Raw genomic sequence first — 54788 nt, 5'->3', positions numbered from 1 at the left:
GCCACGCCTGCTGCTGCGCCGGGGTCGGCGCGGGGAAGCGGCGCGCGAACCAGCCGGCCACCGCCGGGTGGAACGCCGCGAGCACGGGGTGGTCGGCCATGCGCGGATTATCCGCCGCGCCGGCGGCAGGCGGCTGAACCGGATGCACGTAGGCGATGCGCAACTGGGCCGGCATCGGCGCAGCCTGCCCGCCGGCCGTCGCAGGGGCTGCGACGCTCAGCGCACCTCGGGCAGGCCGCCGGGCACCCCGCGCGGCGAGAGCAGCACCTGCCAGAGCTGGCTGCGGCGGCTGCGGAAGGTCGCCATCGACCCGGCCAGGTAGAACCGCCACATGCGCCGGAAGCGCGTGTCGTAGCGCGCGGGCAGGCGCTCCCAGGCGGCCTCGACGTTGGCCCGCCACGCCTGCAGGGTGCGGTCGTAGTCCGGCCCGAAGGCGTGCCAGTCCTCGACCACGAAGCGGCCCTCGAGCGCACGCGCGATCTGCGCCATCGACGGCAGCATGGAGTTGGGGAAGATGTAGCGGGCGATCCACGGATCGGTGCGGTCGGTCGAGACGTTGCTGCCGATCGTGTGCAGCAGGGCCAGCCCGCCGTGCTCGGCCGCCGGGTCCAGGCAGCGCCGCACCACCGCGAAGAAGGTCGGGTAGTTGCGCACCCCGACGTGCTCGAACATGCCGATCGAGAACACCCGGTCGAAGGCGGCGGGTTCCAGCTCGCGGTAGTCCTGCAGGCGGATCTCGACCGGCAGCCCGGCACACAGCCGCTGCGCGTACTCGGCCTGCTCGCGCGAGATGGTGACCCCGACCCCGCGCACGCCGTAGCGGCTGGCGGCGTACTGCAGGGCCTCGCCCCAGCCGCAGCCGATGTCGAGCACGCGCATGCCCGGCTGCAGGCGCAGCTTGCGGCAGACCAGCTCCAGCTTGGCCTCCTGCGCGGCGTCGAGGTCGTGCGCGTCGTGCCAGTAGCCGCAGCTGTAGACCAGCCGGCGCCCGAGCATGGCGGCGTAGAGGTCGTTGCCGAGGTCGTAGTGGCGCTCGCCCACCACCCGGCTGCGCCGGCGCGTCTGCAGGTTCAGCAGGCGCGCGCGCAGCCCGTCCAGGCGCTCGGCCCAGCCGTGCACGCGGGTGTCGAGGTCGGCCGCCAGCAGACGGGTGAGCATGCCGTCGAGGTCGGCCACGTCCCACCAGCCGTCCATGTAGGCCTCGCCCAGGCCGAGCGAACCCTGCGCCAGCACGCGCGGGAAGAAGCGCGCCTCGTGCACCTGCGGATCGCAGGGGCCCGGGCCGTCCAGCTGCAGGCCGGCTTCGGCCAGCAGGGCGGCGACCCGGGCGCGCAGCGGATGCGATGCAGCCATCGGCGTCTCCTCCGTGGCCGCAGGATAGCCCCTCAGCCGCCGCGGAACAGCGGCCGGTAGGCCGGCGCCAGCAGCGGCAGCAGGGTCGCGGCCGGGATCTCCACGGTCTGGGTGCCGTCCACGTACGGGGCGACCTGGTAGGGCGGGAACACGAAGCGCAGGGCGCGGATGCGGCCGTCGGCGTCGACCACCGGCTCGAAGCGGGAGAAATCCTCGGCCAGCGGGCGGGTGCCCTCGGCGATCATGCGGCTGCGCAGCTGCTGCTGCTCGGCGCGCACCGCCCCTTCCAGGCCGTCGTCGTCGAGCTGGCGCGACAGTGCCGCCAAGAGCTGCTCGCGGCTGGCGTCGGACAGCACCTTCCACGCCCCGGGCGCGGCGAACAGCTGCACGGAGGTCAATCGCTCGTGGCGCTGCGGCAGCCACACGAAGCGCTCCACCAGCGGAGTGCCGTGCGCGCCGCCGGTGTACATGCTGCCGTCGGCCGCGACCGCCACCACCTGCGGGGTGTCGGCGAGCATCCTGAACTGCAGGCTGAGGTCGTAGGGCGCGCGCGGCTTCTGCCCGCCCAGCGCCTGCACCGCCTGCATCAACTGCGCGCGCTGGCGCTCGGCGTAGCCGAGCAGCAACGCGGCCAGCCCCGGATCGCGCGCGGCCGCCTGCGGATAGCTGATGCCGACGATGTAGTCCGGGCGGGTCTCGACCACGTCGCTCAGCGCCACCGGGGCCGGTGGCGGCGCCGCGGCAGGCGCTTCCGATGCGGCGGACTCGGCAGCGGGGGCGGTGGGCGCGGCCGGCTCGCGGCCGCAGGCGGCAAGGACGAACAGGGACGACAGCAGCAACGCGCGGCGGGACGGCATGGCAGGAGGGGCGGAACGCGACGGCGCGCAGGATACCCCGTGCGTACCTGATGCCGGGGTGAAAGCACCGGCGGCCGGGCACGAAAAAGCCCGGCCGGAGCCGGGCTTTGGGTTCGCGACGGGCGCGGTGGCTTACAGCGCCTGCACTTCGTCGGCCTGCAGGCCCTTCTGGCCCTGCACCACCTTGAAGCTGACCTTCTGGCCTTCCTGCAGCGACTTGAAGCCGGTGCCCACGATCGAGCGGAAGTGGACGAAGACGTCCGGGCCGGACTCCGGGGTGATGAACCCGAAGCCCTTGGCATCGTTGAACCACTTGACGGTACCGGTCTGACGATCCGACATGTTGGCGACTCCTTACAGTTTGGAATGGAAACACGGCAGGCGAACCGGCCGCGACTGTCGAGCAAGGGGTAACGCACACGATGTAGCGGATCGCGATGGATCTACCGCATCGGGTCACGATGTCCCGTGATCCCGCTTGAAACAGTGCGCGCACCATACCCTGTTTTCGGGCGCAAGTGTGAACCGCGGGCGGTTTTTTCGCCCGAAGAGCCGGCGCGGCTCACCAGTCGGCCAGCTCCGGCAGCAGCGCGCGCAGCTCGGCGTCGCTGAGGTTGCGCCATTGCCCGGGCTTGAGGTGACCGAGCCTGACGTTGCCGATCCGCACCCGCAGCAGGCGCTTGACCCGGTAGCCGAAATGCGCCGCCATCAGCCGGATCTGGCGGTTCAGGCCCTGCACCAGCACGATCCGGAACCCGAACCGCCCGAGCTTGCCGACCCGGCATGGCAGCGTGGCCTGGCCGTGCAGCGGGATGCCGCCGCGCGCCATCCCGCGCAGGAATTCGGCGGTGACCGGGTGGTTCACCGCCACCAGGTATTCCTTCTCCAGCTTGTTCTCGGCGCGCAGGATGCGGTTGACGATGTCGCCGTTGCTGGTGAGCAGGATCAGCCCCTCGGAGTCCTTGTCCAGCCGCCCGACCGGGAAGATGCGCTGCTCGTGGCCGACGAAGTCCACGATGTTGCCCTTGACCTCGGCCTCGGTGGTGCAGGTGATGCCGACCGGCTTGTACAGCGCGATGTAGACGTGCCGGCGCTTGCCGCGGGCGGCGCTGCGCGCGGCCAGCGGCTCGCCGTCGAGGCGGACCTCGTCGCCCTCGGCCAGTTCCGCGCCGATGCGGGCGCGCAGGCCGTTCACGGTGACCCGGCCCTCCGCGATCAGGCGGTCGGCCTCGCGGCGCGAGCAGGCGCCGGTGTCGGCGATGTAGCGGTTCAGGCGCATGCAGGCTCCGGGGCGGGCGCTGCATTATCGGGCCGATCGGGCCTGACCGCGCGTGGGGCGGCGCGGCTAGCCGTGCAGGTCGGCATGCTCGGGATGCCGCTGCAACCAGCGCGCGGCGTAGCTGCACTGCGGATCGACCCGCCAGCCCCGGGCGCGCGCATGCGCGCACGCGGCCGCGGTCAGGGCGGCGGCGATCCCGCGCCCGCCGATCGGCGCCGGCACCCCGGTGTGCACGATCACCATCACCGTGCCGTCGCGCAGGCGGTAGTCCAGCACCGCGGCCAGTCCCTCCGCCTCGGCGGAGAAACGCTGCCGCTGCGGGTCGTGGCGGATCGGCCCCATGCCCGCCTCAGCCGAACACGCTGCGCGCGAAGTGCGCCAACACCCGCGGTTCCAGCAGCACGGTGAACAGTACGCCGTAGGCGGCACCCCACAGGTGCGCACTGTGGTTGACGTTGCCGCTGCCGCGGCGGTCCATCCAGATGCTGTAGCCGACGTAGGCCAGCGCGAACAGCACCGCCGGGATCGGCACCGGGATCGGGAAGATGATCAGGCGCGACCACGGGTCGAACAGGATGAAGGCGAACAGCACCGCCGACACCCCGCCGGAGGCGCCGAGGCTGCGGTAGCCCGGGTCGCGCCGGTGCGCGAGGTAGGTCGGCAGGATCGCCACCACGATCGCCGACAGGTAGAACAGCAGGAACCCGAGCGGTCCCAGCGCAGGGGCGAACACGCGTTCGACCGCGGTGCCGAACGACCACAGGGTGACCATGTTGAACAGCAGGTGCATCCAGTCGGCATGCACGAAGCCATAGGTCAGCAGGCGCTCGTACTGGCGCCGGCGCTCGATCGCGGGCGGCCACAGCAACAGGCGCTCCAGCAGCGCGCGGTCGCCGAACGCGCGCCAGGACACCAGCACCGTCACCAGCACGATCAGCAGGGTCATCGACAGCCGCATCGGCACGCCCTCCCGGCCGCGGTCAGGCCCATTCGGCCAGGCCTTCGCGCGCGTACAGCGCGGCGAAGCTCGGGCGCGCCTTCATGCGCGCGGCCAGGGCGGCCAGCGCCGGCCACGCGGTCGCCGGGCGCGGCATGTGGCGCGCCCAGCGCATCAGCATGGTGAGGTAGAAGTCCGGCACGCTCGGTGCCTCCCCGAGCAGGTACGGGCCGGCCGCGGCCAGGCGCGCGTCGATCCGCTCCCAGCACGCCTCGATGCGCGGCGCGCAGTGCGCGCGCACCGCCTCCGTGCAGGCCTCGCCGGCCGGTTCGGCGGGGTACCACCACTGCCGGAACAGCGGCTGCAGCACGTTCGCCAGCTCGAACATCCACTGCAGGTAGTCCGCGCGGCGCGGATCGCCCGGCACCGGCGCCAACCCGGCCTGCGGATGCTGCTCGGCCAGCCACAACGCGATCGCCGCGGCTTCGTGGCGGGCCACCCCGTCCACCACCAGCACCGGAACCGTGCCGTGCGGGTTGAGCGCGAGGAACGCCGGCGCCTTCTGCTCGCCGCGGCTGAAATCCACCCGCTGCAGCGCATGCGGCACGTCCAGTTCCAGCAGCAGCCAGTGCACCAGCAGGCTGGCGGCGCCCGGGGAGTAGTAAAGCGTGGTATCCATCGTGGCGTAAAGCGGGGACACGCCGCGATGATCGCACGCCGTGCGCGGCATGGCGCACGGCAGTCGGCAGCGGCGCGGGCCGCGGTTACCATCGCGCCGCCCCCCACCGCTGGCACCGTGCATGCGCTCGCTCGTCCCCGCCCTGCTGCTCGCCGCCGTCCTGCCCGCCCTCGCCGCCGGCCCGGCGCTGCCGCCGCCCACCGTCGCCGAGCGCAGCGGCTACGCCCGCACCGGCCGCTACGACGAGGTCGAGGCGCTCTGCCACGCGTATGCCGCGCGCTGGCCGCAGGCGGTGCGCTGCTTCGCCTTCGGCACCACCCCGGAGGGCCGGCCGATGCTCGCCCTGGCGGCCTCCACCAGCGGCGTGCTCGACCCGCAGGAGGCGCAGGCGCGCGGGCTGCCGGTGGTGCTGGCGCAGGGGGGCATCCACGCTGGCGAGATCGACGGCAAGGACGCCGGCTTCGCCCTGCTGCGCGACCTGCTGCAGGGCAAGGCCGGCAAGGGCCTGCTCGACCGCCAGGTGCTGCTGTTCGTGCCGGTGTTCAACGTCGACGGCCACGAGAACTTCCGCGCCTGGAACCGCCCCAACCAACGCGGTCCGGAGGAGACCGGCTTCCGCGTCACCGCGCAGCGCTACAACCTCAACCGCGACTACGTGAAGGCCGACAGCCCGGAGATGCAGGCCATGCTCGGGCTGCTGGCGCAGTGGGACCCGCTGGTGGTGCTGGACCTGCACGTGACCGACGGCGCTCAGTTCCAGCACGACATCTCGATCACCGGCGAGCCGGTCAACGCGGGCGACCCGCAGCTGCGCGCGGTCGGGCGCGCGCTCAAGCAGGGCCTGATCGACCGCCTGGCCGCGCAGGGCTCGCGGCCGGTCGGCTTCTATCCCAGCTTCGCGGTGGAGGACGATCCCACCTCCGGATTCGTCGACGGGGTCAGCCCGCCGCGCTTCTCGCACGGCTACTTCCCGCTGCGCAACCGGATCGGGATCCTGGTCGAGACCCATTCCTGGGCGCCCTACCCGCTGCGCGTGCGCGCCACCTACAACAGCGTGCTGGACGCGCTGGAGCTGGTGGCGGCGAACGGCCCGCAGTGGATGCAGGCCGCGCGCGAGGCCGACGTGCGCGCCGCGGCGCTGGGCGGGCAACCGGTCGCGCTCGACTACCGCGCCACCCCGGCCAAGCGGATCATCGCATTCGCGGGCTATGCCTACACCCGCACGCCCTCGGAGATCTCCGGCGCGCCGATGACCCGCTACGACGAGCGCACCCCGCAGACCTGGATGGTGCCGCTGCGCGACCAGATCGAACCGGCCCTGGAAGTCACCGCGCCGCGCGCCGGCTACCTCGTCCCGGCGGCGTGGGCGCCCGCGGTGGAGCGCCTGCTGCGCCTGCACGGGATCGACTTCCAGCGCCTGGAGGGCGCCCGCCGCGCCCTGCCGGTGCAGCGCTTCGCCGCCACCCGCGTGCAGTTCGCGCCCACCTCGCAGGAGGGCCACCAGCGCCTGACGCTGGAAGGCCAGTGGCAGGACGCGCATGCCGATCTGCCCGCCGGCAGCCTGTACGTGCCCATCGCCCAGCCCAAGGCGCGGCTGCTGATGGCGATCCTGGAGCCGCAGGCGCCCGATTCGCTGGCCGCGTGGGGCGCGTTCAACAACGCATTCGAACGCAAGGAATACATGGAGCCGTACGTGGCCGAGGACGAGGCGCGGCGGATGCTGGCGCGCGACCCCGCGCTGAAGGCCGCGTTCGAGCGCCGCCTGCGCGAGGATCCGGCGTTCGCCGCGGATCCGCGCGCACGGCTGGACTTCTTCTACCGCCGCCACCCGGCCTGGGACGCCGGGGTGGACCAGTACCCGGTGCTGCGGGTCGAACGCTGGGACTGAGCGCGCGCCGACCCGCTTGCGGGGCGCCCCCGCGCGCCCGCATCCTGCGCGGCACGTCCCTGCCCGCCTCCGCCCATGCGCCGTCCCGCATTCGCCGCGTTCTGGCCCCTGCTCCTGCTGCTGGCGCTGGGCCTGGGCTGGCAGGCCTGGCGCGCGCCGGCCCCGCCCGCCGCACCCACCCCGGCGGCGCACGCCGACAGCGCGACCGCCGCGCGGCCGGCCCCGCGCGGCGACGCACAACGCGATCCCGCGCTGCCGCCCGAGGCCGAGGCCACCCTGGCGCTGATCCGCCGCGGCGGTCCCTTCCCCTACCGCCAGGACGGCAGCGTGTTCGGCAACCGCGAGGGCCGGTTGCCGCCGCAGCCGCGCGGCTGGTACCGCGAATACACCGTCCCCACCCCCGGCCTCGGGCACCGCGGCGCGCGCCGGATCGTCACCGGCGGCGATCCGCCGCGCGAGTGGTATTACACCGACGACCACTACGCCAGCTTCCGTCGCATCACGCCGCCATGAAGACCGCCGCCCTCGACCGCCTGGACCTGGCCGATCCCGAACAGGCCGGCGTCTATTTCGTGACCGACGCCGACCTGCGGGGGCTGGCCCGGGCCGGGCATGCCGGCGGGCTGCAGGTGGTGCTGCTCGACCTGCACGGCGTGCGCGGCAAGCCGCAGCTGCTCGAGCGGCTGGCCGGCGCGCTGCAGTTCCCCGATCCAGAGCGCGGGCGCAACTGGGACGCGCTGTCCGACCGCCTGCGCGACCTGTCCTGGCTGCCGGCCAGCGGCTACCTGCTGCTGATCGCGGACGCGCGCGCACTGCGCGAGGCCGACGCGCCGGCGTTCGACACCTTCCTCGACATCCTCGACGAAGCCGCCGCGGACTGGGCTGCCGCCGGCACCCCGTTCTGGGCGTTCCTGGCGCTGCCGGAGGAGGAGTTCGGCGCGGACGCCTGATCGCCGCTCGCCACCCGCGGCCGTGCGGCGATCCGCGCGCCGGCCTCGGCTCGCCAGCGCCGTGTGCAGCGCATCGCCAGCAGGACGCCGATGCCCGCCGGTCGCGGCATCAGGACGCCGAGCAGCCAAGCCCGCGCAGCCGCTCCGCGGACACGAAAAACCCGCCATGCGGCGGGTTTCTTGCCGGTACCGGCGGGTACGCCGGACCGAGGATTGGTGCCCAAGGGGGGACTCGAACCCCCACGACTTGCGTCGCTACCACCTCAAGGTAGTGCGTCTACCAATTCCGCCACCTGGGCTGATGTCATCGCGGGCGGGCCGGTGCGCCGCGCCGCATGTGTAGTTTACGCCGGATCACTTCCCCGGATCACTTCCCTTGGGTCGGAACCGCCGGGGCCGGCTGCGCGGGCGCGGTCGGCACCGCCGGCAGGGGCTGCGCGGGCGCGGCCGGCACCGCCGGGGCCGGTGCCGCCGGCGCGGGCTGCTGCGCCATCACGCCGAGATCCGGCTTGCTGGCCACGCCGTCGCGGCGCGCGGTCTTGCTGGCATACACCGCCATGCCGAGGCTGATCGCGAAGAACGCGACCGCCAGCCACTTGGTGGTCTTGCTCAGGAAGTTGGACGCGCCGCGCGCGCCGAACACGGTGGCCGAGGCGCCGCCGCCGAAGCCGGAGCCGGCCTGCGCGCCGGCGCCGCGCTGCATCAGGATCAGCGCGACCATCGCCACCGCGATCAGCACGTACAGCACCGTGACCAGTTGCAACCACATGATGTGAATCGTCCCGTCGTTGGGCCGGCTGGCCCGCTCAGGCCGGCGCGGCGGCTGCCACGATGGCCAGGAAATCCTCCGCCACCAGCGAGGCCCCGCCGATCAGGCCGCCATCCACGTCGGGCTGGCGGAACAGCTGGGCCGCGTTGTCCGGCTTCACGCTGCCCCCGTACAGCAGGGGAAGCGAGCTAGCAATTATAGCATCGCGGCGGGCGACTTCGCCACGCAGGAAGGCATGTACCGCCTGCGCCTGTTCGGGGCTGGCGGTGCGCCCGGTGCCGATCGCCCACACCGGTTCGTAGGCGACCACCGCGCCGTCCAGCGCCTGCACGCCGCCGAGCGCGAACAACGGCTCCAGCTGCTCGCGCAGGCGCGCCTCGGTGGCGCCGGCCTCGCGCTCGGCGAGGGTCTCGCCGACGCACAGGATCGGCACCAGCCCGGCCGCGCGCGCGGCGAGGAACTTGCGCGCCACCTGCGCGCTGTCCTCGCCGTGGTACTGGCGGCGCTCGGAATGGCCGACCAGCACGCAGCGCGCGCCGACCTCGGCCAGCATGGCCGCCGCCACCTCGCCGGTGTAGGCGCCGCGCGCGTGCTCGCCCACGTCCTGCGCCCCGAACGCCAGCCCCGGCCCGGCATAGGCCTGCGCCAGCTCCGCCAGGTACGGCAGCGGCGGCAGCACGATGCGGTCGACCCCGGGCGGCGGCGGCGCGGCCACCAGCGCGTCCAGCAAGGCGCGCGCGAACGCGCGGTCCCCGTGCAGCTTCCAGTTCCCGGCGACGATCCGGCGGCGCATCGCAGTCCTCCTCGGCAGGCGCCGCAGTTTAGCAACCGCGGCGGCGCGCGCCGCTATGATCGCCGCATGCGCCCGTCCGCCCCGACTGCCGCGCCGATGCGCGTGCTGCCCTACCGCAAGCCCACCGAGGGGCGTGACTACTGGGTGTTCGACGACGTGCTGCCCGACCCCCTGGCGGTGCGCGCGCGCTGCCTGGCCAAGCCCGACTGGACCCTCGGTTTCCCCCACAGCGGCGAGAGCTGGCCGGGCCGGCGCGCGCTGCCGGCGCTGGAGCCCGACGAACTGGCGCAGGTGGAGGCGCGCGTGCGCGCCGCGACCGGCGCCAAGCGGCTGTGGATGCAGCCGGCGCCGGACGGCAAGACCCTCAACCACAACTGCGTGCAGGTGGTGGGCGCGCGCGAGGCGCAGGCGCGTCCGCACACCGATGCGCGATCGCTGTGCCGCTATGCCGGCGTGCTGTACCTGCTGCCCGACGCGCCGGCCGACTGCGGTACCAGCTTCTACCGCCAGCGCCTGGCCAGCGGCCAGCTCGGCGGCAACACCGTGACCAAGCCGCACGACACCCTGGTCGATGCGCTCGGCACCCGCTTCGTCCCGCCCGGCAGCTTCGTCGAGGACGTGCGCGTGCCCAACCGCTTCAACCGCTTGCTGGTCTATCAGGCCACGCTGATCCACAGCGCCACCGCCTACTGCGGCGAGGCGCTGGAGGACGCGCGGATGGCCGCGGTGTTCTTCTGGATGGCGTGAAGGCGCAGGGTCGCGGGAGCGCCGCGGCGGCGCACCCGCCCCCGCATTCCCGCCAGTGCGTCACTTCAGCTTGATCTCGCGCAGGCGCTCTTCCAGGTAGCCCTGGGCGGTGATCGGCTCGGGATAGCGGCTGGGGTTGTCGGCGCTGACGCAGCCGGGCAGCACGTCGATCACGAAATCCGGGTTCGGGTGCAGGAAGAACGGGGTGGAATAGCGCGGCTGGCGCGCCTTCTCGCCCGGCGGGTTGACCACCCGGTGGGTGGTGGACGGCAGCACGTGGTTGGTCAGGCGCTGCAGCATGTCGCCGATGTTGACCACGATGGTGTCGGCATCCGCGGTGAACGGCACCCACTCGCCCTTGCGCGAGAGCACCTCCAGGCCTTCCGCGCTGGCGCCGACCAGCAGGGTGATCAGGTTGATGTCCTCGTGCGCGCCGGCGCGCACGTTGGGGATCTCGTCGGCGGTGATCGGCGGATAGTGGATCGGGCGCAGGATCGAATTGCCGTTGTCGGTCTTGTCGGCGAAGTAGTCCTCGGGCAGCCCGAGGTTGAGCGCCAGCGCCGCCAGCACCCGCGCCCCCAGCGCGTCCAGCGCGGCGTACAGCGCCAGCGCGCGCTCGCGGAACTCCGGCACCTCCGCCGGCCACAGGTTGGGCGGCATCACCTCGGCGTACTTCTCGTCGCGCACCTCGCGGCCGACGTGCCAGAACTCCTTGAGGTCGAAGTGCTTGGAGCCCTTCGCGGTCTCCACTCCGAACGGGGTGTAGCCGCGCGCGCCGCCGCCGCCGGGCACGTGGTACTGCTTCTTGGTCTCTTCCGGCAGCGCGAAGAACGCGACGAAGGCGTCGTAGGCGCCGTCGATCACCTCCTGCGGGATGCCGTGGCCGCGGATGCCGGCGAAGCCCCATTCGCGGTAGGCGTTGCCCAGCTCGGCCACGAAGGCCTCGCGGTCGGTGTCGAAGCGGCGGATGTCGAGGGTCGGGATCTGCGGCTGGCTCATGGCGGTCGGTGTCGGGAACGAAGCGGGAGTGTCGCCCGCGGCAGGCGCGGGCGGGTTGATCGGGATCAGGCCGCGGCCGCGCGCACGGCGTCGGCCAGGGCCTGCACGGTGGATTCGACCAGCGCCGGGTCGTCGGCCTCGACCGTGACCCGCACCACCGGCTCGGTGCCGGACGGGCGCAGGAACGCGCGCCCGCGGCCGTCCACGGCGCGCCGCGCCGCGGCGAGCGCGGCCTGCACGGCCTCCGCCTCGTGCGGGCGATGGCCGGCGGCGAAGCGCACGTTCACCGTCTGCTGCGGCAGCTTGCGCAGGCCCTGCACCGCCTCGGCCAGGCCCAGGCCGCGCCGGCGCAGCACCTCCAGCACCTGCAGCGCGCTGATGATGCCATCGCCGGTGCTGGCACGGTCCAGGCACAGGATGTGGCCGCTGGCCTCGCCGCCGAGCACGCCGCCGTGCGCCAGCAGCTGCTGGTGTACGTGACGGTCGCCGACCTGGGCGCGCACGAAGCCGATCCCGCGCGCCGCCAGCGCCTGCTCGAAGCCGTAGTTGGTCATCAGGGTGCCGACCACCGGGCCGCGCAGGCGGCCGCTGGCCTGCCAGTCGCAGGCCAGCACGTACAGCAGGTCGTCGCCGTCGCGCACATGGCCGCCGGCGTCCACGAACACCACCCGGTCGCCGTCGCCGTCGAACGCGATGCCGAGGTCGGCGCCGCGCGCACGCACCTGCGCGGCCAGCGCCTGCGGATGGGTGGAACCGACCCCGGCGTTGATGTTGACCCCGTTCGGCTCGACCCCGATCGCCTCCACCCGCGCCCCCAGTTCGCGCAGCACCAGCGGCGCGATCTGGTAGGTGGCGCCGTTGGCGCAGTCCACCACGATCCGCAGGCCGTCCAGGTTGAAGCCGCGCGGCACCGCGTTCTTGCAGGCCTCGACGTAGCGCCCGACGGTATCGCGGGTGCGCACCGCCTTGCCCAGACGCTCGGACGGCACGGTCCGGAACGGCTGCTCCAGCGCGGCCTCGATCGCCAGTTCGGTGGCGTCGTCCAGCTTCTCGCCCTGGGCCGAGAAGAACTTGATGCCGTTGTCATGGTGCGGGTTGTGCGAGGCGGAGATCACGATCCCGCCGTCGGCGCGCATGGAATGGGTCAGATGCGCCACCGCCGGGGTCGGCATCGGCCCCATCAGCTGCACGTCCACCCCGGCCGCGACCAGCCCGGCCTCCAGCGCGGCCTCGAACATGTAGTTGGAGATGCGGGTGTCCTTGCCGATCAGGACCACCGGCTTGCGCCAGTCGGCGCCGCCGGCGCGCGCCGCCAGCGCGTGCCCGTAGGCATTGCCCAGGCGCAGCACGAAGTCGGCCGAGATCGGCCCCTCGCCGACCCGACCGCGGATGCCGTCGGTGCCGAAGTAGCGGCGCGCGCTCACGCCGCCTCCGGCTCCAGCGCCGGCACCGGGCGCTGCATCAGCAGGGCTAAGAGGTGCGCCAGCCGCTCGCGCAGCTCGCGGCGGTCCACGATCTGGTCCACGGCGCCGTGCTCGCGCAGGAACTCGCTGCGCTGGAAGCCCTCCGGCAGCTTCTCGCGCACGGTCTGCTCGATCACCCGCGGGCCGGCGAAGCCGATCAGCGCGCCCGGCTCGGCGATGTTGAGATCGCCCAGCATGGCGAAGCTGGCGGACACCCCGCCGGTGGTGGGATGGGTGAGCACCGAGATGTACGGCACCCCCGCCGCACGCAAGTGCGCCAGCGCGGCCGAGGTCTTGGCCATCTGCATCAGCGAGAACAGGCTCTCCTGCATGCGCGCGCCGCCGCTGGCGGAGAAACTCACGAACGGGCAGCGCAGCGCGAGCGCGCGCTCGGCGGCGAGGGTGAAGCGCTCGCCCACCACCGAGCCCATCGAGCCGCCCATGAAGGCGAAGTCGAACGCGGCGGCGACCAGGTCGTGGCCGGCCAGCCGGCCCTGCATCGCGACCAGCGCGTCGCGCTCGCCGGTGGCCTTCTGCGCGGCCTTGATGCGGTCGGAATACTTCTTCTGGTCCTTGAACCTGAGCACGTCGGTCGGGCCCAGCTCGGCGCCGATCTCCTCGCCCGTGCCGCCGTCGAACAGGCTGGCCAGCCGGGCGCGCGCACGGATCGGCATGTGGAAGCCGCACTGCGGGCAGACCTCGAGGTTTTCCTCCAGCTCCGGGCGGTAGAGCGCGGCACCACAGCCCTCGCACTTCTCCCACAGGCCCTCGGGCACGCTGCGCTTGCGCTCGGCACCGGCCTCGGTGCGGATGCGGGCGGGCATCAGTTTCTTCAGCCAGGACATCGGTTCGGTCGGCTCCAGCCTCAGGCCCCGGGACGGGGGGCGGCAAGTCTAGCCCAGGGCGCGCGCGGCCACCCGTTGCGGGGCACAACCGCCGGCCTCAGCCGGCGGCGTCCAGCGCTGCGCGCAGCGGGCGCAGGAACTGGCCGGCGCGCTCGGCCGCGGCCTGCGGGTCCGGGCTGTCGGCCAGCGCCGCCACCAGCGCGCTGCCGACCACCACCCCGTCGGCATGCGCCGCCATCGCCGCGGCGCCGGCGGCATCGCGGATGCCGAATCCGGCGAACACCGGGATCCCGGCCATCGCCCGCACCTGCCGCAGGTGGGCGGCGGCCTCGGCCACGTCCAGGCGGTCGGCGCCGGTGACCCCGGCGAAGCTGACGTAGTACAGGTAGCCCTCGGCCTGGGCGCACAGCCGCTCCAGGCGCGCCTGCGGGGTCGTCGGCGCGGCCAGCGACACCAGCACCAGGCCGTGGTGGGCGAACGCTGCGCGGTATTCGTCGGCTTCCTCCGGCGGCAGGTCCACCAGCAGTACGCCGTCCACCCCGGCCTGCGCGGCCTCGGCGGCGAACGCCGCGGCGCCGCGGATCTCGACCGGATTCAGATAGCCCATGAGCACCACCGGGGTGGCCGCATCGTCCACCCGGAACGCGCGCACCATCTCCAGCACTGCGCCGAGACCGACCCCGCGCGCCAGCGCGCGCTCGGAGCTGCGCTGGATCACCGGGCCGTCCGCCATCGGGTCGGAGAACGGCACGCCCAGCTCGAGCACGTCGGCGCCGGCGGCGACCAGCGCGTGCAGCACCGGCACCGTCGCCTGCGGCGAGGGGTCGCCCGCGGTCACGAACGGCACCAGCGCCTTGCGCCCGGCGGCGCGCAGCGCCTGCAGGCGGTCGTCCAGCCGGGTCATTCGTTCGAAGCGGACGGCGGCACCGCACCGGCGGCGGCGATGGAATCGTTGGCCGGGGTCTGGCCCTCGCGCGCCAGGCGCCCGACCCGGATGCCGGCGGCCTTGTATTCCTCGGCCAGCTCGGAATCGCCGACATCGATGCCGCGCTCGTGGCCCAGCCCGTCCAGGTGCTCGTTGAGCATGCGCCGGTACAGGGTGGTCATATAGTCGAGGAAGTCCTTGCGCTGCTCTGCGGCCTCGATCGGCTTGACGCTCACCAGGTACACGTGCGCGTTGAAGCGCGCCGCGGCGTACAGGCTGGCCAGGCTGATGCGCTTGACGCCCTGCTGCTCGGACTGCTTGCGGGTCAGCTCCAGGTACTCGTTGACGCAGTCGAAGAACGCCGGATCCATCTGGTTCGCGTTCGTCTGCTCGGCCGCGGGCGGGGCCTGCTGTTCGTCGGCCATGGCCGCACTCCTCGTCGTATCGGGTCGAAAGAACTGGGTATTGTCGCGCAAACCGGCCTGATCGGCCAGCGCGGGGCTTTTCAGAGCACCAAACCCTCGCGCGCGGCGATGGTGTGCACGTCCTTGTCGCCGCGGCCGGACAGGTTGCACAGCACCAGCGCGTCCTTGGGCAACTCGCGCGCCAGCTTGATCGCCTGCGCCACCGCGTGGCTGGACTCCAGCGCCGGCAGGATGCCCTCGCAGCGGGTGAGGCGGTGGAAGGCCTCCAGTGCCTCGGCGTCGGTCACGCCCACGTACTCGGCGCGGCCGCTGTCCTTCAGGAAGGCATGCTCGGGGCCGACGCCGGGGTAGTCCAGGCCGGCCGAGATCGAATGGGTCTCGACGATCTGGCCGTCGTCGTCGCAGACCACGTAGGTGCGGTTGCCGTGCAGCACGCCCACCCGGCCCGCCGCCAGCGAGGCGGCGTGGCGGCCGGTGGCGATGCCGTCGCCCGCCGCCTCGGCGCCGACGATGCGCACCGACGGATCGTTGAGGAAGGCGTGGAACAGGCCGATGGCATTGCTGCCGCCGCCCACGCAGGCGGTGATCGCATCCGGCAGGCGCCCGTACTCGGCCAGCATCTGCGCGCGCGCCTCGCGCCCGACCACCGCGTTGAAGTCGCGCACCATGCGCGGGTACGGGTCCGGGCCGGCCACGGTGCCGATGATGTAGAACGTGTCGCGGACGTGGGTCACCCAGTCGCGCATCGCCTCGTTCAGCGCGTCCTTCAGCGTCGCCGAGCCAGAAGTGACCGGCACCACCGTCGCGCCCAAGAGCTTCATCCGGTACACGTTGATCTTCTGGCGCTCGATGTCGGTGGCGCCCATGTACACCACGCATTCCAGGCCCAGCCGGGTGGCGACGGTGGCGGACGCGACGCCGTGCTGGCCGGCGCCGGTCTCCGCGATGATCCGCTGCTTGCCCATGCGCGCGGCCAGCAGCGCCTGGCCGATGGTGTTGTTGATCTTGTGCGCGCCGGTGTGGTTGAGGTCCTCGCGCTTGAGCAGGATCTGCGCGCCGCCGACCTCGCGGCTCAGGCGCTCGGCGTGGTAGATCGGGCTGGGGCGGCCGACGTAGTGCTTGAGGTCGTTCTCGAACGCGGCGAGGAAGGCCGGATCGGCGCGCGCGGCGTCGTAGGCGGCGGCCAGTTCCTGCAGCGGGCCGATCAGGGTCTCGGCGACGAAACGGCCGCCGTGGCGGCCGAAGTGGCCATGGGCGTCGGGATAGGCGGAAAAATCGATCGCGGCCGGCGCGGCGGCCAGGGACGGGGAAGCGGGCATGGCAGGGTCTCCGAGGACACGGGGCGCGGCCGCGGGCCGCGCAGCGGGACGGGGTCACGGGGCCGCACGCGCTGGCGCGTGCGGCGCGGCATCATCGGATCGCGGCGGCGGGCACGCGCCGCCAACGCCGCAGCGAGCGGCCGAACGGAGCGGCGGGGCGATGGCCTCGGGGCATGTGCCTAGCCTACCTGATCGTGGCCGCGTCCGCAGGCCCGGCAGCCGTCGACGCGGCCGTCCGCGCCCAGTTCCACGCAGTCGGCGCGGCGCACCGCCTCGACGAAACGGCGCATGCGCGCGCCGTCCTTGATCCCGGGCGCCGATTCGATCCCGCTGGACACGTCCACCCCCCACGGCGCGACCGCGCGGACCACGTCGAACACGCGCTCCGGGGTCAGCCCGCCGGCCAGCAGCCAGGGCCGGTCCAGGTCCTGCGGCAGCCGCGCCGGATCCAGCGCCTGTCCGCTGCCGCCGCTGGCGCCGGGCGCGTGCCCGTCGAGCACGAACCCCGCCGCATGCGGCCAGCGCCGCAGCAGCGCGGGGCCGTCCACCGGGTCGGCCCCGGCCAGGCCCAGGCCCTTGAGGTAGGGCAGCCCGAAGCGCCGGCAGAAGGCATCGTCCTCCTGGCCGTGGAATTGCAGCAGGGTCGGCCGCACCTGGGCGATGACCGCGCGCACCTCGTCGGCCGGGTTGTCCATGAACAGCGCGACCACGTCCACCAGCGGCGCGGCCGCCTCGCGCAACGCACGCGCCGCCGCAGGGGTGAGCGCGCGGCGGCTGTCGCGGGCGAACACCAGCCCGATCGCATCCACGCCTAGTTCGCCGGCCAGACGCACGTCGCCCGGACGGGTCAGGCCGCAGAACTTGATGCGGGTGCGGAACGGCGGCTGCGGCATGGGATCACGCGGGGCCGGTGACCTCGGCCGGCAGCCCGCATTCTGGCCGATAGCGCGGGCCGAGGAACAGCAGCCCGGCGGCCGGCGCGGTGGGGCCGGCCGCGGTGCGGTCGCGGCCGTCCAGCAGTTCGGCGATCCACTCCGGCGGGCGTTCGCCGCGCCCCACCACCAGCAGCGAGCCGACGATGTTGCGCACCATGTGGTGCAGGAAGGCGTTGGCCTGCACCTCCACCACCACCTCGTCGCCGACGCGGGTGACGGAAATCTCCTGCAAGTGGCGGCGCGCATGGGTGGCCTGGCATTGCACGCTGCGGAACGCGGAGAAATCCCGTTCCCCGCGCAGCGCCTGCGCCGCCTGGTGCATGGCCTGCGCATCCAGCGGCACCCGCTCCCAGCCCAGGTACTGGCGTTCCAGCCCCGGGCGCGCGCTGCGGTTGAGGATACGGTAGCGGTAGCGGCGCGCATGCGCCGAGAAGCGCGCGCTGAAGCCGTCGGCGACCGGCACGCACCAGCGCACCGCCATCGTCGGCGGCAGGTGGGCGGTGGCGCCCAGCACCCAGCCGCGCGCATCGCGCGTGGCCTCGGTATCGAAATGCACCACCTGGCAGCGCGCATGCACGCCGGCATCAGTGCGGCCGGCGCAGACGGTATCGATCGGCGCCGCGGCGACCTTCGACAGCGCGATCTCCAGCGCGGTCTGCAGGCTGCCGTCCGGCGCCAGCGCGCCGGCCGGGCTGAGGCGCTGCCAGCCGCGGAACCCGCTGCCGTCGTATTCGAGGCCCAGCGCCAGCCGCATCCGCCGCCGGCGCCCTCAGCCCAGCTCGCGCAGCAGGCGCGCGGCGTCCTCGCGCGCCGCCGGATCGGCGTCGTGCAGCAGTTCCGTCAGCAGCTGGCGCGCGGAATGCTCGTCGCCGATGTCGAGGAAGGCGCGCGCCAGCTTGAAACGATGCTCGGCGCTGGCCGCCGCGGGGGCGGCCGGATCCTCGGCCGCCGCAGGGGATTCCGGTACTGATGGCGGAACCGCGTCGGCCGGCGACGCGGCCGGCGCGTGCCACGGCGGCGCTGCATCGGCGGGGGCCGGCGCAGGCGCCGCGGGCGCGGCGGTGCGCAGGCTGGCCGCCAGCGCGTCGCTGTCGAACAGGCGCCGGCGCGGCGGCGGGCTGGCCGGCGCGCGCCGACGCAGCAGCAGCCAGGCGAGCACGATCGCCGCCAGCAGGCCGGCACCGCCCCACCACCAGGCGGCATGCGAGGCCGGCTGTGCCGGTGCCGGCGGCGCCGCCGGCTGCGCCGGCGTGGGCGCACTGGCGGCCTGGGCCAGCTTCTGCTGGGCGGCGGCCAGTTCGCTGTCCTTGAGCGCCAGCAGGCGGGCCTGCTCTTGCTTGAGCTTCTCCAGCGCGGCCACCCGGTCCTTCAGTTCATCGATCTCGGCGCGCTTGGCCGCGATCTCCTCGTCGCGTCGCTGCAATTCCTGCTGGAGCATGCTGCCCTCGCCCTTGGCGCTATTGCCGGTCTTGGTCGCGGTGGCCGGGCGCCCATCGGCCGGCGGCACGATCTGCAGGCGCGCCTCCGCACGCCGCGGAGCCGCGGCCGCCGGCGTCGCGGCGGGCGCAGGCACCGGCCCGGTGGGCTTGGCCGCGGTGGCCGGCGTGGGCACGGCGCGCGCGCTGCCGGCGGCGGCGCTGTGGGTACCTGTCGCTGCGGTCGGCTGCGCCACCGCGCGCCGCGCCTGCCGCCACTGCCGCAGCTGTTCGCGCACCACCTGCGCGGCCTCCTCGGGCGGGATCGCGGCGATGTCAGCCGCGCTCGGGATGCGCAGCACCGCCCCCTGCCGCAGGCGGTTGATGTCGTCGCCCAGGAATGCGTCCGGATTGGCGCGCAAGAGCGCCAGCATCGCCTGGTCGAGTCGGTTGCCCGCGGCCAGGCGCAGACGCTGGGCGATGACCGCGAGGGTCTCGCCGTGCTTGACCGGGCCGTATTGCGCCGGCAGCGGACTCGCGGCCGGCGGCGGCGCTGCGGAAGCGGCTGGCGCGGGTGCGCCCGCCGCCGGCGCGGCGGCCGTGGACGCCTCCGAGGATGGCGGCGAAGACGGCGCGGCAGGCGCTTCCGGCAGCGGCCGCTGCACCACCGGCGCATCCGCCGCCAGCGCCGGCTGGATCGCCGGCTGCAGCGCGGCCGCCGCGGCCTGCGGGGTGTCCAGCGCCACGCTGTATTCGCGCACCAGCCGGCCCTGGCCCCATTCGACCTCGATCAGGAAATTGAGCAGCGGCTGCTCCAGCGGCTGCAGGGTGGTGACCCGGATCACCGGGCGCCCGCGCCCATCCTGGCCGAGGCTGAACTGCAGGTCGGCGGCGGCCCCGCTCGGCGGCGCCAGGCCCACCCGGCGGAAGGTCTCCGGCGAGGCCAGGCGCGCCTGCAGCGCCTCCAGCTCGCCGGGGGTCACCGAGATGATCGGGATCTCCGCCAGCAGCGGCTGGTTGCGCTGCGACTTGACCTGGATCTGGCCGAGGCCGAGCGCCATGGCCTGCCCGGCCGCCAGCAGCAGGGCCGCGGCCACCACGATGGATCTGGTTTTGCTCACGCCTCTCCCCCGGTTGCGCGGGTGACTCTAGCCGCGCGCGGCCTTGGCCGGCAAGCCGTCGGCGACCAGCAGCTCGGCGATCTGCACCGCGTTGAGCGCCGCGCCCTTGCGGATGTTGTCGGCCACCACCCACAGGTTGAGCCCGCGCGGGTGCGACAGGTCCTCGCGGATGCGGCCCACGAACACCGGGTCCTTGCCCGAGGCGTGGGTCACCGGCGTCGGGTAGCCGCCCGCCTTCGGCTCGTCCACCACCTGCACGCCCGGCGCGGTGCGCAGCAGCGCGCGCGCCTCGTCCGGGGTGATCTTCTTCCTGGTCTCCACGTTCACCGCCTCGGAATGGCCGAAGAACACCGGCACCCGCACCGCGGTGGGGTTCACCTGGATGGCGTCGTCGCCGAGGATCTTGCGGGTCTCCCACACCAGCTTCATCTCTTCCTTGGTGTAGCCGTTGGGCTGGAACTCGTCGATGTGCGGGATCAGGTTGAACGCGATCTGCACCGGGAACTTCGCCGGCGCCGGGTCCTGGAAGCTCAGCAGCGCCGCGGTCTGGCGGCCCAGTTCCTCCAGCGCGCTGCGCCCGGCGCCGGACACCGACTGGTAGGTGGCCACGTTGATGCGCTCGATGCCATAGGCCTTGTGGATCGGCGCCAGCACCGGCATCAGCTGCATGGTGGAGCAGTTGGGGTTGGCGATGATGCCGCGCGGGCGGTGGCGCGCCGCCTCCGGGTTCACCTCGCTGACCACCAGCGGCACGTCGTCGTCGTAGCGGAAGGTGGAGGAGTTGTCGATCACCACCGCGCCGGCGGCGGCGAACTTCGGCGCGTACGCCTTCGACACCGCCCCGCCGGCGGAGAACAGCGCGATGTCGATCGCGGCCGGGTCGAAGGTGGCCAGGTCCTGCACCACCAGCTCGTCGTCGCCGAACGCGACCGCGGTCCCGGCCGAGCGCTCGCTGGCCAGCGCCACCACCGCGCTGGCGGGGAACCGACGCTCGGCCAGAATCGCCAGCATGGTTTCGCCGACCGCGCCGGTCGCGCCGACCACCGCCACCTTGTACTGCTTGCTCATCGTTGCTTGCCTCTGGAATCTGGATGCGGCGCCGGGTGGCGCCTGCGGGGAATGGATTGACCTGCCTAGCCCTAGCGGCGCGCTGCTGCCCGTGCGGGCGAAGCCGGCGGCGCGCCGCTAGCGTTTCGGCGCGACCGCGCCGGGGATCCGCGGCCGCACCTCGCCAACGTCACCGCACTGCGCGCGGTGGCGCAGCGCCTGGTCCATCAGCACCAGCGCCAGCATCGCCTCGCAGATCGGGGTCGCGCGGATGCCCACGCAAGGGTCGTGGCGACCGGTAGTGACCACATCGACCACGTTGCCGTCCACGTCCAGCCCCGGCACCGGCAGGCGCAGGCTGGAGGTCGGCTTGAACGCCACCGACACGGCGATCTGCTGCCCGGTGGAAATGCCGCCGAGGATGCCGCCGGCGTGGTTGGACAAAAAGCCCTCCGGCGTCATCACGTCGCGGTGGGCGCTGCCCTTCTGCGCCACGGCCGCGAAGCCGTCGCCAATCTCCACGCCCTTGACCGCGTTGATCGACATCATCGCCGCCGCCAGCTCGGCATCGAGCTTGCCGTAGACCGGCTCGCCCCAGCCCGGCGGCACGCCGTCGGCCACCACCTGGATCTTCGCGCCCACCGAATCACCGGACTTGCGCAGCGCGTCCATGTAAGCCTCGAGCTCCGGCACCTGCTCCGCGCAGGGCCAGAAGAACGGGTTGCCCTCGACCGCGTCCCAGTCGTGCGCACGCGGGACGACATCGCCGATCTGGACCATGCAGCCGCGCACGCTGACCCCGCGCTGCGCCAGCCACTTCTTGGCGACCACGGCGGCGGCCACGCGCATGGTCGTCTCGCGCGCGCTGCTACGCCCGCCGCCGCGCGGGTCGCGGATGCCGTACTTCTGCCAGTAGGTGTAGTCGGCATGGCCCGGGCGGAACTGTGCGGCGATCTTCGCGTAGTCCTTGCTGCGCGCATCCACGTTGCGGATCAGCAGCGCGATCGGGGTGCCGGTGGTGACGCCCTCGTACACGCCGGACAGGATTTCGACCTCGTCCGCCTCGTGCCGCGCCGAGGTGTGGCGGGTCTTGCCGGTGGCGCGTCGCGCGAGGTCATGCGCGAAGTCTGCAGGCTGGATCGCGATCCCCGGCGGGCAGCCGTCGATCACGCAGCCGATCGCCGGCCCGTGCGACTCGCCGAAGGTGGTGACGCGCAGCAGGTGGCCGAAGGTGTTCATCGCCTCAGAACAACCGCCCGGCGGCCGGCGCCGCGGGCGCCCGCGCCTCGCGCGCGTCCACGAGGGCGGCGATGCGCGCATTGTGCTCGATCAGGTCGGCGCACTCGGCCACGAACACGCCCATCTGCCCGACCTTGAACTCCACCCACGCCAGCGGCAGTTCCGGCAGCAGCTTGACCAGCGCGCGCTCGGATTCGCCCACTTCGCAGATCAGCAGGCCGTCCTCGGTGAGGTGCAGCGGGGCATCGCGCAGGATGCGCAGGGCTAGGTCCAGGCCGTCGTCGCCGGCGCGCAGGCCGAGTTCCGGCTCGTGCGCGTACTCGCGCGGCAGGGCGTCGGTCTCGGCGTTGGTGACGTACGGCGGGTTGCTGACGATCAGGTCGTAGCGCTCGCCCTGCAGCGCGGAGAACAGGTCGGATTTCAGAAACCGCACATTCTTGACGTGCAGCCGCGCCTCGTTCTCGCGCGCCAGCGCCAGCGCATCGTCGCTGATGTCCACCCCGTCCACGTGCCAGTCCGGGTTGTAGTGCGCCATCGCGATCGCGATGCAGCCGGAGCCGGTGCACAGGTCCAGCGCGCGGCGCACTTCGCGGTCGCCCAGCCAGGGCTGGAAGCCGGCCTCAATCAGCTCCGCGATCGGCGAGCGCGGCACCAGCGCGCGGCGGTCGGTCTTGAAGCTCAGGCCCGCGAACCACGCCTCGCCGGTGAGGTAGCAGGCGGGGATGCGCTCCTCGATGCGGCGCAGGAACAGCGCCAGCACTTCCTCCTTCTCGGCCTCGGTGATGCGGGCGTTGCCGTAGGCCGGCGGCAGGTCGTGCGGCAGGTGCAGCGCGTGCAGGGTGAGCTGGGTGGCCTCGTCCAGCGCGTTGTCGTAGCCATGGCCGAAGGTCAGGCCCGCCGCGTTGAACCGGCTGGCGCCGTAGCGGATCAGGTCGATGATGGTCTGCAGTTCCTGGGACATGGCCGGATCGCGGCGCGCGCAAGGCGGCGCCGCAGTATAGCGGCCGCGGCCGGCTATCATGGCGGTGGTTTCCCCTGCGACTTGCCGCCATGTCCCTTCCCGCCCCCGGCCGCGCCTGGCTGCCCCTGCTGGTCGTGATCGCGGTCGCCGCTGCGCTCGGCCTGTGGGCCTCGCAGCGGTTCCTGGCCCGCCCGGCCGCGCCCGCCCTGCCCGCGGTCAAGGCGGTGACCCTGATGCCGACCCCGCGCCCGCTGCCGCCCTTCACCCTGCAGCAGGCCGGCGGCAAGCCGCTACGCGCGGACGACCTGCGCGGCCACTGGACCTTGGTGTTCATCGGCTTCACCCACTGCCCGGACGTGTGCCCGACCACGCTGGCGCAGCTGGCCGGCGCGCAGAAGCAGTGGGCCGTCCTGCCGCCCGCGCAGCGGCCGCGCCTGCTGTTCGTCTCGGTCGATCCCGAGCGCGACAGCCCGGAACAGGTCGCGCAATACGCGCACGCCTTCCATCCCGACACCCTGGCCGCGACCGCGCCGCTGACGCAGGTGGAGGCGTTCGCCCGCGCGCTGTCGCTGGTGTTCATGAAGGTGCCGGGCAAGAGCGGCCAGGCCGACGACTACACCCTCGACCACTCCGCCGCGCTGGTGCTGCTGGATCCGCAGGTGCGCATGGCCGGCGTGGTGCAGCCGCCGTTCGACGTGCGCGCGATCGCCGAGGACCTCACCCGGCTGACCGGCACGGCCGCGCCGACGCCCGCGCCCGCCACCCGCTGACCCGCGCATGCGCGCGACCACCGCCCTCACCTACGTGCTGCCGCACCGGCTGCTGTCGTCGCTGGCGCGGCGGCTGGCCTATTCGGAGAACCGCGCGGTCAAGCAGTGGCTGATCGACACCGTGGTCCGCCGCTTCGGCGTGGATCTCGGCGAAGCGGCGGAGCCCGACCCGACCGCCTATCCGACCTTCAACGCCTTCTTCACCCGCGCGCTCAAGCCCGGCGCGCGCACGCCGGACCCCGACCCGCGCGCCCTGCTGATGCCGGCCGACGGCCACATCAGCCAATGCGGCCCCATCGTCGATGGCCGCATCTTCCAGGCCAAGGGCCAGGGCTTCACCGCCGCCGAACTGCTGGGCAGCGAGGCCGATGCCGCCCCGTTCCGCGACGGCAGCTTCGCCACCGTGTACCTGTCGCCGCGCGACTACCACCGCGTGCACATGCCGTGGACCGGCACCCTGCGCGAAACCGTGCACGTGCCCGGCCGCCTGTTCTCGGTGGGCGTGGACGCCGTGGCCAGCGTGCCGCGCCTGTTCGCCCGCAACGAGCGCCTGGTCTGCCACTTCGACACCGACTTCGGCCCGATGGTGCAGGTGATGGTCGGCGCGCTGCTGGTCTCCGGCGTGGAAACCGTGTGGAGCGGCGTGGAAATCCCCGCCTACGCCGATGCGATCACCCGCAAGGACTACCGCGGCCGTGGCATCACCCTGCAACGCTTCGCCGAGATGGCCCGCTTCAACTACGGCAGCACCGTCATCGTGCTGCTGCCCAAGGGCGCGGCCACGCTGGACCCGGCGCTGCACGCGGACTCCCCGGTGCGGCTGGGGCAGCGGCTGGCGCTGCGGGCGTGAGGATGGCCGCCTTGGGTCGCTAATCGCACAAGGCGGCGCAACGCTGCTCCGCATGGCCCCAGGCGAAGAATCCGGCCTCGCCGTCCGCCACCAGGACGATGTACGGGTCCTCGCCGAAGGCGGTGTATTGCGCGAACATCGCCTCGGCGTCCATGCCCGGCCGATGCAGTTCCTTGAGCGAGCGATCCACGACCCGCTTGGCGGCGGTTACGGCCTCGGCCCAGGTCGGGAACGCGCCGAGCGTGTATGTCTCGCCTTCGTCCATGTAGTGGGAGTGGTCCGCGACCCGCACCGTGTACACGTAGCCCCCGGCTGCCGGCCAGACCATCGCCGATCCTACGACGCGCCGGACGATCGATGCCCCATCTCCCACGCTCAACCGGACGCGCCGCGCCCGCCTTGTCCATCCCTGCCGCCCCGCCCCGATGCCAAATGCAAGCGCCGGCATGGCGCATGCACGGGCCAGACTCAGCCGCAGCCGACCAGCTTCAGCGTCTGCCCCGGCCGGATCGCATATTTGGGCTTCTTCAGCTTGTTGGCGCGCGCGAGGTCATCGAGGTCGCAGCGCCATTGGCGGGCGATGCCCTGCAGGGTCTCGCCGCGGCGGACCTTGTGCATGCGCGGCGGCGGTGCCGGGCGCGCGGCGGCCGGCGCGGGCGCCGGCGGATCGGCGGCCGGGCCCTGCTGGGCATTGGCCGGCACCGGGTCGCCGACCCGCACCAGCGCCGCCTGCACGTTGCTGGCCAGCAGCTGCTGCGCCAGCTGCAGGCGCTCGCCGCGCAGGCAGTGGCGCTCGTACAGGCGCGCGATCCAGGCGGTGGCCGCCAGCGGGGTGCCGGCCGGGATCGTGCTGGCCGGATCCCAGCGCGGATTGAGGTTGCGCAGCGCACGCAGGTAGCCGTCGCGCGAGCCGGCGTTGCCGAGGCAGATGGTCAACTCGTACAGCGAGGTCGGCCGCGCCAGCTGGATGGTGGCATTGCGGCTGTAGACCCGCGGCCAGACGATGCCGTACTCGCGCGGGTGCAGGAACAGCCAGGCCGCGGCGATCACCATCGGCACGTAGTCCTTGGTTTCGGCCGGGAACTGGTTGTACACGTCCAGGTCCCAGAAGCTGCGCCCGCCGCTGGACTGGTACACGCGCAGGGCGCGGCCCTCGCCGCCGTTGTAGCCGGCCAGCGACAGCTCGATGCTGTTGCCCAGCTCGGCCAGTCGCTCGGACAGGTACTGCGCCGCGGCGTCCGCGGCCGCGCGCGGGTCGTAGCGGGTGTCGAACCCGCTGCCGTCGTTGCCGAGGCCGAAGCGGCGCCCGGTGGCCGGCATGAACTGCAGCGGCCCGACCGCGCCGGCGCGCGAGGCCACGTGCACCTTGCCGTTGGACTCCTTGGCCAGGATGCCGAACAGCAGCGCCTCCGGCAGGCCGCGCTTGCGGAAGGCGGGCGACATCTGCTCCTTGAGGTACTGGTAGTTCTCGTAGCTGTCCATCAGCGACGGCCGCAGGTCGGTCAGCCAGCGCCGGATCCCGGCCTGCACCGCCGGGTTGAACTGCACCATCTGCACGAACTTCTGGCCGTCCTCGCCCAGCAGGGCCGCGGCGTCGGCCTTGGCCGGGACCTCGGCATCGGCCAGGTCGCGCTCGTCGATGAGGTCGCCGTCCGGATCCTCGGGCTCGGCGGCCTCGCGAGCGGTGGCCTGCAGCAGGCGGTCGTACACCGCCAGCATCGGCGCCACCTCGCAGCCGCGCTGGCGGCTGCAGGCCTCGATCACCGCCTTGATCTCCGCCAGCGCGGCGTCGGCAGCGGCGCTGCCGGCCTGCGGGTCGCTCGCCAGTTGCGCCTCGCGGTACTGCTTCTCCGCCGCCTGCAGGCGCTGCTGCAGCGCGTCGACCGCCGCCTGCTCGCGCCGCGCCAGCGCCGCCTGCGCCGGCAGGGCCGCGAGCAGGGCGACGGACAGCAGGAGGGCGGCAGGCAGGCGTGGCGACATGGCAAGGAGATCGGGACGCGGACAAGGGCGGCAGGGTAGCCGCCGCGGCGCGCGCGCGGCAAGGCATGCGCGCGACCGGAGCGGCGCGTGGGTTTGCACGCATGGCATAGAATCGGGCGGCCCATCACCGCTTGCGAGCGCCCCCATGGATCCGATTTTCGTCGGCAAGGCCGTGACCACGCCGGACAGCGGCAACGTCTACCTGCAGCCGCGCTTCGGCAACCGCCACGGGCTGGTGGCCGGCGCCACCGGCACCGGCAAGACGGTGACCCTGATGACGCTGGCGGAGGGCTTCAGCCGGCTGGGCGTGCCGGTGTTCCTGGCCGACGTGAAGGGCGACGTGGCGGGGCTGGCGGTGCCGGGCGCGCCGAGCGAGAAGCTGCAGGCGCGCATCGCCCAGCTGTGCATCGCCGACTACCGCCACGAAGCCGCGCCGGTGGTGTTCTGGGACCTGTGGGGCAAGGCCGGGCATCCGGTGCGCGCCACCGTCAGCGAGATGGGCCCGACCCTGCTCGGCCGCATCCTCGAGCTCAACGACACCCAGGCCGGGGTGCTGGACATCGTGTTCAAGCTGGCCGACGACCGCGGCCTGCTCCTGCTCGACCTGCCCGACCTGCGCGCCCTGCTGGCCCTGATCGCGGAGGAGCGCAAGGACATCAGCACCTCCTATGGGCTGGTCAGCACGCAGTCGATCGGCGCGATCCAGCGCGCGCTGCTGCGGCTCGAGCAGGAGGGCGCCGACCAGTTCTTCGGCGAACCGGCGCTGGAGCTGGCCGACCTGATGCGCACCACCCCGGACGGACGCGGGGTGGTCAACATCCTCGCCGCCGACCAGCTGATCCTCAAGCCGCGGCTGTATTCCAGCTTCCTGCTGTGGCTGCTGTCGGAGCTGTTCGAGACCCTGCCGGAGGTGGGCGACCTCGACAAGCCCAAGCTTGTGTTCGTGTTCGACGAGGCGCACCTGCTGTTCGACGACGCCCCGGCCGCGCTGCAGCAGCGGATCGAGCAGGTGGTGCGGCTGATCCGCTCCAAGGGCGTCGGCGTGTACTTCTGCTCGCAGTTCCCGGACGACGTGCCGGCGAACGTGCTCGGCCAGCTCGGCAACCGCTTCCAGCATGCGCTGCGCGCCTACACCCCGCGCGACCAGAAGGCGGTGCGCACGGCGGCCGAGACCTTCGTCGCCAATCCCGCGCTGGACGTGGCGCAGGCGATCGGCCAGCTCGGCGTGGGCGAGGCGCTGGTGTCCACCCTGCAGGACAAGGGCGTGCCGATGCCGGTGGAGAAGACCCTGATCGCGCCGCCGCGCTGCCGCATGGGCGCCATCACCGAGGCCGAACGCGCGCAGGTGCGCGCCGGCAGCCCGGTCGGCGGCAAGTACGACACCCGCATCGACCGCGAATCCGCGGCGGAGATGCTGGCGAAGAAGGCCGAGATGCGCGCCGAGCAGGCGCAGGCGCCGGCCGCCAAGGCCGACGGGGACGTCGACGGCGGCTTCGGCCAGGCGGTGAAGGAAGCGCTGTTCGGCACCAAGCGCCGGCAGGGCATGCTCGAGACCATGGCCAAGCAGACCGCGCGCACGGTCGGCAGCCAGGTCGGCCGGCAGATCCTGCGCGGCGTGCTCGGCGGGATCTTCGGCGGCAAACGCTGACCGCGGCGGGGCAGGCATGGGTCGCTGGCGTCCGCCCGCGGAGAAAGGCACCGCCCTGATCACCCGCGAAGGCCATGCGCGCCTGAAAGCGGAGCTGGACGAACTGTGGCGCGTGCGCCGGCCCGAGGTGGTGAAGGCACTGGCTGCCGCCGCGGCCGAGGGCGATCGCTCGGAGAACGCCGAATACACCTACCGCAAGAAGCAGCTGGGCGAGATCGACCGCCGCGTACGCTACCTCAGCAAGCGGCTGGAGGTGCTGAAGGTGGTGGAGGCCGCGCCGGCCGACCGCGAGGCGGTGTTCTTCGGCGCCGAGGTCGAGCTGGAGGATCTGGCCAGCGGCCAATGCCACTGCTACCGCATCGTCGGCCCGGACGAGACCGACCCCGCGCGCGGCTGGATCAGCATCGACGCCCCGCTGGCGCGCGCACTGCTCAAGAAGCGGATCGACGACGAGGTGCAGGTGCAGCTGCCGGCCGGGCCGGCGCGCTACCTGCTGGTCGACGTGCGCTACCCGCGGGACTGAAAGCCGCTCAGACGGCCCCGGCCTCGCCGTACAGGTCGTGCTCGTCGCTGCCGAGGATCCGCACCCGCGCGAACTCGCCGGGCCGCAGGCCGGCCTCACGGCCGTCCTGCACCTGCACCAGGCCGTCGATCTCCGGGGCGTCCGCCATCGAGCGGGCGATCGCCAACTCGCCATCGATGGCGTCCACGATCACCTGCTGCACGCTGCCCACCTTGGCCGCCAGGCGCGCTTCGGAAATCGCCGCCTGCCGCGCCATGAACCGGGCCAGGCGCTCCTGCTTCACGTCCTCCGGCACCGGGTCCGGCAGCGCGTTGGCCGCAGCGCCTTCCACCGGCGAATAGGCGAACGCGCCCACGCGGTCCAGCTGGGCCTCGTCGAGGAAGTCCAGCAGTTCCTCGAACTCGGCGTCGGTCTCGCCGGGGAAACCGACGATGAAGGTGCTGCGGATCGTCAGGTCCGGGCAGATCGCGCGCCAGCGCTGGATCCGCTCCAAGGTCTCGTCCACCGCGCCCGGACGCTTCATGAGCTTCAAGATGCGCGGGCTGGCGTGCTGGAACGGGATGTCGAGGTAGGGCAGCAGCTTGCCCTCGGCCATCAGCGGGATCACCTCGTCCACGTGCGGGTACGGGTAGACGTAGTGCAGGCGCGTCCACACGCCGAGCTGCGACAGGCCTTCGCACAGCGCCTTCATCCGCGTCTCGTACACGTTGCTGCCCCACGGGCGCGGCGCGTACTTCAGGTCCACGCCGTAGGCGCTGGTGTCCTGCGAGACCACCAGCAGCTCCCTGACGCCGCCGCGCACCAGCTTTTCGGCTTCGCGCAGCACCTCGTCCACCGGCCGCGAGACCAGGTCGCCGCGCAGCGACGGGATGATGCAGAAGCTGCAGCGGTGGTTGCAGCCTTCGGAAATCTTGAGATACGCGTAGTGCTTCGGGGTCAGCTTCAACCCGACGCCCTCGATTTCCCCGTCGCCAAGGCGCCGGGGAGCCGGCAGCAGGTCCAGGAACGGGTCGTGCCGCGGCGGCAGCGCGGCGTGCACCGCGTCCATCACGCTGGCGTAGTCCTGCGGCCCGGTGATGGCCAGCACGTCCGGGTGCGCCTGGCGGATCACCTCGGCGCGCTTGCCCAGGCAGCCGGTGACGATGACCTTGCCGTTCTCGGCCAGGGCCTCGCCGATGGCGTCCAGCGACTCGGCCACGGCGCTGTCGATGAAGCCGCAGGTGTTGACCACCACCACGTCGGCGTCCTCGTAGGTCTGCACCAGGTCGTAGCCCTCCACCCGCAGCTGGGTGAGGATGCGCTCGGAATCGACCAGCGCCTTGGGGCAGCCGAGGCTGACGAAGCCGACCTTGGGGGCGGAAGCAGGCATGGGGGCGCGGGCGGACGTGGGGGGCGCGCATTGTAGCGCCGGCCCGGCGCCGACCGGCCGCGGCCGGCGGGCTCGCCGGTCGCGGCGCGGGGACCGCGATCAGAACTTGAACGGGATGCTGAACTGCGCGACCAGGCGGCCGCGGGTCCACTTGCGCGGGGCGATGTCCTCGCTCGCCCCGGACGTGGTGACGTAGCTGAGCTTGACGTCCACCGGACCGAAGCTGCGCCCGAGCCCGAGCAGGTAGTCCTGGTAGCTCTTGCCGTACACCTTGCTGAGGTCGTAGTGGCCGGCGGCGGCCGACAGGGTCCAGCCGCTCTCGCCCAGCGGCCAGTCGGTGCCGGCCTGGACGTAGGTGGCGGCCTCGCCGCTGCGCGCATAGTCGTTGGCATGCCCGAGCAGCAGGAAGAACTTCTCGTCGGCGAAGGTCAGCTTGCCGAGGAACTCGTTGTACGAAATGTCATAGCCGGAATTGGCGCCCGGGTAGGTGTAGCGGACCACGCTGAGGTCGTAACCCATGCCGCCGCCGAGCGCGCCGGCCCAGCCGAGGCTGTAGTCGATCTCGGTGCTGATGCCGTCGCCGGGGGTGTCGAAGTCCACGTTCGAGCCCCAGATGCCGGCATAGAAGCCGAGCGAGTGGCTCAGGGTCAGCCCCGCCTGCAGGGCCGGGTCGCGGTTGCTCTGCGAGATGCCGCGGAACACGTAGTCGCTGACCAGATCGACGTTGCCCTCGACGCTCCAGCCCTGCTTCTCCTCCGCGGGGGCCTCCTGCGCCAGCGCCGCCGCGGGCGCCAGCGCCGCCAGTCCCAAGGCCATCGCTGCCACCAACCGCCGAATGTGCCGATGTCGCCGCATACCCCTACCCTCCCGTGCAAAGCGTCAGCCGGGCTGACGGAAATGGCCTGGGCTACTCGACCCAGACCGTCTGGATGTTCATGAACTCGTGCATGCCCCAGGCCGCCAGCTCGCGCCCGAAGCCGGACTGCTTGGTGCCGCCGAACGGCAGCCGCACGTCGCTGCGCACCAGGCTGTTGACGAACACGCTGCCGACCTCCAGCCGCCGCCCGAGTGCCTCGGCGCGCGCACGATCGGCGCCGAACACGGTGGCGCCGAGGCCGAAGCTGCTGGCGTTGGCGATCCGCACCGCATCCTCCTCGTCGCGCGCCGGCAGCACCGCCGCCACCGGCCCGAACAGCTCCTCGCGGAAGGCCACGTTGTCCACGTCGGGCACCTGCAGCACGGTCGCCGGGTAGGCGCAGGCATGGCCCGGCACCGGCGCGCCGCCGGCCAGCACCCGCGCGCCGCCGGCCACGCTGCGCAGGACCTGGTCGTGCAGGCCGTCGCGCAGGTCGGCGCGCGCCATCGGCGCCAGCGTTGTCTGCGGATCCAGCGGGTCGCCCGGGGCCAGCGCGCGCACCGCCGCCTCCAGCGCCTCCAGGAACGGCCCCGCCATGCGCCCGACCGGAATGAAGCGCTTGGCCGCGATGCAGGTCTGGCCGGCATTGCCGAAGCGCGAGGCGACCGCGACCTCGACCGCGCGCGCAAGATCGGCGTCCTCCAGCACGAGGAAGGGATCGCTGCCGCCGAGTTCCAGCACGCACTTCTTCAGGTGCTGGCCGGCATTGGCGGCGACCGCGCGCCCGGCGCGCTCGCTGCCGGTCAGGGTGACCGCGCGGATGCGCGGGTCGGCGATCACCTGCGCGGTCTGCGCGTTGTCGATGTGGACCACCCCGAACACGCCCTCCGGCAGGCCGGCCGCGCGCCCGATCTCCTCCAGCAGATCGGCGCAGCGCGGCACGGTGGTGGCGTGCTTGAGCAGGCAGGTGTTGCCCGCGACCAGCGCCGGCGCGAGGAAACGCACCACCTGCCAGACCGGGAAGTTCCACGGCATCACCGCCAGCACGCAGCCGATCGGCGCGAACCGCACCAGGCTGCGCCGCGCCTCGCTCGCCACCGGCACGTCGGCCAGCAGCGCCGGGCCGTGCGCGGCATAGTGCTCGAACGCGCGCGCGGACTTCTCGATCTCCGCCTGCGCCTCGCGCGCGAGCTTGCCCATCTCCGCGGTCATGGTCGCCCCGAGCCGCTCGCGTTCGCGCCGCAGGCCCTCGGCGAACGCCTGCACGCGCCGCACGCGCTCCTCCAGCGGCGTGGCCTGCCAGGCCCGCGCGCCGGCCTGCGCGGCCGCCAGCCGGCGTTCGATCGCCTCCGGACCCATGTAGTCGTAGCGGTACTCGACCCGACCGCTCCAGGGATTGATGATCTCGACCGCCATCGCCTCCTCCTCAGCCGCGCTGGGCCGCCAGCGCCACGTCGCGCCGGCGCCGGCGCTCCTCGCGCGCCATCAGCCACCAGCCGACCACGGCCGCCGCCGACACCGCCAGGATCAGCAGCGTCGCCAGCGCGTTGATCTTCGGGCTCACCCCGAGCCGCACCGACGAGAACACCTTCATCGGCAGGGTGGTCGAGGACGGCCCCGCCACGAAGCTGGCCACCACCAGGTCGTCCAGCGACAGGGTGAACGCCAGCAGCCAGCCGGCCAGCAGCGCCGGGGCCACGATCGGCAGGGTGATCTGGAAGAACACCTTGACCCGGGTCGCGCCGAGGTCCATCGCCGCCTCCTCCAGCGAGCGGTCGAGCGCGGACAGGCGCGAGGCCACGGTCACGCTCACGAACGCCACCGAGAAGGTGGTCTGCGCGATCCAGATGGTCAGCATGCCGCGCGGGATCGGGGTGCCGAGCAGCTCGCCCAGGGTGACGAACAGCAGCAGCAGCGACAGGCCGATGATGACGTCCGGCATCACCAGGGGCGCGGTCACCAGCGCGCCGAACAGGGTCTTGCCGGGGAAGCGCCGGAACCGGGTCAGCAGCATCGCCGCCAGCGTGCCCAGCACCAGCGCCGCGGTCGCGGTGAACACCGCCAGGCGCAGGCTCATCCACGCCGCGTCCAGGATCTCGCGGTCGGCCAGCAGCTCGCCGTACCACTTGGTCGAGAACCCCGACCACACCGTGACCAGGCGCGACTCGTTGAACGAGTACACCACCAGGCTCAGGATCGGCGCGTACAGGAACGCGAACCCCAGCAGCAGGACCAGACGGTTGCCCCAGCGCGCGGAGGACGCGTTCATACCAGCCGCTTCTCCAGGTCGCGCGACTGGTAGTGGTGGAACACCGTCATCGGCACGATCAGCAGCAGCAGCATGACGATCGCCACCGCCGAGGCCACCGGCCAGTCGCGGTTGTTGAAGAACTCGTCCCACAGCACTTTGCCGATCATCAGCGTGTCCGGCCCGCCGAGCAGCTCGGGGATCACGAACTCGCCGACCACCGGGATGAACACCAGCAGCGAGCCGGCCACGATCCCCGGCATGCTCAGCGGCAGGGTGATCCGCCAGAACGCCTGCCACGGGCGCGCGCCGAGGTCGTGCGCGGCTTCCAGCAGGCGGTCGTCGAGCTTGACCAGGGTCGAGTACAGCGGCAGCACCATGAACGGCAGGTAGGCGTAGACCACGCCGATGTAGACCGCCAGCGGGGTGTGCAGGATCTCCAGCGGCTGCTGGATCACGCCCAGCCCGAGCAGCAGGTTGTTGAGCAGGCCGTTGTTCTTGAGGATCCCGATCCAGGCGTAGATGCGGATCAGGAACGAGGTCCACGAGGGCAGGATCACCAGCATCAGGGCCACGTTGCGCGTCGCCGGCGAGAGCCGGGTGAGCGCCCACGCAATCGGATAGCCGACCAGCAGCGCCAGCAGGGTGGAGACCGCCGCGATCCGCAGCGAGCCCAGGTAGGCCAGCACGTACAGGTCGTCCTTGAGCAGGAACAGGTAGTTCTTGAAGTGGAGGGTGACCTGGACCGCGCGGTCGCTCCACTGCAGCAGCGGGGTGAACGGCGGCTGCGCGATCAGCGGCTCGGCGAACGAGATCTTCAGCACGATCAGGAACGGCACCGCGAAGAACACCAGCATCCACAGGTACGGCACCGCGATCACCGCCCAGCGCGGGTGCGGCAGCAGCCTGCGCAGCAACCGGGGCGCGTTCATGCGGTGAGCACCACGCCGGCCAGGTCGTCCCAGCCGACCCACACCTGCTCATGCCAGGTGAAGCTCTCCGAGTCCCAGCGCCGCGCGTTGGCCAGGTGCGCGAGCATCTTGAAGCCGCTGGGCAGGCGCACGTGGTACACGCTGTGGCTGCCGAAGTAGGCGATCTCCTCGATCGTGCCCTGCACCGCGTTGCGCAGCCGCGCCGGGCGCTCCTTGCACAGGTGCAGCTTCTCCGGGCGCAGCGCCAGCCCCACCGGCATGCCCGCAAAGCCGGTCACGCCGTGCCCCACCCAGACCGGCTCCGGCAGCGCCGCGCAGCGGATGGTGACGTGGTCCGGCTCGTCCTCCTCGATCGTGCCCTCGAGCATGTTGACGGTGCCGATGAACTGCGCCGCGAAGCGGTTGGCCGGCTGCTCGTACACCTCGTCCGGGGTGCCGACCTGCATGACCTTGCCGGCGTCCATGATCGCCAGCCGGTGCGCCATGGTCATCGCCTCCTCCTGGTCGTGGGTGACCAGCACGCAGGTGACGCCCAGGCGCTCGATGATGTTGACCACCTCCAGCTGCATCTCCGCGCGCAGCTTCTTGTCGAGCGCGCCCATCGGCTCGTCCAGCAGCAGCAGCTTGGGCCCCTTCGCCAGCGAGCGCGCCAGCGCCACCCGCTGCTGCTGGCCGCCGGAGATCTGGTGCGGCTTGCGCCGCGCGGCGTGCTCCAGGTGCACCAGCGCCAGCATCTCCTCCACCCGGCGCTGCACCTGCGCCTTCGGCAGTCCGTCCTGCTTGAGCCCGAACGCGATGTTCTGCTCCACCGTCATGTGCGGGAACAGCGCGTAGGACTGGAACATCATGTTGACCGGGCGCTCGTACGGCGGCAGCGCGGCCAGGTCCGCGCCGTCCAGCGCGATCCGGCCGGCGGTCGGGCGCTCGAACCCGGCCAGCATCCGCAGCAGGGTGGACTTGCCGCAGCCGGAGGCCCCGAGCAGGGCGAAGATCTCGCCCTTGCGCACCGACAGGCTGACCCCGTCGACCGCCACCACCCCGTCGAACTCCTTGCGCAGCGCCTCGATCCGCAGGTAGCCGTCGGCGCCCAGGTGCGCCTCGCGCTCGTGCCCGTGGGGATGGTGGTGGGGATGCGGATTGGCCATCGGCGGCAGGCTCCTGGCGGGTCGTGCTGCGGGAAACGGGATGCGGCCGCCGCCCGCGGGCGGCGGCGCGCGCTCAGCGGCCGGTCTTGATCGCGGTCCAGGCGCGGTTGTAGACGCGGTCGAGGTCGGGCGGCAGCACCTGCAGCAGGAACAGCTTGTCCATCACCGCCGGCGGCGGGTAGATCGCCGGGTTGTCGCGCACCGCCGGATCCACGTACTGGGTGGCCGCGGCGTTGGCGTTGGCATAGGCGATGAAGTTGCTGTCGTCGGCGATGACCTTCGGCTCCATCAGGTAGTTGAGGAACGCCAGCGCGTTGTCCACGTGCTTGGCGTCCTTCGGGATCGCCATCATGTCGAACCACATCTGCGCGCCCTCCTTGGGGATGCTGTAGGCCAGCTCGACCCCGTTCTTGGCCTCGCGCGCGCGGTTGCGGGCCTGGAACACGTCGCCCGACCAGCCGACCGAGACGCACACGTCGCCGTTGGCCAGGTCGTTGATGTACTGCGAGGAGTGGAAGTAGGTGATGTACGGGCGCACCTTCATCACCAGGTCTGCGGCCTTCTGGATGGTGGCCGCGTCGCGGGTGTTGGGGTCGGCGCCCTGGTACTTGAGCGCGGCCGACAGGATGTCGGTCGGCGAGTCCAGCATGGTCAGGCCGCAGGACTTGAGCTTGGCCGCGTTGGCCGGGTCGAACACCAGCGCCCAGCTGTCGACCGGCGCCTTGTCGCCGAGCAGCGCCTTGACCTTGTTGACGTTATAGCCGATGCCGACGGTGCCCCACATGTACGGGATGCCGTACTGGTTGCCGGGGTCGAGCTGGGCGATGATCGCCATCAGCTTGGGGTCGAGGTTCTTGTAGTTGGGCAGCTTGCTCTTGTCCAGCGGCAGGAACACCCCGGCCTTGATCTGGCGCCCGAGGAAGTTCAGCGAGGGCACCACGATGTCGTAGCCGGTGGCGCCGGCCATCAGCTTGGCCTCCAGCACCTCGTTGGAGTCGAACACGTCGTAGGTGACCTTGATCCCGGTCTGCTTCTCGAAGTCCGGGATGGTGTTCTCGGCGATGTAGTCCGACCAGTTGTAGACGTTCAGGGTCTTGGCCCCGGCGTCGGCGCCGGGCTTGCCGGCGGCGGCGGACGCGGTGTCCGCGGCCGGCGGCTTGCCGCAGGCGCCGGCCAGCAGCGCGAGCGCGAGCAGCAACACGGTCTTGGCGTTCATTCCTCACTCCCTCCCAAGCGATGGCCAGCGGGCTGGCGGCGGCGCCAGCGGCGATGCGTCCTGCAGGTCCGGCTCCCTCTGCGTCACTTCACTGCATACCACGAAAAACGGGACGCGGCCGGCCGTTCAGGCCGCGCTCGCATGGCCGATCGCGCGCGCGGTGCGGTCGAGCGCGCGCCAGGCCTTCTCGAACAGCTCGTCCACCTCGGCGCGGCCTATCACCAGCGGCGGCGACAGCAGCATGGCGTCGTAGGTGGCGCGCAGGATCAGCCCTTCCTCGAGGGCGAGGTCGCGGCACAGGGTGCCGACCTTGCCCGGCTCCGGGAAGCCGCGGCGCACGCGCTTGTCCGGGACCAGCTCGAGCGCGCCGACCAGCCCGGCGATGCGCGCCTCGCCGACCAGCGGGTGCTCGCCCAGCTGCGCCCAGCGCTCGGCCAGGTAGGGCGCGATCTCGCGGCGGGCGCGCTCGACGATGCCCTCCTCCTGCAGCAGGCGGATGTTCTCCAGCGCGACCGCGGCGCACACCGGGTGCCCCGAATAGGTGTAGCCGTGCGCCAGCTCGCCGCCGCGTTCCTTCAGCACGCCGGCCACGCGGTCGTTGAACATCACCGCGCCGATCGGGATGTAGCCCGAGCTCAGGCCTTTGGCGATCGGCATGATGTCGGCCTGGAACCCGAAGTACTGCTGGCCGAACCACTCGCCAGTGCGGCCGAAGCCGCAGATCACCTCGTCGGCGATCAGCAGCACGTCGTAGGCGCGGCAGATGCGCTCGACCTCCGGCCAGTAGGTGCGCGGCGGGATCCACACCCCGATCGCGCCCATGATCGGCTCGCCGATGAAGGCGGCCACCCGCTCCGGGCCGAGCTCGAGGATCTTCTGCTCCAGCCGGCGCGCGGCGAGCAGGCCGTAGGCGTCCGGGTCGAGGTCGCCGCCGTCGGCGAACCAGAACGGCGGGTCGATGTGGTGGATGTCCGGGATCGGCAGCCCGCCCTGGCGGTGCATCACGGCCATCCCGCCGAGGCTGGCGCCGGCCACGGTCGAGCCGTGGTAGCCGTTGCGGCGGCCGATCACGATGTTTTTCTGCGGCCGGTCCTGGACCGCCCAGAAATGCCGCACCATGCGCAGGATGGTGTCGTTGGCCTCCGAGCCGGAGTTGGTGAAGAAGGCGTGGTTGAGGTCGCCCGGCGCCAGCTCCGCCAGCTTGGCGGCCAGGCGCACGGTCGGCTCGGTGGTGCAGGCGAAGAAGCTGTTGTAGTAGGCCAGGGTGTCCATCTGCCGCGCCGCGGCCTCGCCGAGTTCGCGCCGGCCGTAGCCGACGTTGACGCACCACAGCCCGGCGAACGCGTCCAGCAGGCGCTGGCCGTGCGCGTCCCACACGTGGCAGCCCTCGCCGCGCACCAGGATGCGGGTGCCCTTGCGCGCGAGCGCGGCGTTGTCGTTGAACGGGTGCAGGTGGTGCCGCGCATCCAGTTGCTGCAGGGTGGCCAGGGCCGGGTCGGTGGTCATGCGCGGCGGTCTCCTCCGGGGCTAGACGGTGAGCAGCAGGAACTCGCGTTCCCACGAGCTGATCACGCGGAAATAGGTCTGGTATTCCTTCTGCTTGACCGCCACGAACGCCTCCACGAAGCGGGGGCCCAGCAGTTCGGTCAGCGCGCGGCAGCCGGACAGCATGCGCAGCGATTCCTCCAGCGTGCGCGGCAGGCCGTAGCCATGCTCCTGCGCGCTACCGGACAGCGGCGCGGTCGGCTGCAGGCGCTCGACGATGCCGAGGTAGCCGCAGGCCAGGGTCGCCGCCATCGCCAGGTAGGGGTTGGCGTCGGAGCCGGCGAAGCGGCTCTCGACCCGGGTGTTCTCCGGCGAGTCCATCGGCACCCGCAGCCCGCAGGTGCGGTTGTCGTAGCCCCACTGCACGTTGATCGGCGCAACCTCGCCCAGCGCCAGCCGGCGGTAGGAATTGACGTTCGGGGCGAAGAACGGCATCGCCATCGGCACGTACTTCTGCAGCCCGCCCAGGTAGTGCAGGAACAGCGCGCTGTGGCGGCCGGGCTTGCCGCCCGCGAACAGGTTGCGGCCGCGCGCATCGACCATGCTCTGGTGGATGTGCATGGCGCTGCCCGGCTCGTTCTCCATCGGCTTGGCCAGGAAGGTGGCGTACACGCCGTGGCGCAGCGCGGCCTCGCGCATCGCGCGCTTGAACAGGAACACCTGGTCGGCGCGCGACATCGGGTCGTCGTGGACGAAGTTGACCTCGAGCTGGGCGGCGCCGGACTCGTGGACCAGGGTGTCCACGTCCAGCTCCATCGCCTCGGCGAAGTCGTACATCATGTCCAGGATCGGGTCGAACTCGTTGACCGCGTCGATCGAGTAGCTCTGGCGCGCGGTCTCCGGCCGCCCGGAGCGCCCGGCCGGCGGCTGCAGCGGGAAGTCGGGGTCGGTGTTCTTCTGGACCAGGAAGAACTCCAGCTCCGGCGCCACGATCGGGCGCAGCCCGAGCCCCTCGTACAGCGCCAGCACCCGGCGCAGCACGTTGCGCGGCGCCAGCTCGTGCGGGCGGCCGTCGCTCTTGAAGCAGTCGTGGATCACCTGCGCGGTGGGATCGGTCGCCCACGGCACCACCCGCACCGTGCCCGGGTCCGGGCGCAGGTACATGTCCGAGTCGGTCGGCTGCACCAGCTCGTAGTACTCGTCCGGATAGTCGCCGGTCACGGTGGTGACGAAGATTCCCTCCGGCAGGCGGGTGCCGTAGTCGTGCGAGAACTTCGGCGCCGGGATGATCTTGCCGCGCGCGTTGCCGGTGAAGTCCGGCACCAGGCACTCGACCTCGGTGATGCGGTGCTCGCGCAGCCAGCGCTTGAGCGCGGCCTCCTCGCCCGGGCCCTCGCCCGCCGCCGGTACGCGCGCCGCGCGCCGCTTGCCGCCCTTGCCCGCGCCGGCCATGCTCAGGCCACCTCGTCCAGGGCCTGGCCGCGGCAGGCCGCGCCGAAGGCACGGAAGATCGCGCGCGACAGCGGGTTCGCGCAGGCCCGCCACTCCGGGTGCCACTGCACCCCGAGCAGGAACGGCACCTGCGGCAGCCGCACCGCCTCCACCAACCCGTCCGGCGCGGTGGCCTCCACCACCAGCCCGCGGGCGAGGGTGGCGATGCCCTGCCCGTGCAGCGAATTGACCACCACCTCGTCGCGCCCGGCCAGCCGCCGCAGCAGCCCGCCGGGCGCCAAGCGCACCGGGTGCGCCGGGCCGTACTGCACCTCCAGCGGCGCGTCGGCGGGCTCGCGGTGGTCCAGCATCCCGGGCACCGCGTGCACCTGCGGGTACAGGCTGCCGCCGAGGGCGACGTTCACCTCCTGCAGGCCGCGGCAGATCGCCAGCAGCGGCAGCCGCCGCGCGATCGCCTCCTGCACCAGCGGCAGGGTGGTGGCGTCGCGTTCGGGATCGAGCAGGTTGCCGTCCCAGCCGTATCCGCCCGGATAGCGCTCCGGCGCAATGTTGCTCGGCGAGCCGGTGAGCAGCAGGCCGTCCAGGCGGTCCAGCAGCGGCGCCATGTCCAGCGGTGGCGACCAGCTCGGCAGCGGCACCGGGATGGCGTCGGCCGCCTCCACCAGCGCTCGCAGGTACTTGTCGCCGACGACATGGAACGGATGCGGTCCGAGCATCCGGCGGTCCATCGGGACTCCGACGAGCGGGCGGTTGGGCATGTCGCACCCCCAGGGCGATGGCCCGACACTACGCCGCGTGTGCGATGTTTTCAACACCCCGCGACGCGTCGACGCCCACCCCGCCGCCGCGAACCCAGAAATCAGCCAACCGGGGCCGCCACCGGCACCGGCTGCGCTGCGCCGCAGCATGCGCCAGCGTTGAGTATTTTTAACGCCTGTGGAAAGCTGGGGCCTGCCTTCGGAGCCTGCGCATGCCCAAGCCCCTGCCCTCGGCCGCCGACCAGCAGGTGTACGACCGCCTGTCCGCGGACAGCCATGTCGATCTGATCCTGCCGGACCTCAACGGCCTGCTGCGCGGCAAGCGCGTGCACCGCGACGCCCTGCCCAAGGCCTACGCCGACGGTGTGTGCCTGCCGATGTCGCTGATCGCCACCGACATCACCGGCAACACGGTGGAGGAGACCGGCCTCGGCTACGACATCGGCGACGAGGACCGCGTGTGCCGGGTGATCCCCGGCAGCCTGCGGCCGGTGCCGTGGGAGCCGGTTCCCGGCGCGCAGTGCCTGCTGGAGATGGAAGATGCCGGCGGCCCGTTCGAGGCCAGCCCGCGCAGCGTGCTGCAGCGCGTGCTGCGCGCCTACGACGCGCTCGGGCTGACGCCGGTGGTCGCGGTCGAGCTGGAGTTCTACCTGCTGGATGCGCGGCTCGGCGCCGACGGGTTGCCGCGCACGGCACCCAATCCGGCGACCGGCGAACCCGACCGCGCGACCCAGGTCTATTACCTGCAGGACCTGGCCGACCACCGTGCCTTCATCGACGGCGTCGCCGCCGCGTGCCGCGCGCAGGGCGTGCCGGCCGACACCGCGGTCGCCGAGTACGCGCCCGGGCAGTTCGAGATCAACCTGCGCCACCGCGCCGACGCGCTGGCCGCGTGCGACGACGCGCTCTACCTCAAGCGCGCGGTCAAGGCGGTGGCCGCCGCCCAGGGCCGGCAGGCCAGCTTCATGGCCAAGCCGTTCGTGGACCAGGCCGGCAGCGGCCTGCACGTGCACGTGAGCCTGCGCGACCGCGCCGGACGCAACCCGTTCGCCTCCACCCCCGAGGCGCCGGCCGACATGCTGCGCCACGCCATCGCCGGGCTGCAGGCGTCCTGCGAGGACTGCATGCTGCTGTTCGCCCCGCACGCCAACAGCTACCGCCGCTTCGTGCTCAACGCGTTCGTGCCGCTCAACGACTGCTGGGGCCACAACAACCGCACGGTGGCGCTGCGCATCCCGCACAGCGACCCGGACAACGTGCGCATCGAGCACCGCATCGCCGGCGCCGACGCCAACCCCTACCTGGTGGTCGCGGCGGTGCTGGCGGGCATGCTCGACGGACTGCGCGCCGGGCGCGAGCCGACCCCGCCGGTCACCGGCAATGCCTATGCCCAGACCGAACTGCGCGAACCCTACTGGCGGCAGTCGCTGGAGCGCTTCGCCGGCAGCGCGTTCGTCGAGCGCCATTTCGGCGCGCGCTTCCGCCACATCTACGCCGCCCAGAAGCGGCGCGAGCTGCGCACCTGGGAGCGCGAGGTGACCGCGCTCGACATCGCCTGGTACCTGCGCACGGTGTGAACGCATGGATGCCGCCCACCAGGCCCGGCCGTGGTATGCCGCCAGCGTGCCGGAACGGCCGCCGCAGCCGCCGCTGGAAGGCGAGGCCCGCGCCGACGTCGGCATCGTCGGGGCCGGCTTCACCGGGCTGAGCGCGGCGCTGGAACTGGCGCAGGCCGGACTGCGGGTGGTGGTGCTGGAGGCCGAGCGGGTCGGCGCCGGCGCCTCCGGCCGCAACGGCGGTCAGGTGCTGCCGGGCTACGGCTGCGGCGAGGCGCGCCTGCTGGCGCTGGCCGGCCCCGCGCAGGCGCGCCTGCTGTTCGACTGGTCGCGCGAGGGCATCGCCCTGATCCACGCGCGCCGGCGGGCGCACGCGATCGCCTGCGACTGGTGCGACGGGCATGCCACGGTCGCGCTCAAGCCGCGCCAGGTGACCGAACTGCTGGACTGGCAGCGCCTGCTGCAGGACCGGTTCGACTATCCGGTGGAATGGTGGCCGCAGGAGCGCCTGCGCGCCAGTCTGGCCTCGCCACGCTACCTCGGCGGCGCGTTCGATCCGGGCGCCGGGCACCTGCATCCGCTCAAGTACGCGCTCGGTCTGGCCGATGCGGCGCAGGCCGCGGGCGCGCGGCTGCACGAGGGCAGCCGCGTGCTGCGGCTGCAGCGCGGCCCGCGGCCGGTGCTGCACACCGCGCGCGGGCGGCTGCGCTGCGACCACGTGGTGCTGGCGGGCAACGCCCTCGGGCGCGGGCTGGCGCCGGAACTGGACGCGCGGATCATGCCGGTCGGCAGCTTCGTCGGTGCCACCGCGCCGCTGGGCCCCGAACGCGCCGCCGCCCTGGTCGGCAACGGCATGGCAGTGGCCGACTGCAACTGGGCGCTCGACTACTTCCGCCTCAGCGCCGACCACCGCCTGCTGTTCGGCGGCCGCGCCAGCTATTCGAACCTGCCCTCGCCCAACCTGCGCGCGGTGATGCGCCGGCGCATGTGGCGGGTGTTCCCGCAGCTGCGCGGCGTCGATTTCGAGTACCTGTGGGGCGGCTACATCGACATCAGCCGCAACCGCGCGCCGGACTGGGGCCGGCTGGATCCGAGCGTGTACTACGCGCAGGGTTTCTCCGGGCACGGGGTCGCCGCCAGCAACCTCGCCGGCAAGGTGCTGGCGGAGGCGATCCTCGGCCAGGCGGGCCGGCTGGACGCCTACGCGCGCCTGCCGCACCGCCGCTTCCCCGGCGGGCGCCTGCTGCGCACCCCGCTGCTGGCGGCGGCGATGGCCTGGTACAAGCTGCGCGACGCCCTGTGGTGAGCGCGCCGCGCGCTCAGCCGGCGAGGTTGATCCAGGTCGCCTTCAGCTCGGTGTACTTGTCGAAGGCATGCAGCGACTTGTCGCGGCCGTTGCCGGACTGCTTGAAGCCGCCGAACGGCGCGGTCATGTCGCCGCCGTCCCAGTAGTTGACCCACACGCTGCCGGCGCGCAGGCCGCGCGCCATGCGGTGCGCGCGCGCCAGGTCGCGGGTCCACACCCCGGCGGCGAGGCCGTAGATGCTGTCGTTGGCGATCGCCAGCGCCTCGGCCTCGGTGTCGAACGCGATCACCGACAGCACCGGACCGAAGATCTCCTCGGCGGCAATCCGCATCCCCGGCGTCACCTGGTCGAACACGGTCGGCTCGATGTAGCAGCCGCCGCTGTCGCAGTGCACGCGCGCGCCGCCGAGCGCCAGCCGCGCGCCCTCGCGCCGGCCGGCCTCGATGTAGGCCAGCACACGCTCGACCTGGGCGGCGTCGACCAGCGCCCCCATCGGCGCGCCCGGCTCCAGCGGGTGGCGCGGCTGGAAGCCGCGCGCGGCGGCGACCACCTTCTCCACGAAGGCGTCCTTGATCGAACGCTCGACCAGCAGGCGCGAGGCCGCGGTGCAGACCTCGCCCTGGTTGTAGAAGATGCCGAGCGCGGCCGCCTGCGCGGCGGCGTCCAGGTCCGGCGCGTCCGCGAACACGATGTTCGGGCTCTTGCCGCCGCATTCGACGAAGGTGCGCTTCATGTTGCTGGTCGCGGCGCAGGCCAGCAGGTGCTTGCCGACTGCGGTGGAGCCGGTGAATACCAGCCCGTCCACGTCCATGTGCCGCGCCAGCGGCTCGCCGCACTCCGGGCCGTAGCCGGGCAGGACCTGCAGCACGCCCGGCGGCAGACCCGCCTCCAGCGCCAGCGCCGCCAGCCGGATCGCGGTCAGCGGCGACTTCTCGGAGGGCTTCAAGATCACGCTGTTGCCGCAGGCCAGCGCCGGCGCCAGCTTCCACGCCGCCATCAGCAGCGGGAAGTTCCACGGCACGATCGCGGCGACCACCCCGAGCGGCTCGCGGGTGATCAGCCCGAGCTCGTCCTCGGCGGTCGGCGCGACCTCGCCGTAGACCTTGTCGATCGCCTCCGCGGTCCAGGCGATGCAGCGCACGGTCGCGGCCAGGTCCACCTGCAGGGCGTCGCCGACCGGCTTGCCCATGTCCAGGGTCTCCAGCAGCGCCAGTTCCTCGGCGTGCGCCTCCACCAGGCGTGCCAGCGCCTGCAGCACCCGCTTGCGCTTGGCCGGCGCCAGCCCGGCCCAGCGGCGATCGGCGAACGCACGCCGCGCCGCGGCGACCGCGCGCTCGACGTCGGCCGCGCCGCAGCGCGCGACCTGGCCGAGCAGGCGGCCGTCGATCGGGCTGATGCAGTCGAAGGTGGCGCCGCTGGCGGCGTCGCAGTAGGCGCCGTCGATGTGGGCACGGGTCTCGATCGCGAGCGCCGCGGCGCGGCGCTCCCAGTCGGCGCGGGACGGCAGCGGGCGGGCGGCGGGCATGCGGGTCTCCGAGGAGGCAGTCAGAAGGTGGGCGGGGTGGAGGCGCTGATGATCACCGCCTCGCCGGCGCCGACGTTGCGGAAGCGGTGCGGCTGGCGGCTCTCGAAGTAATAGCCGTCCCCGGCGCGCAGCACCCGCACCTGGTCGCCGACGGTCACCTCGACCTCGCCCTGCACCACCACCCCGCCCTCCTCGCCGTCGTGGCAGAGCATGTCCGCGCCGGTGTCGCTGCCGGGCGGCATCACCTCGCGCAGGATGCACATCTGGCGGCCGTGCCGGCTCTTGCCGACCAGGAAGTAATGGATGTCGTTGTTGCCCACGTCCGGCTGGCGCTCCGGCGGGTAGAACGGGGTCGGCTCGCTGCCGACGTCGAAATCGGCGGCGAAGAACTCCGCCAGCGAGATCGGGATGCCCTCCAGCACCTTCTTCAGCGAGGCCACCGAGGGGCTGACCTTGTTTTGCTCGATCAGCGAGATGGTGCTGTTGGTGACGCCGACCCGCTTGGCCAGCTCGCGCTGACTCAGGCCGCGGGCCTGGCGGATGGCTTGCAGGCGCTGGCCGATGTCCATGGCGTGTTCCGGTGCATGTAGCGAAATATTTAACACCTGCCCGCCGCTGGGTCAAACCCGGCCCGCGCCGCTGCGGCCCCGCAAGAGCAGCGATAGATGGCACAAGCACCGTCACTCGCGACGCCGCCCGGCGGACAGCTTGCGCTGCGGCGCTTGTTAATTTTTTTCAACACTGCTAGCGTGCCGCCGTCGTCCCGCCGGAGCCTGCCATGTCCGCCCCGCCGCCCGCCGTGCCCGACCTGGCCGCGTTCTGGATGCCCTTCACCGCCAACCGCCAGTTCAAGCAGGCGCCGCGCCTGCTGGTCTCGGCCAGCGGCATGACCTACCGCAGCCACGACGGCCGCGAGATCCTCGACGGCACCGGCGGGCTGTGGTGCGTGAACGCCGGCCACTGCCGGCCGCGGATCGTGGAGGCGATCGCGCGCACCGCGGCCGAGCTGGACTTCGCCCCGACCTTCCAGATGGGCCATCCGCTCGCGTTCGAGGTCGCCGCGCGGCTGGCGGCGCTGGCCCCGCCCGGGATGAACCGGGTGTTCCTCACCAACTCCGGCTCGGAATCGGTGGACACCGCGCTCAAGATCGCGCTGGCCTACCACCGCGCGCGCGGCGAGGGCCAGCGCTTCCGCCTGATCGGGCGCGAGAAGGGCTACCACGGGGTCGGCTTCGGCGGCATCTCGGTCGGCGGCCTGCCCAACAACCGCAAGGCGTTCGGCCCGCTGCTGCCGGGCACCGACCACCTGCGCCACACCCTGGACCTGCAACGCAACCGCATGAGCCGCGGCCTGCCGGCGCACGGCGCGGAGTTGGCCGACGACCTCGAACGGCTGGTGCAGCTGCACGACGCCAGCACCATCGCCGCGGTGATCGTGGAACCGGTGGCCGGCTCGGCCGGGGTGATCCTGCCGCCGCAGGGCTACCTGCAGCGCCTGCGCGAGATCTGCGACCGCCACGGCATCCTGCTGATCTTCGACGAAGTCATCACCGGCTTCGGGCGGGTCGGCGGGGCATTCGCGGCGCAGCGCTTCGGCGTGACCCCGGACCTGATCACCACCGCCAAGGGCCTGACCAACGGCAGCGTGCCGATGGGCGCGGTACTGGCCCGGCAGGAGATCCACGACGCCTTCATGCATGGCCCGGAGGGGATGATCGAGCTGTTCCACGGCTACACCTATTCCGGCCACCCGCTGGCCTGCGCGGCGGCGCTGGCCACCCTCGACACCTACCGCGACGAGGACCTGTTCGCCAGCGCGCTGCGCCTGGAGCGCACCTGGGAGGACGCGATCCACGCCCTCGCCGACCTGCCGCACGTGCGCGACATCCGCAACGTCGGCCTGATCGGCGCGGTCGAACTGGAGCCGCGCCCCGGCGCGCCCGGCGCGCGCGCCTACGAGGCGTTCCTGCGCGCCTTCCACGACGAGGGGGTGCTGGTGCGCTACACCGGCGAGGTGATCGCGCTGTCGCCGCCGCTGATCCTCGACGCCGGCCACATCGAACGCCTGTTCGCCGGCCTGCGGCGCGCGATCGCGGCCACCGCCTGACCCGGCCGGATGCGAAAATCCGCGCCCAGACCCACCCACCCGCGAGCCTGACATGCAGATCGGCGTCCCCAAGGAAATCAAGAACCACGAATACCGGATCGGCCTGACCCCGGCCGGCGTGCGCGAACTGACCGCGCACGGCCACCAGGTCATGGTCCAGCAGGACGGCGGCAAGGCGATCGGCCTGACCGACGAGCTGTACGCCCGCGCCGGCGCGGAGATCGTCGCCAGCGCCGAGGAGATCTTCTCGCGCGCCGAGATGATCGTGAAGGTGAAGGAGCCGCAGCCGGCCGAGTGCGCGATGCTGCGCCCCGGGCAGGTGCTGTTCACCTACCTGCACCTCGCCCCCGACCCGCAGCAGACCGCCGCGCTGGTGAAGTCCGGCGCGACCTGCATCGCCTACGAGACCGTGACCGACGCGCGCGGCGGGCTGCCGCTGCTGGCGCCGATGAGCGAGGTCGCCGGGCGGATGGCGGTGCAGGCCGGCGCGCACGCGCTGGAGAAGGCGCAGGGCGGCTCTGGGGTGCTGCTCGGCGGCGTGCCCGGGGTCAAGCCGGCGGAGGTGCTGGTGATCGGCGGCGGGGTGGTCGGCCTCAACGCCGCGCGCATGGCGATGGGCATGAACGCGCACGTGACCCTCCTCGACCGCTCGCTCGAGCGCCTGAAGTACATCGACGAGGTCTACGGCCACCAGCTCACCACCATCTACTCGACCCACGACGCGATCGAGGAGCGCCTGCCGGAGACCGACCTGGTGATCGGCGCGGTGCTGATCCCGGGCGCGGCCGCGCCCAAGCTGGTGTCGCGCGCGCAGCTGGGGCTGATGCGCCCGGGCTCGGTGCTGGTGGACGTGGCGATCGACCAGGGCGGCTGCTTCGAGACCAGCCGCCCGACCACCCACCAGAACCCGACCTACGAGGTGGACGGCATCATCCACTACTGCGTGGCCAACATGCCCGGCGGGGTGGCGCGCACCTCGACCTTCGCCCTCACCAACGCGACCCTGCCGTTCGTGGTGCAGCTGGCGAACAAGGGCGCGCGCCAGGCCCTGCTGGACGACCCGCACCTGCTGGACGGGCTGAACGTGCATGCCGGCCAGGTGACCTACGAGGCGGTCGCGCGCGACCTCGGCTATCCCTACGTGCCGGCGCGCACCGCGCTGGGCTGAGCCGACGCCGCCGTGTCCGCGCCCGCCTACCACCCGCATTGGATCGCCGGCGCCGCGCAGCCGGCGCGCGCGGGCGAACGCCGCGCCGACGTCTACGACCCGGCGCGCGGGCAGGTGGTCGCGCAGGTCCCGCTGGCGGATGCGGCGCAGGTGGAGGCCGCGGTCGCCGCCGCGCGCGCCGCGTTCCCGGGCTGGGCGGCGACCCCGCCGCTGCAGCGCGCGCGCGTGCTGTTCCGCTTCCGCGCGCTGCTCGAGCGCGACGCCGACGCGCTGGCCGCGGCGATCACCCGCGAGCACGGCAAGACCCTGGCGGATGCGCGCGGCGAGCTCACCCGCGGCATGGAGGTGGTCGAGTTCGCCTGCGGCATCCCGCACCTGCTCAAGGGCGAGCATTCGACCGAAGTCGGGCGCGGGGTGGACAGCTGGAGCGAGCTGGCGCCGCTCGGCGTGGTCGCCGGCATCACCCCGTTCAATTTCCCGGTGATGGTGCCGCTGTGGATGTTCCCGATCGCGCTGGCGTGCGGGAACACCTTCGTGCTCAAGCCCTCCGAGCGCGACCCCGGGCCGTCGCTGCGGCTGGCCGAGCTGCTGGCCGAGGCCGGGCTGCCCGCGGGCGTGTTCAACGTGGTGCACGGCGACCGCGCCGCGGTCGAGGCGCTCATCGCGCATCCGGACGTGCCGGCGCTCAGCTTCGTCGGCTCCACCCCGGTGGCCGCGCAGCTGTACGCCGCGGCCAGCGCGCGCGGCAAGCGCGTGCAGGCGCTCGGCGGCGCCAAGAACCATTTGGTGGTGATGCCGGACGCCGACATCGGCCAAGCCGCGGACGCCCTGCTCGGCGCCGGCTACGGCTCCGCCGGCGAGCGCTGCATGGCGATTTCGATCGCGGTGTGCGTGGGCGAGGCGACCGCCGATGCGCTGGCGCAGGCGCTGGCGCCGCGGGTGGCCGCGCTGCGGGTCGGCCCCGGCGATGCCGAAGGCACCGAGATGGGACCGTTGATCACCGCCGAGCACCGCGCGCGGGTGCTGGCCTACGTCGAGGCCGGGCTGGCCGAGGGCGCGACCCTGCGGGTGGACGGACGCGCAGTGCAGGTGCCCGGGCATGCGGACGGCTTCTTCCTCGGCGGCTGCCTGTTCGACCACGTGCAGCCGCACATGCGGATCTGGCGCGAGGAGATCTTCGGCCCGGTGCTGGGGATCGTGCGCGTGCCCGACCTCGACGCCGCGCTGGCCCTGATCGCCGCGCACGACTACGGCAACGGCACCGCGATCTTCACCCGCGACGGCGGCGCCGCGCGCCGGTTCGCGCGCGCGGTGCAGGCCGGGATGGTCGGCATCAATGTCCCGATCCCGGTGCCGATGGCGTTCCACTGCTTCGGCGGCTGGAAGCGCTCGCTGTTCGGTCCGCTGCACATGCACGGCCCGGACGGGGTGCGCTTCTGGACCCGGATGAAGACCCTCACCGCGCGCTGGCCGGAGGCCGGCCCCGCCCCGAGCGCAGGACGCGCCGAGTTCAGCATGCCGACCCTGCGCTGATGGCCGCCTCCGCCCCGCTGTCCGCCCTGCACGCCGCCGAAACCGAGCGCTACCGCGCCAGCAATCCCGCCTCCGCCGCGCTGGCCGAACGCGCCGCCCCGCATTTCCTGCACGGGGTGCCGATGCACTGGATGCGCGACTGGCCGCTGCCGTTCCCGCTGGCGATCCGCGCCGCCGAGGGCTGCACCCTGCACGACGCCGACGACCACCAGCTGGCCGACTTCTGCCTCGGCGACACCGGCGCGATGTTCGGGCATTCGCCGCCGGCGATCACCGATGCGCTGATCGCGCAGGCCGGCCATGGCCTGACCACGATGCTGCCGGACATGCGCTCGGCCGCGGTCGGCGCGGCGCTGGCGGCGCGCTTCGGGCTGGAGGCCTGGCAGCTGACCGCGACCGCCAGCGACGCCAACCGGCATGCCATCCGCTGGGCGCGCGCGCTGACCCGGCGCCCGGTGCTGCTGGTGTTCGACGGCTGCTACCACGGCAGCGTGGAGGACACCCTGGTGCGGATGGGCGCGGATGGCCGCACCCTGCCGCGCGCCGGGCTGGTCGGCCAGGTCGCGCACCCGGCGCCGCACACCCGGGTGGTGCCGTTCAACGACGTGGACGCGCTCGAGCGCGCGCTCGCCCCCGGCGACGTGGCCGCGGTGCTGACCGAGCCTGCGCTGACCAACATCGGCATGGTGCCGCCGCAGCCCGGCTTCCACGAGGCCTTGCGCGCGCTGACCCGCCGCCACGGCAGCCTGCTGATCCTGGACGAGACGCACACGCTCTCCAGCGGGCCGGGCGGCGCGACCCAGGCCTGGGGGCTGGAGCCGGACTTGCTCACCCTGGGCAAGGCGGTGGCCGGCGGCTTCCCGTGCGGGGTGCTCGGCATGCGCGCGCCGCTGGCGCGCCGCGCCGAGGCCTGGCAGCCGCCGCCGGGCGGTGCCGGCGGGCACGGCCACAGCGGGATGGGCACCACCCTGTCCGGCAACCCGGTGGCGATCGCCTGCCTCGAGGCCGCGCTCGCCGAACTGCACACCGAAGCGACCTATGCGCGCATGTTCGCCGCCGCCGGTGCGCTGCACGCCGGGATCGAGGCGCTGCTGGCCCGCCACCGCCGCCCCTGGTGCGTGACCCGGATCGGCGCGCGCCTGGAGATCCAGTTCCGTCCGACCCCGCCGCGCACCGGCGCCGAGGCCGAGCAGGCCTTCGACGATGCCCTGCAGGCCTGCATCCACCTGGCGCTAGTCAACCGCGGGGTGGTGGTCACCCCGTTCCACCACATGCTACTGGCCAGCCCGGCCACCGGCGAGGCGGACGTCGCGCGCTTCCTCGCCGCGCTGGACGCGGTGCTCGGCCTGCTGGAGCCCGTCCGCAGATGAACGCCGATCCCGCCGCCGCGGTCGAACGCTTCCTCGCCGCGCACCCCGAACTGCATCTGATCGAAGCCTGGGTGGTCGATCCCAACGGCGTGCCGCGCGGCAAGTGGCTGCACCGCGAGGAAGTGCTGGCCTGCTGCCGCCACGGGCGCGCGCTGCCCGCCTCGCTGATGAGCCTGTCGGTGCACGGCGAGGACGTGCCCGGGTCCGGCCTGGTCTGGGACGTCGGCGATGCCGACGGCCTCGCCTTCCCGCTGGCCGGCAGCCTGCACGCCCTGCCCTGGCGGCGCGAGGCGCGCGCCTGGCTGCAACTGGCGCTGGACCCGGAGCGCGGCGGCCCGGCCGCCGCCGCCGACCCGCGCAACGTGCTGGCGCGGGTGCAACGCCAGTTGCAGGCGGACGGCCTGCAGCCGGTGCTGGCCGCCGAGTTCGAGTTCTACCTGCTGGACGCGCAGCCGGGCGCGGACGGTGCCCCGCAGCCGCTGCGCCTGGCCGACGGCCGCCGCCCGGACGCCCCGGCGGTGTACGACCTCGACGAGCTGGCCGGCGTCGGCGAATTCCTGTCCTCGCTGTACGCCGCCTGCGAGGCGCACGGCCTGCCGGCGCGCACCGCGATCTCCGAGTACGCGCCGGGCCAGTTCGAGATCACCCTCGAGCACCGCGCCGACGCCCTGCAGGCGATGGACGAGGCGGTGCGCTACAAACGCCTGGTCAAGGACCTGGCGCGCCACCACGGCCTGCGCGCCTGCTTCATGGCCAAGCCGTTCGCGCAGCAGGCCGGTAGCGGCCTGCACCTGCATGCCAGCCTGGCCGACGCCGGCGGCGGCAACCTGTTCGCGGCCGACGATCCGCATGGCAGCCCGCTGCTGCAGCAGGCCGTCGCCGGGCTGCTGGCGACCGCCGCCGACTTCCTGCTGGTGTTCTGCCCGCATGCCAACAGCTACCGCCGCTTCCGCGCCGAGAGCTACGCCCCGCTCAAGCTCACCTGGGGCGTGAACAACCGCACCGTGGCGGTGCGCGTGCCGGCCGGGCCGGCATCCAGCCGCCACCTCGAGCACCGCCTGTGCGGCGCCGACGCCAACCCCTACCTCGCCGCCGCGGCGCTGCTGGCCGGGATGCACCATGGCATCCGCGCGGGCCTGGCGCCGCCGCCGGCCGTGCACGGCAACGGCTATGCCGCCGCGGCGCCGGTACTGCGCGCGGATTGGACGAGCGCGATCGACGCCTTCGCCGCCTCCGCGCACGTCGCGGCCAGCTTCGGCGAGCTGGCCCAGCGCACCCTGGCCGCGATCAAGCGCCACGAGCTGGCGCAGTGGCAGGGCGAAGTCGGCGCGCAGGACTGGCGCTGGTACCTCGAGCGCGCCTGACCGCAGCACCGGGCGGACCCCCGCCTGCCGCGCGGGACGCGCGGCAGCACCGCCGCCCGCGGGGCGGCGTATCCTGCATGCCGTGCCATTCCGGAGGACAGCATGGGCCAGTGGATCCCGCTCGCCACCCCGTCCGGCCCGATCCGCGCCTGGCAGGAGCTGCCGCACGTGCCGGCGCGCGGCGGGCTGGTGGTGGTGCAGGAAATCTTCGGCGTGAACGCGCACATCCGCGCGGTCTGCGCCGGCTACGCCGAGCACGGCTACGCGGTGCTGGCGCCCGCGTTCTTCGACCATTTCGAGCACGGCGTGGAGCTGGACTACGACGCCGGCGGGATCGCCCGTGGGCGCGCGCTGGTCGACCGCCTCGGCCTGCCGCGCGCGCTGGAGGACGTGGCCGCTGCCGCCCGCCTACTGGAGGATGCCGGCGACGTCGCGGTGATCGGCTACTGCTGGGGCGGCACGGTCGCGTTCCTGGCCGACACCCGCCTCGGCCTGCCCGCGATCAGCTACTACGGCGCGCGCACCGCGCCGTTCCTGCACGAGACGGCGCCCGCGCCGCTGCAGTTCCACTTCGGCGAGCACGACGCCAGCATCCCCCCGGAGGTGGTGGCCGAACACCGCCGCCTGCAGCCGCAGGCGGAGCTGTACGTGTACCCGGCCGGGCACGGCTTCAACTGCGACCGCCGCGCCGACTTCGAGCCGGGCAGCGCGGCGCTGGCGCGCGAGCGCAGCCTGGCCTTCCTGCGCCGGGTCCTGCGTCCTGCCGGATGAGGGAGGTGCCGCCCATGTCCGCGCGCGAACGCCCGACCGCCTACGCCCTGCACCCGCAACTGGCCGAGGACAGCGTGCCGGTCGCCGACTGGCCGCTGTGCGAGGTGCGGCTGATGGACGACGCCAACCACCCCTGGCTGGTGCTGGTGCCCAAAGTCGCCGGCGCGGTCGAACTGCTCGACCTTCCCCCGGCGCAGCGGCACGCGCTCAGCGACGAGATCGACCGCGCCGCGCGCGCGCTCAAGGCGGTGTTCGCGCCGGACAAGCTGAACGTGGCCGCGCTCGGCAACCTGGTGCCGCAGCTGCACGTGCACGTGATCGCGCGCTTCCGCGACGACATCGCCTGGCCGCGCCCGGTGTGGGGCGCCGCGCACGCCCGTCCCTATGCCCCGGAGGCACTGGTGGCGCGGGTCGCCGCGCTGCGCGCCGCGCTCGCCTGAGCGCGCACCCCGCGCGGCTCACGCGCGCGGCAAGGTCACCCCGGTCTGGCCCTGGTACTTGCCGCCGCGGTCGCGGTAGGAAGTCTCGCACACGTCGTCCGGGTCGGCCTGCAGGAACAGCATCTGCGCCACGCCCTCGTTGGCGTAGATGCGCGCCGGCAGCGGCGTGGTGTTGCTGAACTCCAGGGTCACGTGGCCCTCCCACTCCGGCTCCAGCGGGGTCACGTTGACGATGATCCCGCAGCGCGCGTAGGTGCTCTTGCCCAGGCAGATCACCAGCACGTCGCGCGGGATGCGGAAGTACTCCACCGTGCGCGCCAGCGCGAACGAGTTGGGCGGGATGATGCACACGTCGTCCTCGACGTCCACGAAGCTCTTGGGGTCGAAGTGCTTGGGATCGACGATGGTCGAGTTGATGTTGGTGAACACCTTGAACTCGCGCGCGCAGCGCACGTCGTAGCCGTAGCTGGAGGTGCCGTGGCTGACGATGCGCTGGCCGTCGCCGGCGGTCTTGACCTGGCCGGGTTCGAACGGCGCGATCATGCCGTGCTGCTCGGCCATGCGGCGGATCCAGCGGTCGCTCTTGATGCTCATGCGCAGACGGGTCCTCGAGGGCGCGCGGGCGGGTGGCGCGATTCTAGCCGGCGCCCGCACGCCGCGCCGGCCTCAGTCGCCCAGCAGCGCGGCCATGATCCCGCCGCGCACCTTCGGCCGCTGCGCCAGCCGCTCCAGCAGGGCGCGCGCGATGGCGCGGTAGGCCTGCGCCGCCGGGTCCTGCGGGCGCGCGGCCACGATCGGGGTGCCGGCGTCGGCCTGCACGCGGATCGCCGGCTCCAGCGGCAGCGCGCCCAGCACCGGCACCTGGTAGCGCTCGCCCAGGCGCGCCGCGCCGCCCTCTCCGAACACGTGCTCGGCGTGCCCGCAGCGGCTGCAAACGTGCACCGCCATGTTCTCGACCAGGCCGAGCACCGCGATCCCGAGGCGCTGGAACATCGCCAGCGCCTTGCCGGCGTCCAGGGTGGCCACGTCCTGCGGGGTGGTCACCACCAGCGCGCCGGCGACCGGGATCTTCTGCGCCAGGGTCAGCTGGATGTCGCCGGTGCCGGGCGGCAGGTCCACCAGCAGCAGGTCGAGGTCGCCCCAGCGGGTGTCGTGCAGCAGCTGGGTCAGGGCCGAGGTCGCCATCGGCCCGCGCCAGATGGTCGGGGTGTCGGCGTCCACCAGCAGCCCGATCGACATCGCCTCGATCCCGTGCGCGGTGAGCGGCAGGATCGCCTTGCCGTCCGGGCTCTCCGGGCGCGCGGCCAGGCCGAGCATGGTCGGCACGCTGGGGCCGTAGATATCGGCATCCAGCACGCCCACCGCCAGCCCCTCGGCGGCCAGCGCCAGCGCGAGGTTGACCGCGGTGGTGGACTTGCCCACCCCGCCCTTGCCGGAGCCGACGGCGATCAGGTTGCGGACGTTGGCGAG

55 protein-coding genes and 1 tRNA gene (2 of these 56 only partly in view) are annotated in these 54788 nt (G+C 72.9%); 17 read left to right on the top strand and 39 right to left on the bottom strand.

The window, feature by feature from the left end; translation table 11 throughout:
- From ML340_RS08970 to ML340_RS08935, 8 genes are all read right to left on the bottom strand, one after another.
- Nucleotides 1-100, bottom strand: partial view of a DEAD/DEAH box helicase gene (locus tag ML340_RS08970; RefSeq protein WP_240098857.1) — the beginning only. Its footprint begins 4241 nt before the window's first position; only the first 100 of its 4341 coding nucleotides appear in the window; it begins with the start codon at nt 98-100; the stop codon falls past the left edge of the window.
- A 116-nt stretch (nt 101-216) separates the two neighbouring features.
- A complete protein-coding gene (gene cfa / locus ML340_RS08965; RefSeq protein WP_240098855.1) occupies nt 217-1353 on the bottom strand; it encodes a cyclopropane fatty acyl phospholipid synthase in 1137 nt (378 codons plus the stop codon).
- 32 nt (nt 1354-1385) lie between these two features.
- Entirely contained in the window at nt 1386-2210 is an 825-nt protein-coding gene (locus ML340_RS08960) for a DUF3298 and DUF4163 domain-containing protein (protein ID WP_240098854.1), read from the bottom strand.
- Nucleotides 2211-2342: 132 nt separating this feature from the next.
- Nucleotides 2343-2552 (bottom strand): cold-shock protein, encoded by a 210-nt coding sequence (locus ML340_RS08955; RefSeq protein WP_072755265.1) that lies wholly within the window; start codon nt 2550-2552, stop codon nt 2343-2345.
- A 220-nt stretch (nt 2553-2772) separates the two neighbouring features.
- On the bottom strand, nt 2773-3489 hold the full coding sequence (locus tag ML340_RS08950; RefSeq protein WP_240098852.1) for a pseudouridine synthase: 717 nt from the start codon (nt 3487-3489) through the stop codon (nt 2773-2775).
- A gap of 66 nt (nt 3490-3555) precedes the next feature.
- Nucleotides 3556-3831: a GNAT family N-acetyltransferase gene (locus tag ML340_RS08945; RefSeq protein ID WP_240098851.1), complete on the bottom strand. Its 276-nt coding sequence runs from the start codon at nt 3829-3831 to the stop codon at nt 3556-3558.
- A 7-nt stretch (nt 3832-3838) separates the two neighbouring features.
- Nucleotides 3839-4447: a rhomboid family intramembrane serine protease gene (locus ML340_RS08940; protein ID WP_240098849.1), complete on the bottom strand. Its 609-nt coding sequence runs from the start codon at nt 4445-4447 to the stop codon at nt 3839-3841.
- 22 nt (nt 4448-4469) lie between these two features.
- Complete coding sequence (locus ML340_RS08935) at nt 4470-5105, bottom strand: glutathione S-transferase family protein (protein WP_240098916.1); 636 nt, start codon at nt 5103-5105, stop codon at nt 4470-4472.
- 121 nt (nt 5106-5226) lie between these two features.
- On the opposite strand from ML340_RS08935, the gene ML340_RS08930 reads away from it, so the two are divergent.
- From ML340_RS08930 to ML340_RS08920, 3 genes are all read left to right on the top strand, one after another.
- Complete coding sequence (locus tag ML340_RS08930; RefSeq protein ID WP_240098847.1) at nt 5227-6993, top strand: M14 family metallopeptidase; 1767 nt, start codon at nt 5227-5229, stop codon at nt 6991-6993.
- Nucleotides 6994-7068: 75 nt separating this feature from the next.
- Nucleotides 7069-7506: a guanyl-specific ribonuclease gene (locus ML340_RS08925; RefSeq protein ID WP_240098845.1), complete on the top strand. Its 438-nt coding sequence runs from the start codon at nt 7069-7071 to the stop codon at nt 7504-7506.
- Nucleotides 7503-7943 (top strand): barstar family protein, encoded by a 441-nt coding sequence (locus tag ML340_RS08920; RefSeq protein ID WP_240098843.1) that lies wholly within the window; start codon nt 7503-7505, stop codon nt 7941-7943. Before ML340_RS08925 ends, ML340_RS08920 begins: the two co-directional genes overlap by 4 nt.
- A gap of 214 nt (nt 7944-8157) precedes the next feature.
- On the opposite strand, the gene ML340_RS08915 is transcribed toward ML340_RS08920, so the two are convergent.
- The 3 genes from ML340_RS08915 to tpiA form a co-directional block, all read right to left on the bottom strand.
- A tRNA-Leu gene (locus ML340_RS08915) sits at nt 8158-8242 on the bottom strand.
- Between the two features lie 68 nt (nt 8243-8310).
- On the bottom strand, nt 8311-8712 hold the full coding sequence (gene secG, locus ML340_RS08910; protein ID WP_240098841.1) for a preprotein translocase subunit SecG: 402 nt from the start codon (nt 8710-8712) through the stop codon (nt 8311-8313).
- A 37-nt stretch (nt 8713-8749) separates the two neighbouring features.
- Entirely contained in the window at nt 8750-9505 is a 756-nt protein-coding gene (gene tpiA / locus ML340_RS08905; protein ID WP_240098839.1) for a triose-phosphate isomerase, read from the bottom strand.
- Between the two features lie 66 nt (nt 9506-9571).
- Here tpiA and ML340_RS08900 point away from each other — a divergent pair, with 66 nt between their 5' ends.
- A complete protein-coding gene (locus ML340_RS08900; RefSeq protein ID WP_240098837.1) occupies nt 9572-10252 on the top strand; it encodes a DUF6445 family protein in 681 nt (226 codons plus the stop codon).
- A gap of 60 nt (nt 10253-10312) precedes the next feature.
- Here ML340_RS08900 and ML340_RS08895 read toward each other — a convergent pair whose 3' ends face one another.
- The 12 genes from ML340_RS08895 to prmB form a co-directional block, all read right to left on the bottom strand.
- On the bottom strand, nt 10313-11251 hold the full coding sequence (locus ML340_RS08895; RefSeq protein WP_240098835.1) for an isopenicillin N synthase family dioxygenase: 939 nt from the start codon (nt 11249-11251) through the stop codon (nt 10313-10315).
- Nucleotides 11252-11316: 65 nt separating this feature from the next.
- On the bottom strand, nt 11317-12675 hold the full coding sequence (gene glmM / locus ML340_RS08890; protein WP_240098833.1) for a phosphoglucosamine mutase: 1359 nt from the start codon (nt 12673-12675) through the stop codon (nt 11317-11319).
- On the bottom strand, nt 12672-13559 hold the full coding sequence (accD, locus tag ML340_RS08885; RefSeq protein ID WP_240098831.1) for an acetyl-CoA carboxylase, carboxyltransferase subunit beta: 888 nt from the start codon (nt 13557-13559) through the stop codon (nt 12672-12674). The genes glmM and accD overlap by 4 nt, the downstream gene beginning before the upstream one ends.
- Before the next feature lie 97 nt (nt 13560-13656).
- Complete coding sequence (trpA, locus tag ML340_RS08880; protein ID WP_240098829.1) at nt 13657-14463, bottom strand: tryptophan synthase subunit alpha; 807 nt, start codon at nt 14461-14463, stop codon at nt 13657-13659.
- A complete protein-coding gene (locus ML340_RS08875; protein ID WP_240098827.1) occupies nt 14460-14909 on the bottom strand; it encodes a DUF3144 domain-containing protein in 450 nt (149 codons plus the stop codon). The genes trpA and ML340_RS08875 overlap by 4 nt, the downstream gene beginning before the upstream one ends.
- Nucleotides 14910-14989: 80 nt before the next feature.
- Entirely contained in the window at nt 14990-16228 is a 1239-nt protein-coding gene (gene trpB / locus ML340_RS08870; RefSeq protein WP_425608306.1) for a tryptophan synthase subunit beta, read from the bottom strand.
- Nucleotides 16229-16407: 179 nt separating this feature from the next.
- Nucleotides 16408-17121, bottom strand: a complete 714-nt coding sequence (locus tag ML340_RS08865; protein WP_240098825.1) for a phosphoribosylanthranilate isomerase — start codon at nt 17119-17121, stop codon at nt 16408-16410.
- A 4-nt stretch (nt 17122-17125) separates the two neighbouring features.
- A complete protein-coding gene (gene truA / locus ML340_RS08860) occupies nt 17126-17917 on the bottom strand; it encodes a tRNA pseudouridine(38-40) synthase TruA (RefSeq protein WP_240098823.1) in 792 nt (263 codons plus the stop codon).
- Nucleotides 17918-17932: 15 nt separating this feature from the next.
- On the bottom strand, nt 17933-19699 hold the full coding sequence (locus ML340_RS08855) for a FimV/HubP family polar landmark protein (protein WP_240098821.1): 1767 nt from the start codon (nt 19697-19699) through the stop codon (nt 17933-17935).
- A 27-nt stretch (nt 19700-19726) separates the two neighbouring features.
- The gene (locus ML340_RS08850) at nt 19727-20767 is read right to left on the bottom strand and encodes an aspartate-semialdehyde dehydrogenase (RefSeq protein ID WP_240098818.1); all 1041 of its coding nucleotides are present in this window, start codon (nt 20765-20767) and stop codon (nt 19727-19729) included.
- A gap of 117 nt (nt 20768-20884) precedes the next feature.
- Nucleotides 20885-21985: a chorismate synthase gene (gene aroC / locus ML340_RS08845; RefSeq protein ID WP_240098816.1), complete on the bottom strand. Its 1101-nt coding sequence runs from the start codon at nt 21983-21985 to the stop codon at nt 20885-20887.
- Nucleotides 21986-21989: 4 nt separating this feature from the next.
- Nucleotides 21990-22946 (bottom strand): 50S ribosomal protein L3 N(5)-glutamine methyltransferase, encoded by a 957-nt coding sequence (gene prmB, locus ML340_RS08840; protein ID WP_240098814.1) that lies wholly within the window; start codon nt 22944-22946, stop codon nt 21990-21992.
- 89 nt (nt 22947-23035) lie between these two features.
- On the opposite strand from prmB, the gene ML340_RS08835 reads away from it, so the two are divergent.
- Nucleotides 23036-23716: an SCO family protein gene (locus ML340_RS08835; protein WP_240098812.1), complete on the top strand. Its 681-nt coding sequence runs from the start codon at nt 23036-23038 to the stop codon at nt 23714-23716.
- 7 nt (nt 23717-23723) lie between these two features.
- A complete protein-coding gene (gene asd, locus ML340_RS08830) occupies nt 23724-24566 on the top strand; it encodes an archaetidylserine decarboxylase (RefSeq protein ID WP_240098811.1) in 843 nt (280 codons plus the stop codon).
- A gap of 19 nt (nt 24567-24585) precedes the next feature.
- Here asd and ML340_RS08825 read toward each other — a convergent pair whose 3' ends face one another.
- On the bottom strand, nt 24586-24894 hold the full coding sequence (locus tag ML340_RS08825) for a hypothetical protein (RefSeq protein WP_240098809.1): 309 nt from the start codon (nt 24892-24894) through the stop codon (nt 24586-24588).
- Nucleotides 24895-25034: 140 nt separating this feature from the next.
- Entirely contained in the window at nt 25035-26546 is a 1512-nt protein-coding gene (locus tag ML340_RS08820; protein WP_240098807.1) for a transglycosylase SLT domain-containing protein, read from the bottom strand.
- Between the two features lie 145 nt (nt 26547-26691).
- On the opposite strand from ML340_RS08820, the gene ML340_RS08815 reads away from it, so the two are divergent.
- Both ML340_RS08815 and greB read left to right on the top strand, forming a co-directional pair.
- The gene (locus ML340_RS08815; protein ID WP_240098805.1) at nt 26692-28194 is read left to right on the top strand and encodes a helicase HerA-like domain-containing protein; all 1503 of its coding nucleotides are present in this window, start codon (nt 26692-26694) and stop codon (nt 28192-28194) included.
- A gap of 16 nt (nt 28195-28210) precedes the next feature.
- Complete coding sequence (gene greB / locus ML340_RS08810; protein ID WP_240098803.1) at nt 28211-28717, top strand: transcription elongation factor GreB; 507 nt, start codon at nt 28211-28213, stop codon at nt 28715-28717.
- A 7-nt stretch (nt 28718-28724) separates the two neighbouring features.
- Here greB and rimO read toward each other — a convergent pair whose 3' ends face one another.
- The 10 genes from rimO to ML340_RS08760 form a co-directional block, all read right to left on the bottom strand.
- A complete protein-coding gene (rimO, locus tag ML340_RS08805; protein ID WP_240098801.1) occupies nt 28725-30086 on the bottom strand; it encodes a 30S ribosomal protein S12 methylthiotransferase RimO in 1362 nt (453 codons plus the stop codon).
- 99 nt (nt 30087-30185) lie between these two features.
- A complete protein-coding gene (locus ML340_RS08800; RefSeq protein ID WP_240098799.1) occupies nt 30186-30902 on the bottom strand; it encodes a TorF family putative porin in 717 nt (238 codons plus the stop codon).
- 91 nt (nt 30903-30993) lie between these two features.
- Nucleotides 30994-32358, bottom strand: coding sequence for an NAD-dependent succinate-semialdehyde dehydrogenase (locus ML340_RS08795; protein ID WP_240098797.1), 1365 nt, complete (start codon nt 32356-32358; stop codon nt 30994-30996).
- Between the two features lie 10 nt (nt 32359-32368).
- The gene (locus tag ML340_RS08790) at nt 32369-33211 is read right to left on the bottom strand and encodes an ABC transporter permease subunit (RefSeq protein ID WP_240098795.1); all 843 of its coding nucleotides are present in this window, start codon (nt 33209-33211) and stop codon (nt 32369-32371) included.
- Nucleotides 33208-34122 (bottom strand): ABC transporter permease subunit, encoded by a 915-nt coding sequence (locus ML340_RS08785; protein ID WP_240098793.1) that lies wholly within the window; start codon nt 34120-34122, stop codon nt 33208-33210. The genes ML340_RS08790 and ML340_RS08785 overlap by 4 nt, the downstream gene beginning before the upstream one ends.
- Nucleotides 34119-35267 (bottom strand): ABC transporter ATP-binding protein, encoded by a 1149-nt coding sequence (locus tag ML340_RS08780; protein ID WP_240098791.1) that lies wholly within the window; start codon nt 35265-35267, stop codon nt 34119-34121. Before ML340_RS08780 ends, ML340_RS08785 begins: the two co-directional genes overlap by 4 nt.
- 73 nt (nt 35268-35340) lie before the next feature.
- Nucleotides 35341-36483, bottom strand: coding sequence for an extracellular solute-binding protein (locus ML340_RS08775; protein WP_240098789.1), 1143 nt, complete (start codon nt 36481-36483; stop codon nt 35341-35343).
- Between the two features lie 126 nt (nt 36484-36609).
- Nucleotides 36610-37989: an aspartate aminotransferase family protein gene (locus tag ML340_RS08770; RefSeq protein ID WP_240098787.1), complete on the bottom strand. Its 1380-nt coding sequence runs from the start codon at nt 37987-37989 to the stop codon at nt 36610-36612.
- A gap of 21 nt (nt 37990-38010) precedes the next feature.
- On the bottom strand, nt 38011-39420 hold the full coding sequence (locus ML340_RS08765) for a glutamine synthetase family protein (protein ID WP_240098785.1): 1410 nt from the start codon (nt 39418-39420) through the stop codon (nt 38011-38013).
- A 2-nt stretch (nt 39421-39422) separates the two neighbouring features.
- Nucleotides 39423-40178, bottom strand: coding sequence for a gamma-glutamyl-gamma-aminobutyrate hydrolase family protein (locus ML340_RS08760; protein WP_240098783.1), 756 nt, complete (start codon nt 40176-40178; stop codon nt 39423-39425).
- 212 nt (nt 40179-40390) lie between these two features.
- Between ML340_RS08760 and ML340_RS08755 the strand changes: the two genes are divergently transcribed.
- Together ML340_RS08755 and ML340_RS08750 are read left to right on the top strand one after the other, a co-directional pair.
- Nucleotides 40391-41755 (top strand): glutamine synthetase family protein, encoded by a 1365-nt coding sequence (locus ML340_RS08755; protein ID WP_338064425.1) that lies wholly within the window; start codon nt 40391-40393, stop codon nt 41753-41755.
- Nucleotides 41756-41759: 4 nt separating this feature from the next.
- Nucleotides 41760-43040, top strand: a complete 1281-nt coding sequence (locus ML340_RS08750) for an NAD(P)/FAD-dependent oxidoreductase (protein WP_240098781.1) — start codon at nt 41760-41762, stop codon at nt 43038-43040.
- A 13-nt stretch (nt 43041-43053) separates the two neighbouring features.
- Here the strand turns inward: ML340_RS08750 and ML340_RS08745 are convergent, their stop codons facing one another.
- Together ML340_RS08745 and ML340_RS08740 are read right to left on the bottom strand one after the other, a co-directional pair.
- Nucleotides 43054-44565: an aldehyde dehydrogenase gene (locus ML340_RS08745; RefSeq protein ID WP_240098779.1), complete on the bottom strand. Its 1512-nt coding sequence runs from the start codon at nt 44563-44565 to the stop codon at nt 43054-43056.
- Nucleotides 44566-44585: 20 nt separating this feature from the next.
- Nucleotides 44586-45134 carry a cupin domain-containing protein gene (locus ML340_RS08740; RefSeq protein ID WP_240098777.1) on the bottom strand — a complete coding sequence of 183 codons (549 nt, stop codon included), beginning with the start codon at nt 45132-45134 and terminating at the stop codon, nt 44586-44588.
- Nucleotides 45135-45343: 209 nt separating this feature from the next.
- On the opposite strand from ML340_RS08740, the gene aptA reads away from it, so the two are divergent.
- From aptA to ML340_RS08705, 7 genes are all read left to right on the top strand, one after another.
- A complete protein-coding gene (aptA, locus tag ML340_RS08735) occupies nt 45344-46672 on the top strand; it encodes an omega-aminotransferase AptA (RefSeq protein WP_240098775.1) in 1329 nt (442 codons plus the stop codon).
- Nucleotides 46673-46724: 52 nt separating this feature from the next.
- Complete coding sequence (gene ald / locus ML340_RS08730) at nt 46725-47840, top strand: alanine dehydrogenase (protein ID WP_240098773.1); 1116 nt, start codon at nt 46725-46727, stop codon at nt 47838-47840.
- A gap of 12 nt (nt 47841-47852) precedes the next feature.
- Nucleotides 47853-49373: a CoA-acylating methylmalonate-semialdehyde dehydrogenase gene (locus ML340_RS08725; protein ID WP_425608305.1), complete on the top strand. Its 1521-nt coding sequence runs from the start codon at nt 47853-47855 to the stop codon at nt 49371-49373.
- A complete protein-coding gene (locus ML340_RS08720) occupies nt 49373-50743 on the top strand; it encodes a transaminase (protein ID WP_240098770.1) in 1371 nt (456 codons plus the stop codon). Before ML340_RS08725 ends, ML340_RS08720 begins: the two co-directional genes overlap by 1 nt.
- A complete protein-coding gene (locus tag ML340_RS08715) occupies nt 50740-52107 on the top strand; it encodes a glutamine synthetase family protein (protein WP_240098768.1) in 1368 nt (455 codons plus the stop codon). The genes ML340_RS08720 and ML340_RS08715 overlap by 4 nt, the downstream gene beginning before the upstream one ends.
- Before the next feature lie 102 nt (nt 52108-52209).
- Nucleotides 52210-52878: a dienelactone hydrolase family protein gene (locus ML340_RS08710; protein ID WP_240098766.1), complete on the top strand. Its 669-nt coding sequence runs from the start codon at nt 52210-52212 to the stop codon at nt 52876-52878.
- A 14-nt stretch (nt 52879-52892) separates the two neighbouring features.
- Complete coding sequence (locus ML340_RS08705) at nt 52893-53318, top strand: HIT domain-containing protein (RefSeq protein WP_240098764.1); 426 nt, start codon at nt 52893-52895, stop codon at nt 53316-53318.
- 18 nt (nt 53319-53336) lie between these two features.
- Here the strand turns inward: ML340_RS08705 and dcd are convergent, their stop codons facing one another.
- Both dcd and apbC read right to left on the bottom strand, forming a co-directional pair.
- Nucleotides 53337-53912, bottom strand: a complete 576-nt coding sequence (dcd, locus tag ML340_RS08700) for a dCTP deaminase (RefSeq protein WP_240098762.1) — start codon at nt 53910-53912, stop codon at nt 53337-53339.
- 72 nt (nt 53913-53984) lie between these two features.
- A protein-coding gene (gene apbC / locus ML340_RS08695; RefSeq protein ID WP_240098760.1) for an iron-sulfur cluster carrier protein ApbC crosses the window boundary here: on the bottom strand, nt 53985-54788 show its 3' portion. It continues 45 nt past the right edge of the window; only the last 804 of its 849 coding nucleotides appear in the window; its start codon lies beyond the right edge, outside the window; it ends in the stop codon at nt 53985-53987.

The sequence above is a fragment of the Thermomonas flagellata genome, assembly GCF_022419185.1.
GTDB lineage: Bacteria > Pseudomonadota > Gammaproteobacteria > Xanthomonadales > Xanthomonadaceae > Thermomonas > Thermomonas flagellata.
Note: the sequence above shows the minus strand (reverse complement) of the source record. Positions and strands in the feature narration are given on the sequence as shown.

Excerpts from the sequence above, each read along its gene's own strand:
- cfa (WP_240098855.1), bottom strand. The coding sequence starts at position 1,353 with ATGGCTGCATCGCATCCGCTGCGCGCCCGGGTCGCCGCCCTGCTGGCC.
- ML340_RS08960 (WP_240098854.1), bottom strand. The coding sequence starts at position 2,210 with ATGCCGTCCCGCCGCGCGTTGCTGCTGTCGTCCCTGTTCGTCCTTGCC.
- ML340_RS08955 (WP_072755265.1), bottom strand. The coding sequence starts at position 2,552 with ATGTCGGATCGTCAGACCGGTACCGTCAAGTGGTTCAACGATGCCAAG.
- ML340_RS08950 (WP_240098852.1), bottom strand. The coding sequence starts at position 3,489 with ATGCGCCTGAACCGCTACATCGCCGACACCGGCGCCTGCTCGCGCCGC.
- ML340_RS08945 (WP_240098851.1), bottom strand. The coding sequence starts at position 3,831 with ATGGGGCCGATCCGCCACGACCCGCAGCGGCAGCGTTTCTCCGCCGAG.
- ML340_RS08940 (WP_240098849.1), bottom strand. The coding sequence starts at position 4,447 with ATGCGGCTGTCGATGACCCTGCTGATCGTGCTGGTGACGGTGCTGGTG.
- ML340_RS08935 (WP_240098916.1), bottom strand. The coding sequence starts at position 5,105 with ATGGATACCACGCTTTACTACTCCCCGGGCGCCGCCAGCCTGCTGGTG.
- ML340_RS08930 (WP_240098847.1), top strand. The coding sequence starts at position 5,227 with ATGCGCTCGCTCGTCCCCGCCCTGCTGCTCGCCGCCGTCCTGCCCGCC.
- ML340_RS08925 (WP_240098845.1), top strand. The coding sequence starts at position 7,069 with ATGCGCCGTCCCGCATTCGCCGCGTTCTGGCCCCTGCTCCTGCTGCTG.
- ML340_RS08920 (WP_240098843.1), top strand. The coding sequence starts at position 7,503 with ATGAAGACCGCCGCCCTCGACCGCCTGGACCTGGCCGATCCCGAACAG.
- secG (WP_240098841.1), bottom strand. The coding sequence starts at position 8,712 with ATGTGGTTGCAACTGGTCACGGTGCTGTACGTGCTGATCGCGGTGGCG.
- tpiA (WP_240098839.1), bottom strand. The coding sequence starts at position 9,505 with ATGCGCCGCCGGATCGTCGCCGGGAACTGGAAGCTGCACGGGGACCGC.
- ML340_RS08900 (WP_240098837.1), top strand. The coding sequence starts at position 9,572 with ATGCGCCCGTCCGCCCCGACTGCCGCGCCGATGCGCGTGCTGCCCTAC.
- ML340_RS08895 (WP_240098835.1), bottom strand. The coding sequence starts at position 11,251 with ATGAGCCAGCCGCAGATCCCGACCCTCGACATCCGCCGCTTCGACACC.
- accD (WP_240098831.1), bottom strand. The coding sequence starts at position 13,559 with ATGTCCTGGCTGAAGAAACTGATGCCCGCCCGCATCCGCACCGAGGCC.
- trpA (WP_240098829.1), bottom strand. The coding sequence starts at position 14,463 with ATGACCCGGCTGGACGACCGCCTGCAGGCGCTGCGCGCCGCCGGGCGC.
- ML340_RS08875 (WP_240098827.1), bottom strand. The coding sequence starts at position 14,909 with ATGGCCGACGAACAGCAGGCCCCGCCCGCGGCCGAGCAGACGAACGCG.
- trpB (WP_425608306.1), bottom strand. The coding sequence starts at position 16,228 with ATGCCCGCTTCCCCGTCCCTGGCCGCCGCGCCGGCCGCGATCGATTTT.
- ML340_RS08865 (WP_240098825.1), bottom strand. The coding sequence starts at position 17,121 with ATGCCGCAGCCGCCGTTCCGCACCCGCATCAAGTTCTGCGGCCTGACC.
- truA (WP_240098823.1), bottom strand. The coding sequence starts at position 17,917 with ATGCGGCTGGCGCTGGGCCTCGAATACGACGGCAGCGGGTTCCGCGGC.
- ML340_RS08850 (WP_240098818.1), bottom strand. The coding sequence starts at position 20,767 with ATGAGCAAGCAGTACAAGGTGGCGGTGGTCGGCGCGACCGGCGCGGTC.
- aroC (WP_240098816.1), bottom strand. The coding sequence starts at position 21,985 with ATGAACACCTTCGGCCACCTGCTGCGCGTCACCACCTTCGGCGAGTCG.
- prmB (WP_240098814.1), bottom strand. The coding sequence starts at position 22,946 with ATGTCCCAGGAACTGCAGACCATCATCGACCTGATCCGCTACGGCGCC.
- ML340_RS08835 (WP_240098812.1), top strand. The coding sequence starts at position 23,036 with ATGTCCCTTCCCGCCCCCGGCCGCGCCTGGCTGCCCCTGCTGGTCGTG.
- asd (WP_240098811.1), top strand. The coding sequence starts at position 23,724 with ATGCGCGCGACCACCGCCCTCACCTACGTGCTGCCGCACCGGCTGCTG.
- ML340_RS08825 (WP_240098809.1), bottom strand. The coding sequence starts at position 24,894 with ATGGTCTGGCCGGCAGCCGGGGGCTACGTGTACACGGTGCGGGTCGCG.
- ML340_RS08820 (WP_240098807.1), bottom strand. The coding sequence starts at position 26,546 with ATGTCGCCACGCCTGCCTGCCGCCCTCCTGCTGTCCGTCGCCCTGCTC.
- ML340_RS08815 (WP_240098805.1), top strand. The coding sequence starts at position 26,692 with ATGGATCCGATTTTCGTCGGCAAGGCCGTGACCACGCCGGACAGCGGC.
- greB (WP_240098803.1), top strand. The coding sequence starts at position 28,211 with ATGGGTCGCTGGCGTCCGCCCGCGGAGAAAGGCACCGCCCTGATCACC.
- rimO (WP_240098801.1), bottom strand. The coding sequence starts at position 30,086 with ATGCCTGCTTCCGCCCCCAAGGTCGGCTTCGTCAGCCTCGGCTGCCCC.
- ML340_RS08800 (WP_240098799.1), bottom strand. The coding sequence starts at position 30,902 with ATGGCCTTGGGACTGGCGGCGCTGGCGCCCGCGGCGGCGCTGGCGCAG.
- ML340_RS08795 (WP_240098797.1), bottom strand. The coding sequence starts at position 32,358 with ATGGCGGTCGAGATCATCAATCCCTGGAGCGGTCGGGTCGAGTACCGC.
- ML340_RS08790 (WP_240098795.1), bottom strand. The coding sequence starts at position 33,211 with ATGAACGCGTCCTCCGCGCGCTGGGGCAACCGTCTGGTCCTGCTGCTG.
- ML340_RS08785 (WP_240098793.1), bottom strand. The coding sequence starts at position 34,122 with ATGAACGCGCCCCGGTTGCTGCGCAGGCTGCTGCCGCACCCGCGCTGG.
- ML340_RS08780 (WP_240098791.1), bottom strand. The coding sequence starts at position 35,267 with ATGGCCAATCCGCATCCCCACCACCATCCCCACGGGCACGAGCGCGAG.
- ML340_RS08775 (WP_240098789.1), bottom strand. The coding sequence starts at position 36,483 with ATGAACGCCAAGACCGTGTTGCTGCTCGCGCTCGCGCTGCTGGCCGGC.
- ML340_RS08770 (WP_240098787.1), bottom strand. The coding sequence starts at position 37,989 with ATGACCACCGACCCGGCCCTGGCCACCCTGCAGCAACTGGATGCGCGG.
- ML340_RS08765 (WP_240098785.1), bottom strand. The coding sequence starts at position 39,420 with ATGGCCGGCGCGGGCAAGGGCGGCAAGCGGCGCGCGGCGCGCGTACCG.
- ML340_RS08760 (WP_240098783.1), bottom strand. The coding sequence starts at position 40,178 with ATGCCCAACCGCCCGCTCGTCGGAGTCCCGATGGACCGCCGGATGCTC.
- ML340_RS08755 (WP_338064425.1), top strand. The coding sequence starts at position 40,391 with ATGCCCAAGCCCCTGCCCTCGGCCGCCGACCAGCAGGTGTACGACCGC.
- ML340_RS08750 (WP_240098781.1), top strand. The coding sequence starts at position 41,760 with ATGGATGCCGCCCACCAGGCCCGGCCGTGGTATGCCGCCAGCGTGCCG.
- ML340_RS08745 (WP_240098779.1), bottom strand. The coding sequence starts at position 44,565 with ATGCCCGCCGCCCGCCCGCTGCCGTCCCGCGCCGACTGGGAGCGCCGC.
- ML340_RS08740 (WP_240098777.1), bottom strand. The coding sequence starts at position 45,134 with ATGGACATCGGCCAGCGCCTGCAAGCCATCCGCCAGGCCCGCGGCCTG.
- aptA (WP_240098775.1), top strand. The coding sequence starts at position 45,344 with ATGTCCGCCCCGCCGCCCGCCGTGCCCGACCTGGCCGCGTTCTGGATG.
- ald (WP_240098773.1), top strand. The coding sequence starts at position 46,725 with ATGCAGATCGGCGTCCCCAAGGAAATCAAGAACCACGAATACCGGATC.
- ML340_RS08720 (WP_240098770.1), top strand. The coding sequence starts at position 49,373 with ATGGCCGCCTCCGCCCCGCTGTCCGCCCTGCACGCCGCCGAAACCGAG.
- ML340_RS08715 (WP_240098768.1), top strand. The coding sequence starts at position 50,740 with ATGAACGCCGATCCCGCCGCCGCGGTCGAACGCTTCCTCGCCGCGCAC.
- ML340_RS08710 (WP_240098766.1), top strand. The coding sequence starts at position 52,210 with ATGGGCCAGTGGATCCCGCTCGCCACCCCGTCCGGCCCGATCCGCGCC.
- ML340_RS08705 (WP_240098764.1), top strand. The coding sequence starts at position 52,893 with ATGTCCGCGCGCGAACGCCCGACCGCCTACGCCCTGCACCCGCAACTG.
- dcd (WP_240098762.1), bottom strand. The coding sequence starts at position 53,912 with ATGAGCATCAAGAGCGACCGCTGGATCCGCCGCATGGCCGAGCAGCAC.